At 65.2% G+C, this 57,178-nt stretch carries 48 protein-coding genes and 7 pseudogenes; 20 read left to right on the forward strand and 35 right to left on the reverse strand.

Going from position 1 to position 57,178, the window contains the following annotated elements; genetic code table 11:
• The first annotated feature begins 65 nt into the window (after positions 1-65).
• Complete coding sequence (locus tag LRS09_RS15515) at positions 66-1,586, forward strand: ABC transporter substrate-binding protein (protein WP_257807698.1); 1,521 nt, start codon at positions 66-68, stop codon at positions 1,584-1,586.
• 86 nt (positions 1,587-1,672) lie between these two features.
• On the opposite strand, the gene LRS09_RS15520 is transcribed toward LRS09_RS15515, so the two are convergent.
• The 3 genes from LRS09_RS15520 to LRS09_RS15530 form a co-directional block, all read right to left on the reverse strand.
• A complete protein-coding gene (locus tag LRS09_RS15520; protein ID WP_257807699.1) occupies positions 1,673-1,816 on the reverse strand; it encodes a hypothetical protein in 144 nt (47 codons plus the stop codon).
• A gap of 109 nt (positions 1,817-1,925) precedes the next feature.
• Entirely contained in the window at positions 1,926-2,786 is an 861-nt protein-coding gene (locus LRS09_RS15525; protein ID WP_257807701.1) for a class II histone deacetylase, read from the reverse strand.
• 69 nt (positions 2,787-2,855) lie between these two features.
• Positions 2,856-3,383 (reverse strand): RraA family protein, encoded by a 528-nt coding sequence (locus tag LRS09_RS15530; RefSeq protein WP_374684848.1) that lies wholly within the window; start codon positions 3,381-3,383, stop codon positions 2,856-2,858.
• Here LRS09_RS15530 and LRS09_RS30335 point away from each other — a divergent pair.
• Entirely contained in the window at positions 3,361-3,585 is a 225-nt protein-coding gene (locus tag LRS09_RS30335) for a hypothetical protein (RefSeq protein WP_374684849.1), read from the forward strand. The genes LRS09_RS15530 and LRS09_RS30335 overlap by 23 nt on opposite strands.
• Positions 3,586-3,944: 359 nt before the next feature.
• Here LRS09_RS30335 and LRS09_RS15535 read toward each other — a convergent pair whose 3' ends face one another.
• From LRS09_RS15535 to LRS09_RS15595, 13 genes are all read right to left on the reverse strand, one after another.
• The gene (locus LRS09_RS15535) at positions 3,945-6,203 is read right to left on the reverse strand and encodes a molybdopterin-dependent oxidoreductase (protein ID WP_257807702.1); all 2,259 of its coding nucleotides are present in this window, start codon (positions 6,201-6,203) and stop codon (positions 3,945-3,947) included.
• 123 nt (positions 6,204-6,326) lie between these two features.
• Positions 6,327-6,692 (reverse strand): nuclear transport factor 2 family protein, encoded by a 366-nt coding sequence (locus tag LRS09_RS15540; RefSeq protein ID WP_257807703.1) that lies wholly within the window; start codon positions 6,690-6,692, stop codon positions 6,327-6,329.
• A gap of 32 nt (positions 6,693-6,724) precedes the next feature.
• Positions 6,725-8,029, reverse strand: coding sequence for an aspartate aminotransferase family protein (locus LRS09_RS15545; protein WP_257807705.1), 1,305 nt, complete (start codon positions 8,027-8,029; stop codon positions 6,725-6,727).
• Positions 8,026-9,348 (reverse strand): enoyl-CoA hydratase-related protein, encoded by a 1,323-nt coding sequence (locus LRS09_RS15550; RefSeq protein ID WP_257807707.1) that lies wholly within the window; start codon positions 9,346-9,348, stop codon positions 8,026-8,028. The genes LRS09_RS15545 and LRS09_RS15550 overlap by 4 nt, the downstream gene beginning before the upstream one ends.
• A gap of 108 nt (positions 9,349-9,456) precedes the next feature.
• Positions 9,457-10,212, reverse strand: coding sequence for an IclR family transcriptional regulator (locus LRS09_RS15555; protein WP_257807708.1), 756 nt, complete (start codon positions 10,210-10,212; stop codon positions 9,457-9,459).
• Positions 10,213-10,374: 162 nt separating this feature from the next.
• A complete protein-coding gene (locus tag LRS09_RS15560; protein WP_257810205.1) occupies positions 10,375-10,833 on the reverse strand; it encodes a MaoC family dehydratase in 459 nt (152 codons plus the stop codon).
• Positions 10,834-10,838: 5 nt separating this feature from the next.
• Positions 10,839-12,503 (reverse strand): long-chain-fatty-acid--CoA ligase, encoded by a 1,665-nt coding sequence (locus LRS09_RS15565; protein WP_257807710.1) that lies wholly within the window; start codon positions 12,501-12,503, stop codon positions 10,839-10,841.
• Entirely contained in the window at positions 12,500-13,759 is a 1,260-nt protein-coding gene (locus LRS09_RS15570; protein WP_257807712.1) for a Zn-dependent hydrolase, read from the reverse strand. The genes LRS09_RS15565 and LRS09_RS15570 overlap by 4 nt, the downstream gene beginning before the upstream one ends.
• The gene (hydA, locus tag LRS09_RS15575) at positions 13,759-15,168 is read right to left on the reverse strand and encodes a dihydropyrimidinase (protein ID WP_257807714.1); all 1,410 of its coding nucleotides are present in this window, start codon (positions 15,166-15,168) and stop codon (positions 13,759-13,761) included. Before hydA ends, LRS09_RS15570 begins: the two co-directional genes overlap by 1 nt.
• Positions 15,165-16,349: a PLP-dependent aspartate aminotransferase family protein gene (locus LRS09_RS15580; RefSeq protein WP_257807715.1), complete on the reverse strand. Its 1,185-nt coding sequence runs from the start codon at positions 16,347-16,349 to the stop codon at positions 15,165-15,167. Before LRS09_RS15580 ends, hydA begins: the two co-directional genes overlap by 4 nt.
• Complete coding sequence (locus LRS09_RS15585) at positions 16,346-17,488, reverse strand: acyl-CoA dehydrogenase family protein (protein ID WP_257807716.1); 1,143 nt, start codon at positions 17,486-17,488, stop codon at positions 16,346-16,348. The genes LRS09_RS15580 and LRS09_RS15585 overlap by 4 nt, the downstream gene beginning before the upstream one ends.
• A 4-nt stretch (positions 17,489-17,492) precedes the next feature.
• Positions 17,493-18,275 (reverse strand): enoyl-CoA hydratase-related protein, encoded by a 783-nt coding sequence (locus tag LRS09_RS15590; RefSeq protein ID WP_257807717.1) that lies wholly within the window; start codon positions 18,273-18,275, stop codon positions 17,493-17,495.
• The gene (locus tag LRS09_RS15595) at positions 18,272-19,429 is read right to left on the reverse strand and encodes an acyl-CoA dehydrogenase family protein (RefSeq protein ID WP_257807719.1); all 1,158 of its coding nucleotides are present in this window, start codon (positions 19,427-19,429) and stop codon (positions 18,272-18,274) included. Before LRS09_RS15595 ends, LRS09_RS15590 begins: the two co-directional genes overlap by 4 nt.
• 283 nt (positions 19,430-19,712) lie before the next feature.
• On the opposite strand from LRS09_RS15595, the gene LRS09_RS15600 reads away from it, so the two are divergent.
• The 3 genes and pseudogenes from LRS09_RS15600 (at position 19,713) to LRS09_RS15605 (ending at position 20,886) form a co-directional block, all read left to right on the forward strand.
• Entirely contained in the window at positions 19,713-20,000 is a 288-nt protein-coding gene (locus tag LRS09_RS15600) for a rhodanese-like domain-containing protein (protein WP_374684850.1), read from the forward strand.
• Between the two features lie 141 nt (positions 20,001-20,141).
• Positions 20,142-20,291 (forward strand): annotated as a pseudogene (locus tag LRS09_RS30340) (helix-turn-helix domain-containing protein); the annotation flags it as partial.
• A 217-nt stretch (positions 20,292-20,508) separates the two neighbouring features.
• Entirely contained in the window at positions 20,509-20,886 is a 378-nt protein-coding gene (locus tag LRS09_RS15605) for an IclR family transcriptional regulator (RefSeq protein ID WP_257807721.1), read from the forward strand.
• Between the two features lie 51 nt (positions 20,887-20,937).
• Here LRS09_RS15605 and LRS09_RS15610 read toward each other — a convergent pair whose 3' ends face one another.
• From LRS09_RS15610 to LRS09_RS15620, 3 genes are read right to left on the reverse strand one after another with little or no spacing between them, the layout of a single operon-like run.
• Entirely contained in the window at positions 20,938-21,867 is a 930-nt protein-coding gene (locus LRS09_RS15610; protein ID WP_257807723.1) for a 3-keto-5-aminohexanoate cleavage protein, read from the reverse strand.
• A 6-nt stretch (positions 21,868-21,873) separates the two neighbouring features.
• Positions 21,874-22,659, reverse strand: a complete 786-nt coding sequence (locus LRS09_RS15615) for an SDR family oxidoreductase (RefSeq protein WP_257807725.1) — start codon at positions 22,657-22,659, stop codon at positions 21,874-21,876.
• A gap of 38 nt (positions 22,660-22,697) precedes the next feature.
• Positions 22,698-23,528, reverse strand: coding sequence for a MaoC family dehydratase (locus tag LRS09_RS15620; protein WP_257807727.1), 831 nt, complete (start codon positions 23,526-23,528; stop codon positions 22,698-22,700).
• 446 nt (positions 23,529-23,974) lie between these two features.
• Between LRS09_RS15620 and LRS09_RS15625 the strand changes: the two genes are divergently transcribed.
• From LRS09_RS15625 to LRS09_RS15660, 8 genes are all read left to right on the forward strand, one after another.
• Positions 23,975-25,987, forward strand: a complete 2,013-nt coding sequence (locus LRS09_RS15625) for a hydantoinase/oxoprolinase family protein (protein WP_257807728.1) — start codon at positions 23,975-23,977, stop codon at positions 25,985-25,987.
• Positions 25,984-27,570 carry a hydantoinase B/oxoprolinase family protein gene (locus LRS09_RS15630; RefSeq protein WP_257807730.1) on the forward strand — a complete coding sequence of 529 codons (1,587 nt, stop codon included), beginning with the start codon at positions 25,984-25,986 and terminating at the stop codon, positions 27,568-27,570. The genes LRS09_RS15625 and LRS09_RS15630 overlap by 4 nt, the downstream gene beginning before the upstream one ends.
• 43 nt (positions 27,571-27,613) lie before the next feature.
• A complete protein-coding gene (locus LRS09_RS15635) occupies positions 27,614-29,026 on the forward strand; it encodes an ABC transporter substrate-binding protein (RefSeq protein WP_257807731.1) in 1,413 nt (470 codons plus the stop codon).
• Positions 29,023-29,232 (forward strand): hypothetical protein, encoded by a 210-nt coding sequence (locus tag LRS09_RS15640; protein ID WP_257807733.1) that lies wholly within the window; start codon positions 29,023-29,025, stop codon positions 29,230-29,232. Before LRS09_RS15635 ends, LRS09_RS15640 begins: the two co-directional genes overlap by 4 nt.
• Positions 29,233-29,332: 100 nt before the next feature.
• Positions 29,333-30,361, forward strand: coding sequence for an ABC transporter permease (locus tag LRS09_RS15645; RefSeq protein WP_257807734.1), 1,029 nt, complete (start codon positions 29,333-29,335; stop codon positions 30,359-30,361).
• A gap of 3 nt (positions 30,362-30,364) precedes the next feature.
• Positions 30,365-31,207 (forward strand): ABC transporter permease, encoded by an 843-nt coding sequence (locus tag LRS09_RS15650; protein ID WP_257807736.1) that lies wholly within the window; start codon positions 30,365-30,367, stop codon positions 31,205-31,207.
• Complete coding sequence (locus LRS09_RS15655; protein WP_257807738.1) at positions 31,207-32,067, forward strand: ABC transporter ATP-binding protein; 861 nt, start codon at positions 31,207-31,209, stop codon at positions 32,065-32,067. Before LRS09_RS15650 ends, LRS09_RS15655 begins: the two co-directional genes overlap by 1 nt.
• Positions 32,064-32,897, forward strand: coding sequence for an ABC transporter ATP-binding protein (locus LRS09_RS15660; protein WP_257807739.1), 834 nt, complete (start codon positions 32,064-32,066; stop codon positions 32,895-32,897). The genes LRS09_RS15655 and LRS09_RS15660 overlap by 4 nt, the downstream gene beginning before the upstream one ends.
• A gap of 144 nt (positions 32,898-33,041) precedes the next feature.
• Here the strand turns inward: LRS09_RS15660 and LRS09_RS15665 are convergent, their stop codons facing one another.
• From LRS09_RS15665 to LRS09_RS15700, 8 genes and pseudogenes are all read right to left on the reverse strand, one after another.
• Positions 33,042-34,310, reverse strand: coding sequence for an MSMEG_0569 family flavin-dependent oxidoreductase (locus LRS09_RS15665; protein ID WP_257810207.1), 1,269 nt, complete (start codon positions 34,308-34,310; stop codon positions 33,042-33,044).
• A complete protein-coding gene (locus LRS09_RS15670) occupies positions 34,291-34,599 on the reverse strand; it encodes an MSMEG_0570 family nitrogen starvation response protein (protein WP_257807740.1) in 309 nt (102 codons plus the stop codon). The genes LRS09_RS15665 and LRS09_RS15670 overlap by 20 nt, the downstream gene beginning before the upstream one ends.
• On the reverse strand, positions 34,592-35,752 hold the full coding sequence (locus LRS09_RS15675; protein ID WP_257807741.1) for an MSMEG_0565 family glycosyltransferase: 1,161 nt from the start codon (positions 35,750-35,752) through the stop codon (positions 34,592-34,594). The genes LRS09_RS15670 and LRS09_RS15675 overlap by 8 nt, the downstream gene beginning before the upstream one ends.
• The gene (locus LRS09_RS15680) at positions 35,749-36,753 is read right to left on the reverse strand and encodes a sll0787 family AIR synthase-like protein (protein WP_257807742.1); all 1,005 of its coding nucleotides are present in this window, start codon (positions 36,751-36,753) and stop codon (positions 35,749-35,751) included. Before LRS09_RS15680 ends, LRS09_RS15675 begins: the two co-directional genes overlap by 4 nt.
• 1 nt (position 36,754) lies before the next feature.
• Positions 36,755-37,297, reverse strand: coding sequence for an MSMEG_0567/Sll0786 family nitrogen starvation N-acetyltransferase (locus LRS09_RS15685; protein WP_257807744.1), 543 nt, complete (start codon positions 37,295-37,297; stop codon positions 36,755-36,757).
• A pseudogene (locus tag LRS09_RS15690) lies at positions 37,294-38,413 on the reverse strand (MSMEG_0568 family radical SAM protein). The gene LRS09_RS15685 and the pseudogene LRS09_RS15690 overlap by 4 nt, the downstream one beginning before the upstream one ends.
• Entirely contained in the window at positions 38,340-39,392 is a 1,053-nt protein-coding gene (locus tag LRS09_RS15695; protein WP_257810208.1) for a Nit6803 family nitrilase, read from the reverse strand. Before LRS09_RS15695 ends, LRS09_RS15690 begins: the two are co-directional and overlap by 74 nt.
• Before the next feature lie 40 nt (positions 39,393-39,432).
• Entirely contained in the window at positions 39,433-39,915 is a 483-nt protein-coding gene (locus LRS09_RS15700; protein ID WP_257807745.1) for an MSMEG_0572/Sll0783 family nitrogen starvation response protein, read from the reverse strand.
• A gap of 304 nt (positions 39,916-40,219) precedes the next feature.
• Between LRS09_RS15700 and LRS09_RS15705 the strand changes: the two are divergent.
• A pseudogene (locus LRS09_RS15705) lies at positions 40,220-41,600 on the forward strand (PLP-dependent aminotransferase family protein).
• Positions 41,601-42,023: 423 nt separating this feature from the next.
• Here LRS09_RS15705 and LRS09_RS15715 read toward each other — a convergent pair.
• Together LRS09_RS15715 and LRS09_RS15725 are read right to left on the reverse strand one after the other, a co-directional pair.
• Positions 42,024-43,559 (reverse strand): annotated as a pseudogene (locus LRS09_RS15715) (class I adenylate-forming enzyme family protein).
• 80 nt (positions 43,560-43,639) lie between these two features.
• The gene (locus LRS09_RS15725) at positions 43,640-44,371 is read right to left on the reverse strand and encodes a GntR family transcriptional regulator (protein ID WP_257807750.1); all 732 of its coding nucleotides are present in this window, start codon (positions 44,369-44,371) and stop codon (positions 43,640-43,642) included.
• Positions 44,372-44,486: 115 nt separating this feature from the next.
• Between LRS09_RS15725 and LRS09_RS15730 the strand changes: the two genes are divergently transcribed.
• The 5 genes from LRS09_RS15730 to LRS09_RS15750 all read left to right on the forward strand — a co-directional run bounded on the left by LRS09_RS15730 (position 44,487) and on the right by LRS09_RS15750 (position 51,396).
• Entirely contained in the window at positions 44,487-45,482 is a 996-nt protein-coding gene (locus LRS09_RS15730; protein WP_257807751.1) for an ABC transporter permease, read from the forward strand.
• Between the two features lie 56 nt (positions 45,483-45,538).
• Positions 45,539-46,558 carry a sugar ABC transporter substrate-binding protein gene (locus LRS09_RS15735; protein ID WP_257807752.1) on the forward strand — a complete coding sequence of 340 codons (1,020 nt, stop codon included), beginning with the start codon at positions 45,539-45,541 and terminating at the stop codon, positions 46,556-46,558.
• A 68-nt stretch (positions 46,559-46,626) separates the two neighbouring features.
• A complete protein-coding gene (locus LRS09_RS15740; RefSeq protein WP_257807753.1) occupies positions 46,627-48,777 on the forward strand; it encodes an SMP-30/gluconolactonase/LRE family protein in 2,151 nt (716 codons plus the stop codon).
• Positions 48,761-49,870: an SMP-30/gluconolactonase/LRE family protein gene (locus LRS09_RS15745; RefSeq protein WP_257807755.1), complete on the forward strand. Its 1,110-nt coding sequence runs from the start codon at positions 48,761-48,763 to the stop codon at positions 49,868-49,870. The genes LRS09_RS15740 and LRS09_RS15745 overlap by 17 nt, the downstream gene beginning before the upstream one ends.
• Positions 49,867-51,396 (forward strand): sugar ABC transporter ATP-binding protein, encoded by a 1,530-nt coding sequence (locus LRS09_RS15750; RefSeq protein WP_257807756.1) that lies wholly within the window; start codon positions 49,867-49,869, stop codon positions 51,394-51,396. The genes LRS09_RS15745 and LRS09_RS15750 overlap by 4 nt, the downstream gene beginning before the upstream one ends.
• A gap of 13 nt (positions 51,397-51,409) precedes the next feature.
• Here LRS09_RS15750 and LRS09_RS15755 read toward each other — a convergent pair whose 3' ends face one another.
• From LRS09_RS15755 to LRS09_RS15775, 6 genes and pseudogenes are all read right to left on the reverse strand, one after another.
• On the reverse strand, positions 51,410-52,189 hold the full coding sequence (locus LRS09_RS15755; RefSeq protein WP_257810209.1) for an SDR family oxidoreductase: 780 nt from the start codon (positions 52,187-52,189) through the stop codon (positions 51,410-51,412).
• Positions 52,190-52,204: 15 nt separating this feature from the next.
• Positions 52,205-52,972: pseudogene (locus LRS09_RS15760) on the reverse strand (SDR family NAD(P)-dependent oxidoreductase); the annotation flags it as partial.
• A 63-nt stretch (positions 52,973-53,035) separates the two neighbouring features.
• On the reverse strand, positions 53,036-53,764 hold the full coding sequence (locus LRS09_RS15765; RefSeq protein WP_257807757.1) for a GntR family transcriptional regulator: 729 nt from the start codon (positions 53,762-53,764) through the stop codon (positions 53,036-53,038).
• Positions 53,761-54,102, reverse strand: a complete 342-nt coding sequence (locus LRS09_RS30345; protein ID WP_374684919.1) for a 3-hydroxyacyl-CoA dehydrogenase family protein — start codon at positions 54,100-54,102, stop codon at positions 53,761-53,763. Before LRS09_RS30345 ends, LRS09_RS15765 begins: the two co-directional genes overlap by 4 nt.
• Before the next feature lie 9 nt (positions 54,103-54,111).
• A pseudogene (locus tag LRS09_RS30350) lies at positions 54,112-54,611 on the reverse strand (3-hydroxyacyl-CoA dehydrogenase family protein); the annotation flags it as partial.
• Positions 54,612-55,664 carry a phosphotransferase family protein gene (locus LRS09_RS15775; protein ID WP_257807760.1) on the reverse strand — a complete coding sequence of 351 codons (1,053 nt, stop codon included), beginning with the start codon at positions 55,662-55,664 and terminating at the stop codon, positions 54,612-54,614.
• Between the two features lie 190 nt (positions 55,665-55,854).
• On the opposite strand from LRS09_RS15775, the pseudogene LRS09_RS15780 reads away from it, so the two are divergent.
• Positions 55,855-57,139 (forward strand): annotated as a pseudogene (locus LRS09_RS15780) (acyl-CoA dehydrogenase family protein).
• The last annotated feature ends 39 nt before the right edge of the window (positions 57,140-57,178 follow it).

The raw sequence follows: 57,178 nt of genomic DNA on the forward strand, positions 1-57,178 counted from the left end.
CGGAACAACTGGAGATGACAATGATGAGAAGATCACTTTGGATTGCGCTCGGGGCGGCAGCCTTGATGACGACGTCCCTGGCGCAGGCTCAGGAAAAGGGAGGAACGCTCAACATCACGCTGACGGCCGACATCCGCAGCCTCGATGCGAGCAAGACGGACAACAACACGGACTCGGTCCTCTATCACCTCTTCGATCCGCTCGTGGCGTTCAAGAACGACCTGACTATCGGACCGGCCGCCGCTGACAGCTGGGAAATCTCGGAAGACGGCAAGACCTATACGTTCAAGCTCAAGGAAGGCGCCACCTACTCCAACGGCGACAAGGTGGTCGCCGCGGATTTCAAATGGCTCTGGGAGCGCCGCATGACCGGCGAGGGCTCCACCTGGCTCTGCATTCCGAGCTTCGACGGCGCGCGCGGCGTGAAGGTGGTGTCGGTCGAGGCTCCGTCGGACGAGTCGCTTGTCTTCAAACTTGAAGCGCCCAGCAACCAGTTTCTCGTCCGTCTGGCAGATCCGGTCTGTAATGCCTGGTTCGCCAGCCCGAAAAACGTCGACGCGAGCGGCAACTGGATCGAGAACTCAGCCATCGGCTCCGGTCCCTTCAAGCTGAAGGAATGGCGCAAGGAGCAGTATATCTCACTTGAGCGCTTCGATGGATACGTTCCGGCCAAGGGCCCACGCGACGGTCATTCGGGCGATCGCACCGCCTATGTCGACGAAGCCCGCTTCATGATCATTCCCGACAAGACGGCGGCGGAGACGGCACTTTACGCTGGGCAGGTCGACGTGGTGTCCACCGTGTCGCCGCGACGCATCGAGGAGATGAAGTCGAAGGGCGCGGACGTGCTTTCCTCCCCCGGCCTGTCGCTGACGGCGATGCTGATCCAGACCAACGATCCCCTGCTTTCCGATGTGCGCATGCGCAAGGCGATCGCCCATGCGATCGACTTCCGCCAGTTCGCTGAATCACAGACGGTGGGCATGGCCGAGTTCAACCCGTCGGGTGTTCCTCAGTCTAGTGCGTATTTCGACGAGGCGTTCATCTCGAGCTGGCCCGAATACGACCTCGAAAAGTCGAAGGCGCTGCTGGCCGAGGTCGGCTACAAAGGCGAGCCGATCAAGATGCAGACCAACCAGCGCTACCAGGGGATTGACGACAATTCCGTCGTGATCCAGGCGATGTTGTCGATGGCTGGGATCAATATCCAGCTCGACGTTGTCGACTGGGCCGCGCAGCTGGACAACTTCTTCTCGGGAAGCTTCCAGATGCAGTCCTTCGGCTATTCCGGGCGGCCTGATCCGATCGTGCTCTACGGCATGTTCACCGGCGACAAGAGCAAGTTCTCCAGCTACCAGTGGGGTGACGCCAAGGCTCTCGAGCTCTACTTCAAGGCAAGCGACACCGCCGATTTCGATGAGCGTAAGAAATATCTGATCGAGCTGCAGAACCTGATGGCCGAGCAGGTTCCGATCCTCGGAATGTATTATTTCCCGGTCATCGAAGCCGTTTCGAAGCGCATCGAGGGCTACCAGTCGTGGCCGCTCGATCGCCCGCGCGCCTGGGGCGTGTCGATCAAGAAATAGGACTTCTCTCCGTCGGGAGATGAAGAAAAGGCCCGAAGCAGAGCTTCGGGCCTTTGTCGTTCCACATCCGCCGCGCCGCCTTCGTTTCAACAGGGGATAAGCTCAACCAGCTCGGCAGCCTTCTCGATTTCCGAGATCTGCCAGGGCTGCAATTCCTGCCCGACATAGCCTTTCAGCGTGCCCAGGAACGGATCGTCTATGCCCGTTCGGAACCCGCTCAGCTCTTCCATCACGGCCAGCCCGCAATAGGGAACGCATGCGACGCGGAATAGCCGCCCTCATGCGACATGATGAGCTTTCCGCCGCACAGCCGCTCGGCCGCCTGCTTCAGCAGCTGCGTCATGGTCCGATATGTCTCGCTGTGCAGCAGCATACGGCCGCATGCGGATCTATCGCCGCGGCGTCGAAACCCGACGGCACTACAATCGCCTCCGGCTGGTAGCGCTCCAGAGCGGGCAGCACGATCTGCTCGAAAACGGCGACATAGGCGCCGTGGCCGCAGCCGGGCGACAGCGGAACGTTGAGGTTGAAGCCCAGTCCGGCATTGGCGCCACGATCTTCGCGGGCGCCCCTGTTGCCTGGGAACAGCCGGTCCTGATGGATCGAGATCGTGAGCACGCCGGGATCCTCATAAAACGCCTGCTCCGTACCGTTGCCATGGTGCACGTCCCAATCGACGGTCGCGATGCGCAGGAAACCGTGTTTGCGTCGCGCCTTCAGGATTGCGATCGGAACATTGCCGAACAGGCAGAAGCCCAGACCCCTGTCCCGTTCGGCATGGTGGCCAGGTGGCCGAACGAGCGCATAGGCGTTGTCGACGGTTCCCGACAGGACGGCATCCATGATTGCATATGTTCCACCTGCCGAGAGGCATGCGATCTCGTAGCCGCCTTTTCCGAATGGGGTGAGGTAGCTGGCGTCGCCGCCGCCGGCGTCACTTTGCGCCTTGATGCGGGCGATGTAGTCACGCGTATGGAAGAGGGCGAGATCGTCCGCATCCAACGGCGCCGCATCTATGCGCACGAGCCGGTCGGCAAGGCCCGACACCTCCATCAGATTCTTGAAGCGACGCTTGGTGGCGGGGTTCTCGGCGTGTTCGCCGGGTTCGATCGCGAGGCCGGGCGGATACCAGGTCGCCGCATTGCCGGTGTCATGCCACAGATAGAGTTCGTGAAAATTCCAGCCGGTTCTCGTTGCCATCCTGGTCTCCTGGGCATGACGAAGCCGCCGGATCAAGCCAGCGGCGGCGCAAGTCTCGGGCGAAGGGCTTCAAACGCCGGAAAGCATTCTCTCGACCATCTCGGTCGCTCCAGTGATGTCCGGCAGGTGTTCGCCGTTGCGCAGCCGATCGAGCAATAGCTGCTCGTCCTCCTGGTCAGCGATCGCCTCGAGGGCGATTGCGGCTGCGGCGGCCGGATCCAGCGCGACCACTCCGCTCTCATCCGCCAGGATGGCGTCGCCCGGCCGTATAACCTGTCCGCCGACCGTCACTGGGACGTTTATCGCGCCATCCAGTCCCATCAGCTTTGTAGTGATCGATGAGGGGCCGCGGCACCAGACGGGCAGTCCTATGCGGCGCAGTTCCCCCAGATCGGTCGCGGGGCCGTCGATCGCGGCTCCCTTGAGGCCAGCAATCTTCATGGCGTGGCCTACGGCGCCGCCGAAACAGGCGTGGCGCGTGTCGCCGCATCGCTCGACGACCAGGAAGTCGCCCGGGCGGATCAGTTTGGTGACGTAGTGGATGATCGTGGAATCCGCATGAGGCGTCCGGACCGTGACGGCCGTGCCCCGCGACACGCGCGTCAGGCAGAATTGCCGCGATGCCGCGATCGACAAAACCCGAGTGGAAGAAATGGCCGATTGTGCCGGTTTCCGCCCGCTCAAGGAGGGCGACGGTTTCAGGGTCGACCTGCCGCGGCATTTCATGGATCGTGAACATCGCTACCTCTCGACTGAATGTCTGTCCTGGTCAGCCGTGATGTGGAACGGCGGGACTTGAGGCGACGGTGCTGCGCGACGGCGGAACAATCAAACGAGAAAAACTCGGGCAATAGGACAAGAAACATTGAAGCCTCCTGTCGACGGTGAATGCGTTCTCGATGGAAGCCCCGACCACGCTCCGCTTCGGCGGCGCAGATGGTGGAAGCCGACGGCAAGACATCGCCGGGTCGACTGGTGTCCTGTCGCGTGAACGCCCGGCGCGCCGGTGCCACCGTTCGGCACTTCGCTCTGACCGGATGCCCACGCACACGTGCAATGGGCGTCGGATGCGATTCATTTTTGCTGGACCTTGCCGGCGAAGGTCTTTGGTATCGAGCAGCTAGCGGTAAGGTCGTCTGGTCCGTCGAAACGCACCATTCATTGCGGATCGTACCGTTCGACGCTGACGAGACAGGTGTGCGCGCTGCAGCCCTGGCCGAAGGCCGAGCTTGGGATGTCGATGGTCAGCACGTTGGGGTTGCCCGACAGGTCGAGCGGGCGCTCCGACTCGTCTTGCGGCAGATACCAGGCCCCCGTTGGCAGGACGATGACGGATTCGCGGACGTCCGCGCTGACCGTGGCGCCCGCCAGGCAGGCGCCGCGGTCGTTGAAGATGCGGATCACGTCGCCATCCTTGACCTCGAGCCGGGCGGCGTCTGCCTGGTTGAGGATCGCCGTCTCGTAGCCGGCCGTCTTTCCCTCGCGGCTGTTCAGGGCGTAGTCGAGCTGGCTGTGCAGGCGCGTGCGCGGCTGGTGCGAGATGAGATGGAAGCCGTGGCGCGCCGCCGTTTCGCCGCCCAGCCATTCCACAGGTTCGATCCAGGCGGGATGCGGCGGCGAATCGGCATGGGCGAAGCGCGCCAGCGCCTCGCTGCCGAGGACGATGCGGCCGCTCTCGGTGCCGAGCGGGTTGTTCTCCGGATCCGCGGTGAACGCCTCGAGATAGGTCATGTCCTCGTCGAAGGACGGAACGTCGACATAGCCGCGCCGCCAGAATTCCTCGAACGACGGCAGCTCCGCGGAGAAGCGCGCGGCGTCCTGTCGGGAGAGGTTGTAGAGATGCTCGATCCAGCCCATCTCGTCGCGGCCCTCGGTGAAGGCCTCCTCGACGCCGAGCAGGCGGCTGAGATGGCGGAAGATGTCGAAGTCGCCGCGCGACTGGCCAACAGGCTGGACGGTGCGGTGCATCGCCATCAGCCGGGAACTGCGCCGATGTCCGGCGATGTCGTTGCGCTCCAGCGAGGTGCTCGCCGGCAGTACGATGTCGGCGCGCTGCGCCGTCGCGGTCCACAGCGGGTCCTGGACGATGATGGTCTCCGGCCGTTCCCAAGCCTGGCGAAGGCGGTTGAGGTCCTGATGGTGGTGGTAGGGATTGCCGCCCGCCCAGTAGACGAGGCGAATGTCCGGGTAGGTGAGTGTCTCCCCCTCATAGGTGAAGGTCTCGCCGGGGCGGGTCAAAAGGTCGGTGATGCGCGCAACGGGGATGAAGCTGCGGATCGGCTTTCGCCCCTCGCTCATCGCCGGCGACTTCGAAGCGGTGTTGTGGATGCCCACAGCACCAAGGGAGCCGTAGCCGTAGCCGACGCCGCCGCCGGGCGTGCCGATCTGGCCGGCGACGGCCGCCAGACCAAGGGCAGCCCAGAAGGGTTGTTCGCCGTGATGCGCGCGCTGCAGCGCCCAGCTGACGGTGATCATCGTCCGGGTGTCCGATACGAGCCGTGCGAGCTCGCGGATGCGCTCCGCCGGCAGGCCGGTGATTGCCGATGCCCATTCCGCACTCTTCGGCACGCCGTCGCTCTCGCCGCGCAGATAGGCGAGATAGAGGTCGCTGCCGCTGCAGCAGCGCCGGAGGAACTCCGCGTCATACCGGCCGGCTGCGACGATCTCGCAGGCGAGCGCCAGCATCAGGGCGGTGTCGGTGTTGGGGCGTATCGCCCACCATTCGGCCCCGACATGATCGGGAACGTCCTCGCGCAGCGGCGAGACGTGAATCACCTTGATGCCCTCGGCCGTGATCTTGCGCAGCTTCTCGTCGAGCAGGTGCTTGGAGACTCCGCCGGATTCGTTCTGCGCGGTGCGCGGCGCGAGCGCCCCGAACACCAGCAGTGTCTCGCCGTGGCGGATGACGTTTTCCAGCGACGTCCCGTAGCCCATGAATGCATCCGGCGAGCCGAGAGCATGGCGCACGATCACGGCGCCGGCCCCGACGCTGTAGGTGTCGACATGGCCGGTATAGCCACCGACGAGGTTGAGGGTGCGCTTCAGGAGCGTGGCCGCGTGGTGGAAGCGGCCCGCACTCGTCCAGCCGTAGGAGCCGCCGAAGATGGAGGCGTTGCCGTGGTTCTTCGCCACCCTGGTGATCTCCGACGCCACCAGGCCGAGCGCGGTGTCCCAGTCGACGGGCACGAATTCTTCCGCGCCGCGGCCGGTGCGGGAGCGGTTTTCCAGCCATCCCTTGCGGACCATCGGCTGCGAAATGCGGTGTGTCGGGTCGACCCATTCGGCGACCGAACGCAGGATGCCGGATGGTGCCGGATCGTCGTCCGCCGGCTCGACCTGCACGATCCGCCCGTCCTGCGTCAGCACCGAGAAGCGGCCCCAGTGGGCGGCGTGATGGAAGCTTTGAATCTCAGACATGGTGGTGCTCACGGTAAAGCAGAAGGAGCAGAATTGAAGCCGTTATCGCGGTCGCAGGCAAAAGCACCAGGTTTACGGCGTCCCAGCCGGACAACTGCTTTAACCCGCTCGAGGTCGACCGGATCAAGTGAAGGCGTGGTAGAGCTTCGAGACGATTTTCCAGGAGCCTTCCGATTTCGCCAGGCTGAGTTCGTTGACGAAGGTGCGCGGCGGGAACGCGTCGCGGACGCGTGCGTGGGCGGTGTCGGAGGTTGAGACGGTCAGATCGATGATCTCTGCCACCTGCGGTTCGCCGCTTTCGACCGGTGCCTTGCGTCCGGCGCAGCGCTCCATATAGGGCGCGTAGTCGATGGTCTGCACTGCGCCGTCAGCCACCGTGAACAGGCGGCAGGCCGGATGGAAGGCGCTTGAGAAACGCGTCATGTCGCCGAAATAGAGGCCGTCGAAATAGTCCTTGAGGACGGCACGGATCTGGTCTTCTTCGCTCATCGAAGCTCTCCCTTGAAGATTGTAATTTCGGTTCAGGCCGAACGGCCGGCGAGTGCCTCGTCGGCGACCGACAGGGCGTCGTCGAGCACGTCGAGGATCTGGTTCATCTCGGCATCCGAGACGATCAGCGGCGGCGCCAGGAACAGTGACGTCTCCTCGCCGCTCGTGCCGATGACCACGCCATTGTCGAAGGCCCGGCCGGAGACGCGCGAGGCGACCGGAACGGCCGACGTGTCGGCGCGCCAGTCCTTCCAGTGGGGGCCGTGGAGTTCGATCGTCCAGTGCATGCCGCGACCGTCGACCCTGGCGACGCTCGGATGCTTCTCGGCGATCGCGACGAGGCGCGGCGCGATCATCGCCGCGAGTTCCGCGGCGCGCTCGATCAGCCGGTCGCGCTTGATGACGCGGAGATAGGCGCGCACGCCGGCCATCGCGATCGGATGGCCACGGAAAGTGCTATAGGCCTGCCAGGCTGCGCCGTCGAGTTTTTCGACCATCTCCTTCGACAGGATCACGGCGCCGATCGGGGCGATGCCGCCGGCGAGCGACTTGCCCATCGTGACGATGTCAGGGCGGGTCTCGCCGCCCTGGAATGCGAACCAGCGCCCGCTGCGGCCGCCCCCGGTGATGACCTCGTCGGCGATCCACAGGGTCTGCGTGTTGCGTGCCGCACCCGCGACCATGTCCTGCCAGCCGGCGTCGTGATAGATGCCGCCCTGGCTGTAGTCGATGATGATGGCCGCGGCGCCTGCCAGCTTCGCCTCGACCTCGGCCTGGCCTTCGGGCTCGAGGTCACGAACGCGCTCGCCCCATAGGGAACCGGTCGGAGCTGCGATGATGCGCGTATCGGCAGCGCGGGCCGGCAGGCTGACGCCGCCCGACATCTTCGACAACCCGCCATGCCATTGCGGCTGCACGGTCACCTCGCGCGCGAGCCCCGTCAGGCCGTGATAGGCGCGCTCGCGGGTCGCAATCGCCGAGCGGCCGGTGACCGCCTGCGCAAGCGAAAGGGCGAGATCGTTGATCTCGCTGCCGGACAGTCCGAAACGGACCGCGCCGATCCAATCCTTTTCCTCGGCGAAGGCGATGTCGATCAGGTCCTCGGCGGACCTCTCGCGCTCGCGGAAGAACCAGCCTTCGCTCACCGCCGGGTATTCGGCGGCGCGCCGGATCGTCTCGACCATGTCGGGATGCGCGTGGCCGAGCACGCCGGCGGAGTTCGAGCCGTCGAGCACCTTGCGCCCGTCGGCCAGTTCGAACCAGGCACCCTTGCCGCCGACAACCTCGACAACCGTGTCGGAGCCCGCGTTGAGGCCGGTGCTGAGAAGTCGTTTCATCCTGTTTCCCCTTGATGATTTCGGCTCTCGGCGTCCGAGAGCAGGCGCGCGGCATCGTCCGCGGCGATGTCGATGTGGAACGGAGCGCCGAAGTGGCGCGCGAGCGTGTCGGCGCGCGCCAGGAAGGCCTGCATGCCCATCCCGGCGATGAAGCGCAGCACACCGCCGGTCCGGCTCGGAAAACCCGCCTGCTCGACGGAGGCGACGTTGACGATCGCCGCCGGCAAGGCGATCTCCTCGCGGAGGATGCGCAACGCCTCGGCGGCCTGAGCGAAGGCCAGGCATTCCGCCTCATCCGGGTTGGGTGTCCTCGGTAGCGTCAGCCGCTCTTTCACGCAGCCCAGGCGCCGGCCGACCCGTGCCAGGGCGGCACGTTCGTCGTCCGTCGCCTGGCGAAGCCGGTTGCGGTCGTAAAAGCCGAGGCCGACGAGCGCGCGGGCCTCGTCCGACGTGGCGCATTCGGCGAAGCAGCGGCTCTCGATGCGTCCGGCCTCCTCGAAGGGGACATGGGCGATAGCCGCCAGCGCCGCCAGTGCGCGGGGTGCAGCCTGCGCACCGGGCGCACCCGCGACAGGGCCGGGATAAGATGGGAAGGGGGTAATGTCATAGCCGGGCCGATCCCATGGGCGGCGCGGATCAGGCCGCTGTCCGAGCCAGTCTAGTGCGGCGCGGAGCAGGGCTGCGCCATCGGCGGCCACTCCGGTCAGGAGACCGCAGGCGAATGCCTCTTCGGGCGAGAGCATGGCCGCGCCCGCGATCAGCCGGCCTGCGCTTTCCAGCCCGACCAGATGCGGCAGCCTGAGCATGCCGCCGGCGCCGGGAACGAGGCCGAACTCGACTTCCGGCAGTCCGAGTCTGATGGAGCCGCCTGCGATGCAGAACCGCGCGTTGCAGGCAAGCGCCAGTTCCCAGCCGCCGCCGGCGGCTGTGCCCTCCAGCAGCGCAACCGAGGGACAGGGAAGTTTCTCCAGGCGCCGAAAGAGCGACTTGATCGCTTCGGAATCGGCCATGCTGGCCTCGATGCCGCGCTCCGCGTAGCCGAGAACCTGGCCGATGTCGCCACCGACCCCGAAGGACGGCTTGGCCGACTGGAACAGCAGGCCGGCGGGCGCCAAGCCGGTCTCGAGCGCATGCAGCAGCGCGTCGAACTCGGTCTTGAACAGGTCGGAGGTCTTGTTGGCGCGTCCCGAAGGGTCGTCGAGCGTCACAAGAAGACAGTCATCCAGCCAGTGCGCCAAGAGATAGCGGCCCCACAGGGGAGAAACGACCGGCTCCGGGTCGTCCAACCTGTCAATTCGGGGCCATTCGGCACCAGCCACGCCGCATCTCCAGCATCGGAAAAGCCGTCAGGGGACGACAATTGCAGAGAACAGAATATTCTGTTTTTTGCAAGTTTTTTCCGTAATCCAGAATACGCGAAACAACGGTCAATGCGCCTGCAGGCCGCGGCGCAATCGTTCCGCAGCATTGATGAGCTGCGTCTCCACGGTGGCGGAACTGACGGTTCCGAAGCGCTCGGCCAGGCCGAAGATGGCCATCGCATAGGGCTCGTTGGTGCGCGGATCGAGAACGGCGCAGGCGTAGGAGAGGATGCCGGGGTCGAATTCGTTGTCGCAGACGGCGATGTGGCGTGCCCGCGCCCGCGCGATGTCGGCGCGAATATCCTCTTCCGACGTCTTCGTGTTCGGCGTGTAGGCGTGGCGCTTCAGTTTCAGATACTGGCTGATAAAAGCTTCGTCCTGCAGCGCCAGTAGGATCTTGCCGGACGCAGCCGCATAAAGCGGCATATCGCGGCCGGGCTGCGCATAGGCCTGCCCTTTGGAGTCAGGCAACGCCGTGGCGAGCAACTGCACATGTGTCCCGTCCAGGCGGGCGAGAAACGCCGTCTCGCCGAACTTGTCGGCGAGTTCGCGCAGCACCGGTTCGGCAAGCGTGGCGACATCCGCGCCGCCGGACAGCCGGGCCGCGACGCGGACCATCCGCTCGCCGACGACGAAGGTCTTGGCGCGGGTCTTGCGCACGACGCCGAGGCCGGTGAGGGTGGCGAGCTGGCGATGCGCCGTGGTCATGACAAGGTCGGTCGCCGCGGCGATCTCGCTGAGCGTCATGCCTTCGGGTGCCCCGGCCAGAAGCTCGATGATCCGCAGGGCGCGGCCGAGCGGTGAATCTTCCTGATCCGACATGAACAGCCGACTCCTTTTCAGGACAGCGAGGTCGCCGAACGTCCGGCGCAGGTTCCGAATTTCGAACGGAAATAAACTTCCGGAAATCGGAAATTTCGCTGTCTGATTAGGAGTGGCGGAAAGAGAAGTCAATGTCTGCCGACTTTCGCGTAAATGGAACGATCATTCCGGCCGGGACAGAAGAATGATGACATGGTCGCCGCTCACGACCTCGGTTCCGTCCTCCTTGACGAGCACGCCGCGCTCCTCGGCGATGCCTTTTCCGAGCTTTGAGCTTGCCCGTTTCGAGACGAGGGTGAGCCGCAGATGCACTTTGTCGCCGGGGTAGAGAGGCGCGGAGAACTTGACGTTGTTCCAGCCGAGCGAGGCGATGACGCTGCGCTCGAACACGCCGATTTCGGCCTTCAGCCCCTCGACCAGAGCAAGGCTGAAAAGTCCGTGCGCGACGCGCCCGCGAAAACCGGCCGCCTGCGCAAAGGCGTCGTCCATGTGAACGGGATGCCGTTCGCCGGTGAGCGCCGCCCAGGTGTCGATGTCTTCGATCGTCACGAGCCGGGGAGGCGAGGTGAGCACGGTTCCGGGGACGAAGTCCTCGAGCCAGATCTGCTTACCGCTGTCCATGTCGCTCACGCTTTTGCCTGCTCCTGTTCCTGAAGCCGGCGCCAGTCGATCTTGTTGCTGCCGGAACGCGGAAGCTGGTCGACGAAGGCGACGGCGCGCGGCACCTTGTAGGCGGCCATGACGCCGCGGGCGAAGCTCATGATGTCGTCCTCGCTGACCCGACCGCGCGCCTGCGGCCGCAGGGTGACGAAGGCCTTTACCGACTCGCCGCGATAGGGATCGGAAACGGCAATGACGCAGCATTCCTGCACGTCCGGATGACGGTAGAGCAGCGCCTCGCATTCCGCCGGCCAGACCTTGTAGCCGGACACGTTGATCATGCGCTTCAGCCGGTCGACGATGAAATAGTAGCCCTCGTCGTCGCGGTAGGCCATGTCGCCGGTGCGCAGGTAACGGCGCCCGCCGATCGTGACGAAGGCCTCGCGGTCGGCCTCCGGATGGTTCCAGTAGCCGCGCATCAGTTGCGGACCGGCGATCAGCAGCTCGCCGACCTCGCCATTCGGCAGTTCCTCGGTCGTCTCCGGCTTCACGATCAGCGAATAGGTATCGAAGATCGGAATGCCGAGGCATTGCGGCTTGGGGCGCGCGGTCGGATTGATATGCGTGGCCGACATCGTCTCCGACAGGCCGTAGCCTTCGCAGAAGCGCAGCCCGTAGCGCTTCTCCAGTTGCTCTGCGAGCGCGGTCGGCATCGAGGAGCCGCCGCCGGTCAGCACCGTGAGCTTCTCGAAGGCACGCTCGTCGAACTGGTCGCCGGCCATCACGTCGACGATCATGGTCGGCGCGGCCGACCAGAACGTGACGCCGTGTTCGATGAACAGCGGCGCGACGAGGTCGCGGTTCCACCGGGTGAGCAACAGCAGCGTCGCGCCGGCATAGAGGCCGCCACCCATCGACGCCTGCATGCCGGCGACGTGGAAGAGCGGCATGAAGGCGGTGAGGACGCTGTTATGGTCGAAACCGTACCATATCGCCTGCGCAACGGCGGTGAACTTCAGCGAGCGGTGCGGCTGCATGCAGCCCTTGGGACGTCCCGTCGTGCCCGACGTGTAGGGCATCACTGCGAGGTCGTCGTCGCCGGCCGTCATCGCAGAGGGCTGCTCTCCGCCAGCGATCGCATCGTCGAATCGGGTGAAGCGGTCCGCCGGTAGCTCCTCCGGTGCTCGCAGCATCACCTCGGGCAGCTGGTACTTGCACTCGGCGGGTGCGGCATCCGCATAGCGCGCGACGATCACGTTCTCAGGCAGGTTGGCCAGCGAGGCGAAGCGCTCGACGAGCTCGTCGCCGATGATCGCGACGGACGCGCCGCTGTCGGCGATATAATGCTCGAGTTCAGCCGCCATGTTCATCGGATTGACCGGCACGACGACTGCGTCGGCGCGCAGCACGGCCTGGAAGGCGGTGACGAACTGGGGGCAGTTCTGCATGTCGATCAGGACGCGGTCGCCCTTGCGCACGCCGCAGCGGTTCTGGAGATAGCCGGCAAGCGCTTCAGCGTCGGCGAGCAGTTTACCGTAGCTGGTGACCGCGCCGTAGTAGAGCAGGGCAGGGTGCGATGGATCGCGCCGGGCGGCATTCAGCAGGTTGGCAAACGCGTTGCCCGGTGCGACCGGCAGATGAAAGTCCAGGCCGGCCGGCCAGAATGGGGATTGGGATTTTCCGTCGGTCATGCGGGAAAGCTCATCGTCTGTTCGGCCGAAATCAGCCGTCGGACGCACCCTTCGAGCACGGCGGTCGCCGCTTCGATGTGGTGCCAATCGGTGTGCTCTTCGGGGGTGTGGCTGACGCCGCCGCGCGAAGGGACGAAGAGCATGGCGGCCGGAATGTGTGCGCCGAGGATGCCGGCGTCGTGGTTCGCACCCGAAAGCAGGCGGCGGCACGGTATCGCGAGCGCGCGGGCCTCTCCCTCCAGCAGGTCCATCAGCTGGGGAGCCATCGGCACCGGGGCCGCCTCGTAGATGACGCGGTGGCCGACCTCGACGCCGTGCCGTAGTCCCGCCTCGGCCGCGAGTGCGGCGGTGCGCTCGGCTAGGTGTGCCAGAAGCGCGGCCGACGCATCGCGGATTTCGAGGCCGATCCGCACTTCGCCCGGAATCACATTGCCCTGATTGGGGCTCGTCTTGACGATGCCGATCGTGCCGCGCGCGGTGCCCTGGCCTTCGTCTACGATCATGCTGCGGAAGCCGACCGCGAATTCCGCCGCCGCAGCGAACGCATCGTGGCGAAGGTCCATCGGCGTCGTGCCGGCGTGGCCGGCCGTGCCGGTGAAGCGGATCGCCAGGCGCTTCTGTCCGGCGATCGCGGTGACGATGCCGACGCTCTCGCCGCCCGTCTCCAGAACCGGTCCCTGCTCGATGTGCAGTTCGAGATAGGCTGCGATCTCCTCCAGGTTCCGTTTGGCGGCCGAGGCGGATTCGACCGGAAGGCCCGCATCCCGCATCGCGCTCCGCAGGCTGATGCCGTCGGCATCGCGCATCGACGAGAGGGCGTCGTGCGGCAGGTCGCCGGCCATCGCCCGGCTGCCGGTGAGGGCGCCGAAACGGCCCTCCTCGTCGCGGAAGGCGATGATTTCGAGGGCGAGGTCTTCCGGTCCGGGCACGACCCGGCGGGCGATCTCCAGGCCGGCGAGCACGCCCAGCGCTCCGTCGAAAAGACCGCCGCGCGTGACCGTGTCGAGATGCGAACCGATGGCGACGGCCGGCGCGCCGGTGCGACCCTCGCGACGGGCAATCGAGTTGCCGAAGGCGTCCTGCCGCACCGCAAGGCCCGCAGCCTCAGCGGTCGTCGCGAACCAGCGATGCGCCTCGCATTCGCGATCGCCATAGGCCGGCCTCGTCCAGCCGCCTGCCGGATCCCGGCCGATCGCCGCGACGGCGTCGAAGTCAGCACGCAGGCTCTCGCTAATTTCGGGCGGCAGCTCGCTCATCAGGCCGCTGCTCCGCCATCCGGCGCGATCTGCGGCCGGCGTGGCGCGCCGCGTTTCAGGAAGCGTCCCTGGCCCCGCGTGCCGAGGAACTTTCCATCCTCGACCACGACCTTGCCGCGATAGACGGTCTGCCGCGCCCAGCCGGTGAGTTCCATGCCCTCGTAGGGATTGTAGCCGATGTCGCCGTAGTCGCTCTGCTTGCCCATCGTGCGGCGCGCTTCCGGGTCGATGACGACGAGGTCCGCATCGTAGCCTGGCGCGATGCGGCCCTTCCGGTCGCCGAAGCCGAAGATGTCGGCGGGCCAGGTGGAAAAGAGCTCGGCGAAGCGCTGCAGCGAAAGCCGCCCCTGCGCGACGCCCAGCGTGTAGAGCACCGGCAGCCGCGCCTCGATGCCCGTGCAGCCGTTGGCGATCGTTGCGAAGGACCCGGCCCCCATCGCCTTGGCCGCGGCTGAATAGGACACCTCGTCCGACGTCACCGCGGACAGCACGCCCGACTTGAGCGCCTCCCAGAGTGCCGCCTGGTTGTCGAGCGAGCGCAGCGGCGGGCTCATGACGTATTCGTGTGGATTGTCGCGCTCCAGCGCACTCTCATCGAGCGCCAGGTAATGCGTGCATGTCTCGGCCGTCACAGGCAGGCCGCGCCGCCGCGCCGCCTCGACCAGCGGCAGGCCGCCCTGCGCCACCAGGTGCAGGATATGAACGCCGCAGCCGGTATCCTCGGAGAAAAGGATGGCGCGCTGGATCGCCTCCACCTCGGTGATCGGCGGGCGCGTGAGCGCATGCCAGCGCGGATGCGTGTGGCCGGCGGCGACCGCTTCGGCGCGCAGGCGCTCTATGATGCCCGCGTTCTCGGCGTGGAGGACGAGCATCAGGTCGTCCTTCGCCGCCTGCTGCATCAGCGCATGGAGCTGGCCGTCCTCCAGCTTCAGCCCGTCGTCCTCGTAGATCATGTAGACTTTGAGCGACGCGACGCCTTCTGCGCGCAACTGCGCCAGTTCGGCAAGGCTATCCTTGTTCACGTCGGTGATGATCTGGTGCAGTCCGTAGTCGAGCGTCACGAATTCGTCGGCCTGCTTGCGGCGATAGTGGAAGCCTTTCAGGATCGAGCCGCCGCGCCGCTGCAAAGCGAAGTCCACGATCGCCGTGGTGCCGCCGCGCAGCGCGGCGATGCCGCCCGATTCGAAGTCGTAGACGCTGCGCTGGCCCATGAAGCCGACGAGCAGGTGGACGTGGGGATCGACGCCGGCCGGCAGCACGATCCTGCCGCCCGCATCGATGACGCGCTCTCCGCGACCGGTGCCGGGCTCCGTGATGCCCGCGATCGTCTCGCCGGCGATGACCACATCGGCTTTCCGTGGTCCTTCGGGCAGGACCACCAGCCCGTTCGCAATGACAAGGTCGCTCATGGTGAAGTCTCCAGCGCCTGGGCGAGATCTGCGATCAGGTCTCGTGCGTCCTCTATCCCGACGGAGATACGAACGAGGCCGGGCGTGATGCCCATTTCAAGCCGCCGCTCCGGCGTTACCGAATGGTGCGAGGTGTTTCCCGGCTGGCTGATCAGGCTTTCGATGCCGCCGATGCTGGGTCCGATGCCGAACAGGCGGGTGCGGTCGACGACCTGCCGCGCCATCCGCCCGTCTTCGACCTCGAAGGAGATCAGCCCGCCGAAGCCGGACATCTGCCGCCGCGCCAGCTGGTGGTCGGGGTGCGAGGCGAGGCCGGGGAAATGGACCTTGCGGACCGCCTCGTGTCCTTCCAGGAACTCGGCGATATCCATCCCGCTGGCGTTATGCCGCTGCATCCGCAGCTCGTAGGTCGCCATGCCGCGCATCAGAAGCCAGGCGGCGTGAGGATCCATGATCGCACCGCTCGCCTGCTGGGCGGAGCGGACCTTGCGCGTCAGCTCCCGCGACCCAACCACCGCGCCGGCGAGCACGTCGCCATGGCCGTTCAGATATTTGGAGCCGGAATGGACGAGGAGATTCACGCCCAGGTCCAGCGGCTTCTGGTTCAGCGGCCCGCCCAGCGTGCCGTCGACAACGAGCATCGACGACGAGCGCGCGGCCAGTGCCGCCAGCGCCGGGAGATCGACGATGCGAACCAGCGGGTTCGTCGGCGTCTCGGCATAGATGATCTTCGTCTTCGGACTAACGCAGGCGGCGACATCGGCAGCATCGATCGACCTCGCCCAGCGCACGTCGACGCCGCGCTGCGGCAGGATCTCAGTGAAATAGCGCAGCGTCCCGCCATAGATGTCGGGCAGGGAGACCAGTTCGTCGCCGGACCTGAGGAACGGATCGAGCGCACCGGCGACCGCAGCCATGCCTGAGGCGAACAGCACGGCCGACTGCGCGCCTTCCAGCGCCGCCAGCCGCTGCTCGGCGGCGAGGACCGTCGGGTTCCTGATCCGGCTATAGACATAGCCGCGCCGACGACCCTCGTTGATCTCCTCCAGCGCATCGCTGTCGGCGGCGACAAAGGTCACGCTCTGGTAGAGCGGCGGCACCGCCGCTCCCATATGCTCCTCCGGCGCATGGCCGGCATGCACCGCGAGCGTGCCGATATGATCGCCCGCCGCCGGCGTCACTTCGTGATCTCTCGCGAGATGATGATGCGCAGGATCTCCGACGTGCCGCCGCCGATTTCGGCGAGCTTGGAATCGCGGAAGTGGCGCTGCATGTCATATTCCATCAGATAGCCCCAGCCGCCCATCATGCGCATGCCGTTAAGCGCGGCTCGGACGTAGGTCTCGGAAGAATAGAGATTGGCCATCGCGCTCTCCTTGTTGTTCGGGATGCCCCGATCGACGAGGTTGGCGCTGCGGTAGAGCAGCAGGCGGGCGGCCTCGATCTCCATGTCCATGTCGGCGAGCTTGGCGCGGGTGAGCTGGAAGCTTGAGATTTTCTGCCCGAACTGCTCGCGCTCGTTGGTGTAGGCGACCGACTTGTCGAGCACGGTCTGCGCGGCGCCGACATTGACGGCCGACAGGCAGCAGCGCTCGTAGTCGAGCGTCTTGAGCGCGTTCGTCCAGCCATTGTTCGCCGTGCCGATGATGGCGTCCTTCGGAAGGCGCACGTCCGACAGGAAAATCTCGTTCAGGTCCATCGGCTTGAGGCCGAGCTTCTTGAGCTTGCGGATCTCGACCCCCGGCGTCTTCGGGTCGAGCAGGAACATGGTGATGCCCTTGTGCTTGGGCGCTTCCGCGTCGGAGCGCGCCATCAGCAGGATGTAGTCCGCCTCCTGGGCGCAGGAGCAGAACATCTTCTGTCCGTTGATCACCCACTCGTCACCCTCGAGCACGGCGCGCGTGCGAAGGCTGGCTGCGTCCGAACCCGAGTTCGGTTCCGACAGTGAGAAGGCGAAGCGGATCTCGCCCTTGGCGAGCTTCGGCAGCAGCTCGCGCTTTTGCGCCTCGGTGCCGAAATGGGTGATGGCGTCGGTTGCGATGACGATCGTCGTGTAGAAGATGTTGGCTCCGGCCTCGAAGTGGCGGGCGAACTCTTCGAGGAAGACCGCGAGGTCGGTGCAGCTTCCGCCCATGCCGCCATAGGCTTCCGGAATCGGCAGGCCGAGCCAACCTTCGGCGGCGAGCTTGTCGTAGAGCTCGAACGGAAACCGTTCCTCCTCGTCGCATGCCCTGACATATTCGATCGGGCATTCGCGCGTCAGGAACGACCGCAGGCTGTCCCGCATAAGCCTCTGCTGTTCGGAGAGTTCGAAATCCATCTGCTCAACGTCCTTTCCACTGCGGGGCGCGTTTCTCGGCAAAGGCCCGCGGCCCTTCGCCGAAGTCGTCGGAGGCCCGCATGCGATCGCGGGCAGGCAGGCCCGAATAGAGTTTTTCGAAAGCCTCGGCGTCGGAGAGCGTCTCGACCTCGCGCAGCACTTCGAGATAGGCGGCGATGGCGAGCGGCGCCGACGCAACGATGCCGGCCGCCATCTCGCGGGCGGTGTCCATCAGGCTCTCGCGCGGCACGATCCGGTTGACGAAGCCGAGGCGAAGGCCCTCTTCGGCGGTGAGCCGGCGCCCGGTCAGCAGTAGTTCGGAGGCCACGTTGTGCGGCAGGCGTCGGTGCGCCCGCCAGAGGCCGCCGGCCTCCGGAATGAAGCCGCGCTGCAGCTCGGGTAGGCCGAATTCGACGTGCGGCGCGCAGACGACGAGGGTCGCGAAGAGCGAGAACTCGAAGCCGCCGCCGACGGCGAGGCCGTTCACCGCGGCGATCACCGGCTTCGACATTTTCGTGCGCTGCAGGCCCATGAACCCGTAAGGCCCGAAATCCTCGCCCGTCTCGCCGGCCGCGACAGCCTTCAGGTCCCACCCGGCCGAGAACATCCGGTCGCCGGTGGCCGAGACGATCGCCACCCTCAGATCCGGATCGTCCTCGAGCAGCTGGATGGCGGCCGTCAGGTCTTGGCTGAATTTCTGGTTCACCGCATGGGCGGGCGGATGGTCGAACAGGATCTCGAGGATCGCTCCGTTGCGCGTGACCTTGATGCGTTGGTCGGCACTCATGCCGCGAACTCCCGCAGCACGTCCTTGGAAATGATGTCGCGATGGATCTCCGAGGTGCCTTCCCAGATGCGCTCCACGCGTGCGTCGCGCCAGAAGCGCTCCAGCGGCATGTCCTTGGTGATGCCCATGCCGCCCATGATCTGGAGCGCATTGTCGGTGACGCGGCCGGCCATCTCGGAGCCGAACAGGTTGACTTGGGAGGCCTCGCGCTGAGTGATCGTGCCGGCGTCCATCTTGGCCGCGCCATCGAGCACCATCAGCCGCGTGGCGTGGATCTCCATCGCCATGTCGGCGAGCTTGAAGGCGGTGCCCTGGAATCGGCCGATGGGCTGTCCGAACGCCGTCCGCGTATTTGCCCATTCCGCCGCGATCTTCATGGCGCGCTCGGCAAGCCCGATGCAGTTTGCCGCCAGCATCACGCGGCCGGAGAAGATCCAGCTCTTGGCGATGCCGAAGCCGTTGCCTTCGCCGCCGAGGATGTTGCGCGCCGGCACCCGCACGTCGGTGAAGGAGATGATGCAGGACTTCATGCCGCGATTCGACACGACGTCGAGCGGGGTCACCTCGATGCCGGGCGTGTCCTTGTCGACGAGGAAGGCGGTGATGCGCTTGCTCTCGCCTTTCGGGGTGCTGTCGATACCGGTCACGGCGAACAGGATGATGAAATCCGCCCGCATCGCCATGGTGATGAACTGCTTGGTGCCGTTGATGACGAAGTCGTCTCCGTCGCGCACGGCACGCGTGGTGATGGCGCGCGCATCCGACCCGGCGCCCGGCTCGGTGAGCGCGAAGCACTCCCAGCGCTCGCCGGTGATCACCGGCTTCAGATAGGTCTCGATCTGGTCGCCGACGCAAGATTTCAGGATCGGCGCCGGGCGGTTGCAGATGACCGCGAGCGCCCGGCTGGTGCGGCCGAACTCGATTTCCGCCACGCAGCGCTGGCTGGCGTTGAGACCGCCGCCGCCATGCTCCTCCGGCATGTTGAGCGCGTAGTAGCCGGCGGCGATCGCCTTCTTTTGAATCTCGCGAAACAGGTCGTCCGGCACCGAATCGAGCTTCTCCACCAGTGCTTCATGCGGCTGGAGTTCAGCCTGGACGAACGCGCGGACGCCCTCCGCGATCATCGTCTGCTCGTCGCTCAGGAGTGGGGGCATGGCACTGAAATCCTTGTCGAATGCGGAGGCGTCGAGAGAGAGGCCGATCCGGAAGTTGTTTTATTATATGAACTATGATTTTGTATTTTGATGCGACTGTCAAGCGGCCACGGGTCTGTTACCGTGGCTCACGAGCGCGAAAAACGACGAGGAACGGGAAAGGAAGAGAAGATGCCGTCCACGATCACGACCGGGGTACAAGGCGTTACTGGAGCGTGCGAACGCAGAGGTCGAGGCGATCGACGCGGCCACCGCGATCACGCTTCTGGGCAACGAGGACTACGTGCTGGTGGACCTGCGCGATCCGCGGGAACTCAAGCGCGACGGCAAGATCCCCGGCGCGTTCCATTGCCCGCGCGGCATGCTCGAATTCTGGATCGATCCGGACAGCCCCTACGCCAAGGAGATCTTCCAGCAGGACAAGACCTTCGTCTTCTACTGCGCCTCCGGCTGGCGCTCGGCGCTGTCGGCGAAGACGGCGCAGGACATGGGCCTTTCGCCGGTCCGCCACATCGCCGGCGGCATCAGCGCCTGGAAGGCGGCCGGCGGCCGCGTGGACATGCCGGAATGAAGTTCCGGCGGGCGACCGCGGCCCGCCCCTCGCATTGCAATCGGTTCGCGGATCGGGAAAAGAATGGTTCGGGGCGATTGATCGCGGCGGTCGTTCATCGACGCCGGGCGCGGCGCATCGCCATCGGGAGGAGGACGGGGATTGTCGACTACAGTTGAGAAGGCGCTGAAGGTACTGGAGCTCCTGTCGACCTATGGAGAGCCGGTGAAGCTGGTCGACCTGTCGCGTGCCCTGAACATGAACAAGAGCACGACCTATCGTCTGCTCGAGAAGATGTCGCAGCTGGGTTATGTGCGCCAGGAAAGCGACAGCAGCCGCTACATGCTGACGACGCGCATGTGGGCGATCGGCGTTCGCGCGTTTCGCAATTTCGATCTGCGCGCCTGGACCCGGCGCCATCTCGAGGAACTGGAGCGCGAGGTCGAGGAGACGGCGGTGCTGGCCGTCCTGGAGGGCGTGGACGTCGTCATCATCGACAAGCGCAGAATCGGCCCAGGCGGTGCAGACCATGTCCGTGCTGGGAAGCCGCACGCCGATCCATTGCTCGTCCCTCGGCAAGGCGCTCCTGATGGGCGACATGGAAAACCTGCTTCCCAAGCTGCCGCGCCTGCGCAAGTTCACCGACAAGACGGTCACGACCCTGCCTGCCTTGCGCAAGGAGATCGAAGCCGCGAGGGAGGCGGGCGTCGCGGAAGCCTATGACGAATACGCGATCGGCGTCAGCGGCGTGTCCGCGCCGATCCACGGCGTCGATGGCGCATTGCTTGGCGTCATCGGCATCTCGCTGCCGACCAGCCGGGCCAAGCCGCCGCATCTCGACAAGATCCGGAAAGCGGTCCGCGATCACGCCGACCGGCTGAGCAAGGCACTCGGCGGCATCGACTGACGCCGCGTCCGGCAGCGCGCATCGGGCGCTGCCGGCGGTCCCGCATCGATTTCAGAACGCGACCTGGTCCGCGCCCTTGAGGCCCAGCATCTGCCGCGCCTCGGCAGGCGAGGCAATCTCCATCGACAGGTTCTCCATGACGGTGCGGATCATCCGCACTTGCTCGGCGTTCGACGTCGCGAGCTTGCCCTTGCCGGCATAGAGGCTGTCTTCCAGGCCGACGCGGACGTTGCCGCCCATCGTGGCGGCCATGGTCGCCATGTTCATCTGGTGCCTGCCGCCGGCCAGTACCGACCAGCGGTAGTCCTTGCCGAACAGCCGATCGGCCGTCTCCTTCATGAAATTGAGGTTTTCCGGCCCCGGTCCGATGCCGCCGAGCGTGCCCACGATGATCTGCACGAACATCGGCAGCTTGACGAAGCCGCGGTCGAGCATATGGGCGAGGTTGTAGAGGTGGCCGACATCGTAGCACTCGAATTCGAAGCGGGTTCCCTTCTCGCCGAGACTGGACATGATGTATTCGATGTCGGCGAAGGTGTTGCGGAAGATCGCGCCGCGGCTGGCTTCGAGGTAGTCCTCTTCCCAGTCGTTCTTCCACTTGCCCTTGAACTTCTCCTTCATCATGTAGGTGCCGAAGTTCATCGACCCCATGTTGCAGGAGCACAGTTCAGGGGCTGCGGCCAATGGAGCGCGCAGGCGGTCTTCGATCGACATGAAGGTCGAGCCGCCGGTGGTCATGTTCAGAACAGCGTCGGTCTGCGAACTGATCGACTTCAGGATGTGCATCCAGATGTCGAGCTCGGCAGTCGGACGCTGCGTCTGCGGGTCGCGGGCATGCAGATGGAGGATGGCCGCGCCGGCCTGTGCGGCGCCGACGGCCTGCTCGATGATCGCGTCAGGCGTCACCGGCAGATAGGGCGACATTGTGGGCGTGTGGGTCGCGCCGGTGATGGCGCAGCTGATGATCTTCTTGTCGGCCATGATCGATTACTCCGTATATTCCAGTCCGCCGCAGATGCTCATGCACTGGCCGGTGATCGGCCGTCCCGCCGGTCCGCAGAGATAGAGAACAAGGGCGGCGATCTCGTCGGACTCGACCATGGTCTTCATCGACACCGCCCGCAGCGCCAGCGCTTCCATTTCCTCGTAGGTGATGCCTTTCGTGGCGGCGCGATCGGTGAAGACACGGCGGATGCGGTCGCCGGCGACGACGCCGGGCGCGATCGAATTGACCCTGATCTGGTCGGGGCCGAGCTCGACCGAAAGGCAGCGGGCCATCGAGATCACCGCCGCCTTCGAGCTTGCATAGGGCGAGCGCAGCGGAAAGGCGTATTTTCCGGCGACGGAGGCCATGCAGACCATGCTGCCGCCCCGGCCGGTCGCCTTGAGATGCGGGATCGTCGCGTGCGCGACATGGAACTGGCCGTGCACGTTGACGTCGAACGTCTTCTTCCACGCTTCGAAGTCGAGTTCGTGCAGCGGTGCGGCGGGGCCGGCGATACCGGCATTGTTGATGACGATGTCGATGCCGCCCATGTCGGCCGCCGCTTCGGCGACGAAAGCATTCACCGACGCTGCATCGGAAACGTCGCAGAGGCGCGCCTTGATTCCCCGGTCGGTGATCTCGGGCCGCGCGAGCTGCTCCTCGGCGATGTCGCAGACCCAGACATTGGTTCCCGCATCGCGCAGCGCCGTCGCGATCGCCAGTCCGATGCCCGAGGCGCCCGCCGTGACGACGGCGCGCCGCGAACTCCAATAGTCAGATGAGCTCATCCTGCGAATGTCCTGTTGATGTTGGGAAGTTGGAGCGATCAGCCGATCGTCGTGCGACCGCCGTCGAGCACCGGTGCATTGCGTTCCTTGGCCGACGCGCGAAAGCGGATCTCGTTGGCCGTCTGCCAGAACGAGAAAACAAGCGTCTCGCCGGGGAAGACGGGGCCCGAAAAGCGGGCGGCGAAGCGTTTCATCCGGCTCGGCTCTCCGTCGCAGAAGGTCTTGAGAACGGTCAGGCAGGCAACGCCGAAGGTCGCGGCGCCGTGAAGGATCGGCGTCTCGAAGCCGGCCGCCTTAGCGAATGCCGGGTCGATATGGAGCGGATTCCTATCGCCGAGCAGGCGGAACAGGGCAGCCTGATTGGCGGCTGTGCTGACCTCGACGACGGCATGCGGCGGGCCCTCGGGCATGACGACGGCATCAGGCTGGCGGCCGCGGTCGCCACCGAAGCCGCCGGCACCGCGCACGAAGAGGCTGGAGAGGCTGTTGGCCACCGGACGGCCGCGCTGCGAGATCTCCATCAGCTGATGGACGATGCCGCCGCGGCCCTCGCCCTTGTCGCTGAGGCCCGCGATCCGGGTCCGTATCTCGGCCACGCCCGTCGCGTCGAAACAGTCGAAGAACTCGATATCGAGACTGCCGTGGACGACGTGCTGCAGGTCGACGCCGCCGGCACCGAGCCAGGAATCGTCGTAGCCCGCGACTTGTACGAAGCTCGGTATGACCTTGAGATCGCGCTCATAGACGAACCCAAGGTCGGTGGCGCTCGCACCGACCGCCAGCGCATAGAGCATCGGCTCGCGATCCTCGTAGGAATAGCGGCGAACCGGCAGATCCAGGTTGAGCAGTCGGTGGGGGTCGAGGGGCATTGTCACTGTTTCCAAGCGATGCAACTACCGCCGCAGCATGCCTCGGTAATGCACATTTTGCAATCGCACTTCATTATTTGAAACGAAAATTCACAAAATGAACTCTTGAAGCGCTCGGCCGCCTTGACTCTCGAGGAGGTCGGGTGAAATCTGAAGTCAAATAATGAAACGAGGTCTGCCGGCGTTCCCGCGTCGGGGCGTGGCAGGTCGGGGAACAGGATATTGCGGCAAGCACATTGCCTGGGCACCGTTCGAACGCCGTCTCCGCGCCGCGGAGTCGGGGCGATGAATCTTGCCCGGTTTCCCCGTCCCGACGTCTTCCGCCGGTCCACTGCAAACAGCGCCTTCCGGAGTTCAAATCATCCGGTTGACACGCTCACCGGAAAACTGGATATTCGAAAAAAGGAAAAAAGTTTCGAAAAATGGAAGTTGGTTCGAGGATGCGTATGAACGGTTGGAGACTTGGGATCGACATCGGCGGTACCTTCACCGATGTCATCGCGGTTTCTCCCGACGGCGCGGCTCCGCGCTCGGCCAAGGTTCCGAGCCGGCCGCAGGAACCCGTTCGCGCCATCGTCGACGCGATTTCCGCTGTCGAACTGAAGTGGGACGAGATCGCCGAGATCGTGCACGGCACGACGATCGTCACGAACGACATCGTCGAGCACCGTTTCCGTCCCTGCGCCCTGGTCGCGACCGCCGGCTTCTCAGACACGATCGAAATCGCCCGCGGCGCGAGGCGCCATCTCTATCGCATGGACGCGCTGCCGCGGCCGAAGCCGCTTGTGCCGGCGGGGCTCCGGTTCGAGGTCGTGGAGCGGCTGACGGCGCAAGGCGAAGTCGCGACGCCGCTGACCGATGCCGAGATCGACCGTGTCGTGGGCGAGGTCGCGGCCTCCGGCGTCGATACGGTGGCGGTCTGCCTCCTGCACTCGTTCCGCAATCCCGTCCACGAGACGCGTCTTGGTGCGGCACTTCGGGCCGCCCTGCCGCATGTCAGCCTGTCACATGAGGTGAGTCCGGAATTCCGCGAGTTCGAGCGGATGAACACGACCATCCTGAACGCGATGATGATCTCCAAGATCAAGCATCATCTCTCGCTGATCGACGAGCGCAAACCCCGGCACAGCCGGCTGCACCTTATGCATTCGGCAAGCGGCATGGCGTCGCCCGCGCTCATCGCGGAGCGCCCGCTCATGCTTGCCATGTCCGGTCCGGCCGCCGGCGTGGCCGCGAGCTCGCAGGCGGCCCAGAGGCTGGGCATCGACCATGCGATCACCTTCGACATGGGCGGAACCACCACCGACGTCTGCCTGATCGTCAATGGCCGCGCAGAGATCGCCGCGAACCGGGAGCTGGGCGAGCAGCGCATCCGCATGCCGATGGTGGCGGTGGATTCCATCGGCGCGGGCGGCGGCTCAATTGCCAGGCTCGTCAGCGGAGCGCTCGTCGTCGGGCCCGAGAGCGCGGGAGCGGAGCCGGGACCGGCCTGCTACGGCAAGGGCGGCGACCTGCCCACGGTGTCCGACGCGGATCTCATCCTCGGCTATCTCAACCCGTCGCGCACACTCGGCGGATCGGTCGTGCTCGACCGGGTCGCGGCGGAAGGCGCGGTCAGGCAACTGGCCGAGGCGATGGGCGTGTCCGTGCTCCAGGCTGCAACCGGCATCGCCAAGGTTGTGCATTCCAACATGGCGCGGGCGCTGCGCCGCGCCACCGTGGAGCGCGGCCGCGACATCCGCGAATTCGGTCTCGTCGCCTTCGGCGGTGCCGGTCCCATGCACGTGGCCGAGGTCGCACGCCTGTGCGGCATCTCGCATGTCACGATTCCGGCCTTTTCGTCCGGCTTTTCCGCGCTTGGGTGCGTCGAGGCGACGATGAGCTATTCGCGGCAGACTACGATCGGAATGAAGTCGACGGCATGGGACGCCTGTGCGCTGCACAAGGCGGTCGCCGCCGAAACCAACGCATTGTCGGTGGCGGTGATCGAAGCCGGACACCAGAAAGAGGGGCTCGACGTCTCCATCACGGCCGGCATCCGCTACAGCGGCCAGAGCTACGAGACGCCGATCCGCGATCCGGCCCTCGACGACCATGACCGGTTGAACCGGCAGTTCGAGCAGGCACACGAAGCGCTGTACGGTTATTCCACCGGCGAGCCGTGGGAACTTGCCTCGCTGCGCATCGAAGTCTCGGCGCCCCGGAACGACGCGCGCGAAGCGCCTGTCATCGAGAATGACGAGGCCGAAGTGACACCGGAATTCGGCTCCCGCCAGGTGACGTTCGAGAGCGGGACAACCTTCGACGTTCCCGTACGCCATCGCCGGCGTCTTCCGATCGGCGTCGCAATCAAGGGGCCGCTCGTCATCGAGGACGAGTGGTCGACCGTCGTCGTGCCGCCGGGCGACCAGGTGACCGCCGACAGGGCAGGCAACCTCGCCATGGAGGTGGTCCTGTGAGCATCGAACCCGTTTCCCTCGAAGTCATCCGCAACGCGCTCACGGCGATTGCCGAGGAGATGTCGATGGTGGTCATGCGCGCGGCGCGGTCGCCATTGCTGCGCGAAGCCGGCGATCATTCCTCCGCCCTGACGGACGCGGAAGGCTTTCTCGTTGCCCAGGGCGCGGACGTGCCGGTCCATCTCGGCGTGCTCTCCTTCACCGTGCGCGAATTCCTCAAGCGCGTGCCAGCGGACCGGCTGGAGCCGGGAGACGTCTGGATCGTCAACCTGCCCGAGATCGGCGGCAACCACCTGCCGGACGTGAAGCTGATCCGCCCGATCTTCAGGGACGGCGAGATCTATGCCTTCGCCGTGTCGCTCGCCCATTGGGCGGATGTCGGCGGCGCGATGCCGGGCAGCTACTTCGCGGCGGCGCGCGACGCCTGGCAGGAAGGGTTGCGGCTGCCGCCGACCCGGCTGGTCGTCGCGGACCGGTTCGATGCCGAAAAGCTCGACCTGATCCTGGCCAATGTGCGCGGTCCGGAAGAGCGCAAGGGTGACATCCTCGCCCAGGTCGCTGCCACGACCGTTGCCGGGCGGCGACTGGACGAACTCGCGGCAAAACACGGCGTCGCCTGGATGAAGGAGGCGATGCAGGCCATTCACGCGCGCGCCGAGCGCCAGATGGCGGAAGCGATCAGGGCCATTCCGAACGGCGTCTATCGTGGCGAGGACTGGATGGACGACGATGGCCATGGCGGCGCGCCGGTCCCGATCCGGGTCACGGTGACGATCGAGGATGAAACGGCCACGTTCGACTTCAGCGAGTCCGCCGACTCCGTGCCGGGCCCGATCAACACGACCAAATTCATCGCGGGCGCGGCCGTCTTCTACGTGATGAAGGCTCTCTACGGTCCGGACATCCAGCCATCGGGCGGGTGCTACCGCCCGCTCACCGTGGTGACGCGTCCAGGCTCGATCGTCGACGCGGCCTATGACCGACCGGTCGTCGGAGGCAATCACGAGACTTGCCAGCGGCTGGCCGATGCGATCTTCCGCGCCTTTGAGCCGATCGCTGCCCGGGAGCTGAGTGGCGGCGGGCCAACGACGGCCGGCCTGCTGATCTTCGGCACGCGGACCGACACTGGCTGGTCGACCTTCTATGAAGTGCACCCAGGCGGCGAGGGCGCCCGCTTCGACCGAGACGGCATGGCCTCGACCCGTGTCCACCTGGCCAATGTGATGAACACGCCGGCCGAGGTGATCGAAAGCGAATATCCGATCACCGTCGAGTTCCAGCGCCTGCGCGCCGGCTCGGGCGGCGCCGGTCGCCACAAGGGCGGCGAGGGCATCGCGCGCGGCTATCGCATGCGCGGCGACGAAACGGCATTGACCACCATGTTCGAACGCGCAGTCGTGCCGCCATACGGCATCGACGGAGGCGAACCTGGCGCGACGTTCCGCGCAACACTGCACCGCGAAGACGGGGAGCAGATCCAGCTGCGCGGCAAGCAGAACATTCAGATCGCGAGGGGCGATCTGGTTGTCGTCGAATCCTCGGGAGGAGGTGGGCATGGCCACCCTTCCGGACAGGGTCGATGAGGGACATCACAACAAACGTAACCGCAATGGGAAGGCGAATATCATGCATAGGCGCGATTTTCTGAGAAGTGGACTTGCATTCGGCGGCGCCGCGGCCGTCGGGCTTACATTCCATCCGCGCCTGCTCAGCGCACAGGGGCAGGCCGGCGTCATCCGCGTGATCGCCGAAGGGTCGCCGAACACGCTCGATCCGGCAGGCACCGGCTACAACATTCCGTCCGTCAACATCACTTGGAACGTCTACGACCGCCTCGTCACCTTCGGTCAGGCGCCGCTTACCGGGCCGGGCCAGGAAGGCGCCTTCATCTACGACTACGAGAATATCGTGCCGCAGGCGGCCGAGAGCTACGAGATCGTCGAAGACGGCAAGGTAATCCGCTTCAAGCTGCGTGCGGGAGCGACGTTCCACGACGGCAGCCCGGTGACGGCCGATGACGTAAAGTGGTCGCTCGACCGCGCCGTCAACGTGACCACGGCCAAGAACCAGATGGGCACGGGCTCGATGACCGACCCCAAGCAGTTCGTCGTCGTCGACGACAGCACGATCGAGGTGCACGTCGAGCGCGCCGACCGCTTCACGCTGCCCAATCTGGCGCTGCTGTTCCCGGCGATCTTCAATGCGAAGGTTGCCAAGGAACACGCGACGGCAGAGGACCCGTGGGCGACGGAGTGGCTGAAGACGAATGTCGCCGGCGGCGGCCCCTACAAGCTCGGCAACTACCAGCCCGGCCAGCAGTTCGTGCTCGAGCCGTTCGCGGACTGGAAGAACGGCGACGGACCCCGCACCGCGCGCATCCTCTATCAGATCGTTCCGCAAGCCGCGAGCCGGCGCATCGCTGCAGAGCGCGGCGAGGCCGATCTCGTGCGCGACCTTCCGGGCCGCGACATCGCCGACCTGCTCGGCGCGGGCAAGGTCAAGGTTCTGGGCATCTCAAACCCTGCGACCGTCACCTACATCGCGATGAACAACAAGATCGCGCCTTTCGACAATGTGAAGGTGCGCCAGGCGATCGCGTGGAGCGTGCCCTATCAGGACATGCTGGAAGCGGTCCTGTACGAGCGGGGCACACCGATGTTCGGCGGTGCCGCTGAGGTGACTTCGACGCAGTGGCCTTCGCCGCTACCCTTCACGCAGGACCTCGACAAGGCAAAGAGCCTGCTCGCCGAGGCCGGTTTCCCGGACGGGTTCGAGACCACTTTCTCCATCGACGCGGACGACACAACCGTGGCCGAGCCGGTGGCGACCCTCATGCAGGAAGCTCTCGGCAAGATCGGCATCAAGGTGCGCATCGACAAGATTCCGGCCGGCCAGATGGGCACGCTGCTCACGGAAAAAAGCTGCCGTTGTTCATCGCCAATGCCGGCGCCTGGCTGCGCAGCCCCGACTACTTCTTCCGCATCTTCTATCAGGGCGAGACCCGGTGGAACTTCGGCAGCTACGCAAATCCGGAGATGATCGACATTGTCGCCAAGGCACGGTGGGAGACCGATCCGAAGAAATACGACGAGCTCGTGATGCGGATGATCGAACTGGCGCGGACGGAAGTTCCGGTGATACCGCTGTGGTCGGCCTTCCAGGATACGGTGATGAGCGAGGCGATCGGGGGATATACTTACATGTTCCATCGTTCGCTCGAGCTTCGCCATCTGACGAAAGCCTGATAGTCACCTTGTGCCGTTCCGCCATTTCCCGCCCGCAAGCTTGCTGCTTGCGGGCGGGTCGCGGGACGGCGTCTGAAAGCACGAGAAGGCCGCATCGACCATGAACGGCTCCCTGGCCCAGGCCATCCTGGCGCGGATTTGGACGGCGCTGCCGGTGTTGTTCGGCGTGCTGATCGTCACGTTCGTCCTGATCCGCGCGCTGCCCGGCGATCCCGCTATCCACTATGCGACGAGCCCGACAGCGGGACCCGCCGAGATCGAGGCGATCCGCCGCGAGATGGGCCTCGACCGCTCGGTTTTCGAACAGTTCGCCATCTATCTGCGCGAGATCGCGACCGGCAATTTCGGCAATTCGATGCAGACCGGGCGCTCCGTGATCTCCGATTTCGCGGTGCGGCTGCCTGCGACGCTGGAGCTTGCCGTGGTGGCGTTCGTCATCTCCATCGTGGTTTCCCTGCCGCTGGGCATCGCCGCCGCACTGTGGCGGAACACCTGGTTCGACCAGCTTTGCCGCGTCATGTCGTCCTTCGCCGCCGCGATGCCGGTCTTCTTCTTCGGCCTCCTGCTCATCTATTTCTTCTATTTCCGCTGGGGTCTCGCCGCGGAGCCGATCGGACGGTGGCCCAGTTCGATCATTCCGCCCGATCCCATCACCGGCTTCGCTACGATCGACGCCCTGCTCCTCGGGGACTGGGAATTGTTCCGCATGGCCTTCGGCAAGCTGCTGATGCCGGCCGCGTCGATGGCGATCTTCGCCGTGGCGCCGCTGCTGCGAATGATGCGCGGCTCGATGATCGATTCGCTGGAAAGCGATTATGTGCTCGCCGCCAGGGCATTCGGCATCTCGCGGACGCGTGTCGTTCTCAGCTACGCGCTGCCGAACGCCATGCTGCCTGTGCTCGCCACCACAGGCATGGTGTTGTCGACGATGCTCGGCGCCAATGTGATGATCGAGAAGCTGTTCGCCTGGCCCGGCATCGGCGCCTATGCCGTCAACTCGCTGATCGCGCTCGACTATGCCCCCGTGCAGGCCTTCGTCCTGATCGTGGCCTCGCTCTTCGTCGTGATGACGCTGGTGATCGACATCGTCTCGGCGATCATCGATCCGCGCTACAAGCTGCGGGGCTGACAGATGCTCTCCATCGCCGACATCCGTTTCATCCTGCGGCGCAATCTTGCCGGCGCGTTGGCGGCCGTCCTCATCGTCGTCTTGATGATCGTCGCGATCATCGGTCCGTATATCGCTCCCCACGATCCGCTTTCGACCAATCTCCGCGAGGTGCTGCAGCCGCCTTCCGCAACGTTCTGGTTCGGCACCGACCACCTTGGCCGCGATATCTTCAGCCGGGTCATCGTGGCCGCGAGGCTCGATTTCGCCATCGCGATCGTCGCGGTCAGCCTCTCGGCGGTTGTCGGCTCCGCGATCGGCGCGCTGTCGGGCTATGTGGGAGGCTGGCTCGACCGCATCCTCGGACGGGTCGTCGACGTGATGATGGCGTTTCCGCTCTTCGTTGCCGCCATGGCGCTGGTCGCCGTGCTCGGCAATTCGGTGGAGAGCATCGTGCTTGCGACGGCAATCATCAACCTGCCGTTCTATTTCCGCCTGATGCGCGCCGAGATCAGCGCCAGGCGGGAAACCGGCTACGTGGAAGCCGCGATCATCAATGGCAACAGCACGGCCCAGGTGATCTTCGGCTTCCTGGTGCCGAACTCACTGCCCCCCGTGATCGTGCAGATCTCGCTCAACCTCGGCTGGGCGATCCTGAATACAGCGGGACTGGCCTTCATCGGCCTCGGCGTCGCGCCGCCGACGCCGGAATGGGGCATCATGATCCAGGAGGGCGCCTCGATGATGGTGTCCGGCCAATGGTGGGTGGTCGTCTTCCCCGGGCTCGCGCTTGCGATGTCGGTGTTCTGCTTCTCCCTGCTGGGAGACGCCATCCGCGACGTCATGGACCCGAGGCGGCGAAGCTGATGGCAAAACTGCTCGAAATCGAAAACCTTGCCCTAGGCTTCGAAGGAAGCGGCGGGCTCGTGCCGGCCCTGCGCGGCATCTCGTTCGGCCTCGAACGCGGAGAGTGCCTGGCGCTGGTGGGCGAATCCGGCTCCGGCAAATCGGTGACGGGCATGACGATCATGCGCCTGCTCGGACCCAATGCGCGGATCTCCTCCGGCAGCATCAGGCTCGATGGCGTGAACCTTCTGGACCTTTCCGAAGCGGAGATGCGCACCATACGCGGCCGGCGGATGGCGATGGTGTTCCAGAACGCCAAGGCTAGCCTCAACCCGATCCGCCGCGTCGGCGACACGCTGGTCGACATCGTGCGCGCGCACGACCGCACCGGCATCAGCCGGCAGGATGCGCTGCGCAAGGTCATCGGCATCATGGGCCAGATCGGCATCCCGATGCCGGAGCATCGCGTGCGCAACTACCCGTCCGAACTGTCGGGCGGCATGTGCCAGCGCATCGGCATCGCGGCGGCGCTGGCCTGCGAGCCGGAGCTCATCATCGCGGACGAGCCGACATCCGCGCTCGACGTGACGACGCAGCAGCTCGTCATGGACATGCTGATCAGCGCCTGCCGGGAGCGCGGCGTGGCGGTGATCTTCATCACGCACGATCTGGCGCTCGCCAGCGAATATTGCGACCGCGGCATCGTCATGAACGGCGGCCGCATCCTGGAGGAGGGCAACGCGGTCCAGATCTTCACCGCGCCGACGCACCCCTATACGAGGGCGCTCCTCGACGCCCTGCCCTACGGCAAGACGAGCGCCGACGAGCTCAGGCCGATGACGGGCAACCATTCGGACCAGCCGGAAGGCATGAAGACATGACGAGCGGAGCTTCCGAACAGCCGGGCAACCCGATCCTGCGCGTTCTGGCCGCGACGAAATTCTACATGGTCGGCGGCAACCGGATGTACGCGGTCGACGACGTCTCCTTCGACGTGCGCCCGTCGGAGATTCTCGGCCTCGTCGGCGAATCCGGCAGCGGCAAGACGACACTGTCGCGCATCGTCGCCAGGCTGATAGACCAGGACGATGGGCGGGTCATTTTCGACGGAGCCGACATCACCGGAATGAGCGGTGCCAGGTTCGGGACGTCACCGAAAAGACGGTTGCTCCAGATGGTCTTCCAGGACCCGCTGGCGAGCCTCAATCCGCGGTTCCGCGCCTTCGACGCGATCGCCAATCCGGTCCAGCGGCTCGGCACGCCGGAGGAAAGACGCGACGTTCATGATCTGGTCGTCGAAGCTGCGTCGCATGCCGGCCTGCCCGAGCGCCTGCTGCACAGCTATCCGCATCAGCTCTCGGGCGGCCAGCGCGCGCGCGTGGACATCGCGCGGGCGATCGTGCTGAAGCCGAAGCTCGTGCTCCTCGACGAACCCACATCCGCGCTCGACGCGTCGCTTCAGGCGCACGTCATCCAGACGATTCTGCGGCTCCGCTCGGAACTCGGCGTGGCATTTATCTTCGTCAGCCACGACCTCAATCTCGTCCGACTGATCAGCGACCGGCTGCTGGTCATGCACCGCGGCAAGGTGGTCGAGCAGGGCCAGGCTCAGGAAGTGTTCGAGAATCCGAGCGCGGATTATACAAGGCAGCTGATCTCGGCCATTCCCGTGCTCGGAAGGCAGCGGGCTGCAGCAAGGGTGACCGATTGACCACTGAGATACAGACTTTGCGTTCGCACAGCAGCTAGCACTCGGGAGCACGTCAAAGCCCGAGGGTAAGTGCCCGCAATGCGCGATCGCAAGGCCCTAGCTTGGGCTGTGCTGCCGAGCAGGTTCATATATCCGAGGTGAGCATCAGGCTGCTACGCCGGCAGCTGTCTCCCGCAACGCTGAGGCAAGCTCCGACACGACATATTCCGCGTCCTTTCCGACGCTGAGAAAGCGCCCGGATCCCCATGTCCATAACCATGGCAGACCGAGCACGTAGACGCCCGGCACGCTGGTCACGCCACGGCGATGCACCGGATAGCCCGTGCCATCGAAGATCGGCAGGCCGACATAGGACCAGTCCGGACGGAAGCCTGTTGCCCAAATCACGGACGACACGCCAGCGGCATCGAGGTCAAGCGACTCCGGTTCCGTGTCCGGACGCCAGACCGGCTCGTAGATGCTTGGCGGCGGGGCTGCGATGCCTTTTTCGGCGATGTGCCGGTCGATGAGTGCATTGATGCCATTGTAGACCCGGTCGGCATTGTCGAGATTGGTTCTCAGATCCCGGTCGAACAGCAGCTTGGAGCCCGATACGTTCGATAGCCGGCCGTAGAGCGCCATGCCCTGGAGTGCGAATGCACGCAGGTCGATGTCGCGCCCGCCGTCACGTCCGGTCAGATAGTGATTGGTGTCGTGCTTCTTCTTGCCCATGCCGTCATCGGCAACGGTGATTCCGTACTGTCCGACGTCCCACAACCAGTCGACGACGTCCCGGCCGCGATAGAAGCGGGCGCAGCGCGGCGCGTTGCCGGTGACCATATGCACCTTGCGTCCGGCGAGATGCAGATCTTCCGCGATCTGTGCCCCCGATTGCCCGGAGCCGACCACCACGACTGCGCCCTCGGGCAATTGAGCGGGATTGCGGTATTCGGCGGTGTGGATCTGGGCGATATGGCTGGGCAGCCGCTCGCCAATGCGCGGAATACTGGGTGCGCCATAGAGGCTGGTGGCCAGGATAACCGCGTCGGCGGTGGTCGTCCCGACCGTGCTTTCGATCCGGAAACCGGTTCCCAGCCGCTGGACGCCAGTCACCGCCGTGTTCTCCAGCACAGGGGCTTTCACCTTGCGCACGAAAGCGTCGACATACTCGATGATCTGCTCCTTGACCATGAAGCCGTGGGGGTCCGGCCCGTCATAGGAATGGTCCGGCAATTGGCACTGCCAGTTCGGCGTGACCAGGCAGAAAGCGTCCCATCGCTGGTCTTTCCATTTGTGCACGACGGTCTCTTTCTCGAAGACGATATGGTCAATGCCGCGCTGGGAGAGATAGTAGCTGGCGGATAATCCGGCTTGTCCGCCCCCGATGACGACGGCATTTACTGCGGTTTGAGAGTCATGATGCGGCTCCGGGATTGTCCAGGATGAAGACTTCGCAGGTGACGGTGGCTCTTGGGTCGTCGTGGAAGCGGGCCGCTGTGGTTTCGATCCGCTGGAGCTGGCCAAGCGCCAACGTGCAGGGCCGTCCGTATTTGGCACGCACTCGCTCGGACGCGATGTTGAGCGCGTCGCGGCTACGCCGCAGAAACTCGTCGAGCGGGTAGGTCTGCCCCTCTGAAAAGTAATCCTTGATGACAAGGGAGGGCGAATAGCATTCCTCCCTCCTGTCATCCGGCCACACGATAACGAAGCGCATCTCAGGCATGGGCGAGCTCCCGCAACTCCGAATAGGCGGGAAGATGGGCCTTTGCGACGCGCTCCCAGCCATGCGCGGCAGCGATCGCGAGCCCACGCTCGGCGAGCCGTCGACGCAGCGTTTCATTGAACGACAGCGCCATGGCGTCGGCGATAGACGCCGGTTTCAGCGGATCGCACCAGATGGCATCCTGGTCCGCCAGATACTCGGTGAAGGGTGCAATAGACGACACGACGACCGGTGTTCCGCTCGCCATCGCTTCCAGAACGCATAAGCCGAAGCCTTCCCGCACGGACGGGAATACCAGCGCGTGCGCGAGACGATAGAGCGGCGCCATGTCGGCATCGGCAAGAGGACCGACGACGTGCACGCCGGCAGCTGCGGAACCGGCCGATGCAAGTCGCGTGGAAAACTCCCGCTGGAAGGCGCCATGATCGAGCAGTGAGGCGCCGCCGGCGATGACCAGCTGCGCGTCCGGAAACAGAAGGCGTAGCTGGAGGAACGCTTCGAGGATGCGTACCGTGTTCTTGCGCACCTCGACGCCCCCGACCGACAGCAGCACCGGCCCGGCACCCAGACCCAGGCTGTCGCGGAGCGGCTGCTCGGTTCCGTCTAGATGAGGGCCGAACCGGTCCGTGGCCACGCCATTGCCGGTAAGATCGGCGGCAATGCCCCATTCCGCAGTCAGTCGCGATTGCCAAGTCCGGCTGACGACAAAGCAGCGGTCGGCGGCCCGGATTGCGCGAGCCTGCAGTTCTGCCAGACGGGGATCAGCGAAGTCGTCGACGTGATGGACCGTTCGCACGAAGCCGGCAATGAGTCCGCGTTCCTTCAGTGTGGCGAGCGCGTTGCCGGAGATGCCGTCATGAGCGTGAAAAAGATCGAAGCGCCGAGCAGCCGCTGACTCGAAATGGCGGACATAGTCGGCGATCCGCTGCTCGACCATGGCCGTCATACCCGAAGGAGCGGTCACTACGGGGAAGGTTCGGGCGTCGCAGCGCGGCCGGCGGAAGAAGCCGTTTCCAGAACTATCCGGCGCGTGCAGTGTGACCGTGTGGCCGAGATCCTCCAAGGCTTCCGACAATTGCATGGCGTGCACCACCCCGCCTCGCGGGTTCGTGGAATGCGCCAACATGGCGATGCGCAGCGGACGGTCTATCATGCCGCTTGCTCCCGGGATGTCGGGCCTGTCGCTGTAGAGAGCGGCGCAAGGCCCATCAGAGCGGAAGCGGCGTGGTCGCGGATCGGCGCTCGCAGGCCTTCGGAGACGATGGCGACCTCGCTCCCCTTGGTGATGGAACCGACGATCGCGGCGCTGACGCCCCGTCCGGTGAAGAGCCCAACGATCGCTTCGGCGTTTTCGGGTGCGGATGCGAGCAGAAAACCAAAACTCGGGAACGTGGATAGCCAGCGTTCGAGCGTCACACCTTCCGGCACGGGCAACTGGTCCAGATCAATGTCTATACCGACTCCGGAACACTCGGCCAGCATGATCGCAGTGCCCGGTATGCCGCCCTGGCTGATGTCCTTGGCGGCACGGGCGAGGCCGCGATCCGCGATCAACGCCATGAGATCGAGATCGCCCACGAGCCGTTGCGGAGGAGCTTGGATGGCCGCCTGCCAGTTGTTGAAGGGCTCGCGATAAGCGCCACGATGGTCGACGGCGGCAATGAGGACGTCGCCCGGCCGGGCATCGAAACTGGTGAGGAGGTTTTTGCCGGCACGGCCGAGCACGGCGACGGCAAGTTGCACCTGGGGTGTTCGGATATTGGTGTGGCCGCCGACGATCGGCACGCCATAGGCCGCCGCCGCTGCCCGCATGCCTTCCAGAACTGGGGTCGCCTTTGCGTCGCCGTCTGCCCAGATTGCGTCGACCACGGCCAACGGGCGACCGCCCATCGCGGCGATGTCGGACAGATTGACCATGATACCGCACCAGCCGGCGAACCATGGATCGGCCGCCACGAACTCGTTCATGAAACCTTCGATGGCAAAGAGCAGATGGTTCTCGCCGTCCGGGATCGCCGCGCAATCGTCGCCCACGGCGACCATCGCACCGGCCAGCCCGAGCCGCGCCGCGACCGCGCCGATGTCGGCTTTTGCCGCGATGCCGCGGCTTTCCCGCAAAGAAGCAGCCAAAGCTTCGAGTGCCGCGCCGTCCATCTCAGGCCGCCCGGCGCCGCAGCGCGACAAAGCCATGCTCCGGCGAGAAGCAGGGCGGATAGTGGGTCAGGTCGGCCTGCATCTTTACATGCGGACGACCGTGGAAGGAGATCCGGTCGACCACGGTCCAGTTCAGGCGGCGGAACAGCAGCTCGTTCTGCTCCTGCACATGGGCCAGGAAGACGCTACATCCCATCGCGTGGGCGGAACTGACGGCGAGCCGGATCAGCGTCGCCCCGACGTCGCCGACGCGGCGGAATTCCGTGTCGACTGCCAGCCTCGAACCCCACCACAGGCCCGGCTCCTCCTCGTGGATGCGCACCGTGCCCACCACCCGGTCGGCGGCGACGCCCAACATGGAAAGCGCCACGATCGGGATGGCGTAGTCGTCGACCGCGTCGCGGTCGTCGCCGTGGAAAATGCCCTGCTCCTCGCAGAAAACGATGCGGCGTAGCGCATGCGCCTGCTCGCGCTCCCAGCGTGAGGCTGCGAACTTCACCTGGAATTCGCTTGGCATGAAGGATTGGAAGGGCTCGAAGATCATGACGCCAGCACCCTTTCATATGAGGAAAGGGCCGAGCAGGCGCCGCATTTGCCGCAACCCGCCTTGATGTCGGTGGCCTTCAGACCGCCGGCGACCAGCATCTTCGACAGCGGCCCAAGGATCGAGTGCATAAAGGCGGGCGAGGGCGTCGGGTGGCTCTCGAGCGGAGTGCCGGATATCGGCACGAAGGGCACCACGAAAGGATAGACCCCGATCGCGACCAGCGTCTCGCAAACGCTCAGGATCGCTTCCGCCGTGTCGCCGAGACCGGCAAGAATGTAGGTCGAGACCTGCCCGCGACCGAAGACCGGAACGGCGGCTCGGAAGGCGGAAAGATAGCTTTCCACCGGCACCTGCGCCTTGCCCGGCATGATGCGCTGGCGGAGTTCCGGCGTGACAACCTCCAGGTGCATGCCGAGCGCGTCGACGCCAGCGCCCCGCATGCGGTGGTACCAGACGTCGTCGTCTGGCGGCTCGCATTGCGCCTGGATCGGCAAGTCCACCGCCGCCTTGACTGCCCTGGCGCTATCGGCGAGCACCGCAGCGCCGCGGTCGCCGCCGCGCGGCGTCCCGGTGGTCATCACCATATGCTTGACACCGTCCAGATCGACTGCCGCCTTCGCCACCTCGGCGAGTTGCGCCGGGGTCTTGTGCGCGATCGTCCGGCCGGCTGCGAGAGATTGGCCGATCGCGCAGAACTGGCAGGTCTTGGTGCGACTCTGGTAGCGAATGCAGGTCTGCAGCACAGTTGTCGCCAGCACGTCGCGGCCATGCAGTACGGCGATCTGCGAATAGGGGATGCCGTCCGCCGTCGTCAGGTCGTAGAAGTTGGGCCGCAGCGGAAACGAGACGTCACCGACATGTCTCCCTTCACGACTGATCCTGCTCCTGCCGAAAGCGTCCGGCTTCTCTACCAGATACGGGCTTTCGAACGCCGGCGCGGTGTGCACGGGGCACCATGACGGTCATGCCGTCTATCGTCATGGCTTTATGGTCGGACGGGCCGGCGCCGCCGCGGCGGCTTTCGGAACCGGCTTTCGGATCAACCAGCCGCGCTCCGAACGACTGTAATTCGTTGATCAACTGCTCGGTCGGCAATGTCGCCTGGCTCTCCATCCTGGGATCTCCTGAGTTCGGATTGGGCCGTGAAAGGCTGAGTGAGGTGAAGCGGCGCGGCGGGCCGCGGATCGAGCGAGAGGCTGAGAAGTTCCGGCCGGGCATAGTGGCCTACCGAATCCATCATGCGCTTGCGCTTGACGATGAGGGTCATGTCGAGGTCGGCGACGAGGATGCCTTCTCCCGATGTCAGCGGCGGCACGACATGCTTGCCTTCCGGCGAGATGATCGCGGTCATGCAGCCGCCGACCAGCGCCTTCTGCAGGACGGGATCCGGCGTTACCGAGGCAATCTGTTCCTCGGAGAGCCAGCCGGTGGCGTTGACGACGAAGCAGCCGCTTTCCAGCGCGTGATGGCGGATCGTCACCTCGATCTGCTCGCCGAAGATCGGCCCGACCAGCGAGCCGGGAAACTGTGCGACATGGATCTCCTCGTGCTGCGCCATCAGCGCGTAGCGGGCGAGCGGATTGTAGTGCTCCCAGCAGGCGAGCGCGCCGACGCGGCCGACGGCGGTGTCGACCACCGTCAGACCGGCACCGTCGCCCTGGCCCCAGATCATGCGCTCATGAAAGGTCGGCGTGATCTTGCGGCGCTTAAGCAGAATCGAGCCGTCAGCATCGAAGACGAGCTGTGTGTTGTAGAGCGATCCATGATCGCGCTCGTTGATGCCGAGGACGACGACAACGCCATGCTTCCTCGCCGCGGAAGACACGGCGTCCGTCTCCGCGCCGGGCACAGGGACCGCGTTCTCATAGAGCCGAACATGCTCCTTGCCGGACAGCACCGGCGGCAGCACGAAGGAGAAGTAGGGATACCAGGGCACGAAGGTCTCAGGGAAGACCACGAGCCTAGCACCCTTGCCGGCGGCCTCGTCGATTGCGGCGAGAACCTTCTCCATGGTACCGGCGCGCGAGCCGAGATCAGGCGCAATCTGCACGGCGGCGACGCGCGTACGGTCGGACTGGTCGGCATGGCTTATCCTTTCTAGGGGAACGGCGGGCCAGAGCCGCCGGACATCGTCACAGCGTCCAGGTGTCGAGGATGAAGGCGTTGGCCTTGCGATGGAGCAACACGAGGTCGAGCACGTCGAGAGGGCTGATCGGCGTGATGCCTTCGATCAGCGACGGCTCGCCATGGCCATACAGCGCCTGCAGAGCGAAGCGGCAGGCATAGACCTTGCCGCCCTCGGAAATGAATTTCGTGATCTGGTTGTTGAAGTTGAGATGGCCCGGGAACGCCTCGTCACCGATCTTGGGGAAGCCGCGCTGTACGCCCAGCGTCACACCCGGCCCGTAGAGCAGCACCGAGGTCTCAAAGCCCTTGCGGAGGAGGCGCGTCGCCTGCAGCAGGTTGACGAACCCGATGGAGCCTTCGAAGGCGACGGTGTGAAAGGTGACGAGCGCCTTTTCGCCGGGCTCGGCCTTCACGTCTTCGAACAGTTTCTGCTCATAGTCGACAAAGAAATCGCCCTTCTTGTGCGGCGGCTGCGTGACGGTTGGCATTGCGTAGACTCCTTTCGCGAGAGCTTGCCCGGAGGGGCACGTAAAAGGACGACGCAATCATTGTGCCAAGTTTGGTGCAGTCAATTTCTCATGCCATCGACGGCGTCGTGGATGAAAAATGCAGTCAATATGGATAAGACTAGGGTCAATCCTCCGCCAAGGCCGCTCGAATCCCGACCGGACGTTGCTCAAATGGGCATCACGACGATATGCAACAATATGAAGTCAATCTGGCATTGCAAGGACCTCCGGCGATTGATATGCAACAATATGCATTCATTTCACGATGAATGAGGGGGATTGAATGAAGAGTTGGACTCCGTCGATCGTCGACAGCGAAGGACCGCGTTATCTAGCGATCGCGGAAGCGATCAGCCGCGATGTCGCGGAAGGAAGGCTGGCGCCGGGAGACCGGCTGCCGCCGCAACGGCAGCTCGCGGACAGGCTCGGCGTCGACTTCACCACGGTCGCCCGTGGCTATGTCGAGGCCGGCAAGCGCGGCTTGGTGGAATCAACCATCGGCCGGGGTACGTTCGTTCGGCGCATCGTCCCACGGAACGAAGTGGATCCGCGCCGCCTGCATGCCGCCGATTTTTCCATGAACATGCCGCCGGAGCCGGACGACCCCGCGCTATTGGAGCGCATGCGGGAAGGGTTTGCCAGCGTCGCGCGCGACCTCTTGCCTTTGCTGCGTTACCAGGGTTTTGGCGGCTCGAGACTCGACAAAGATGCCGCGTCGGCCTGGCTTGGGCGGCGGGCGCTGGTGCCGGCGCAAGAGCGCATCTTCATCACGCCCGGAGCACATCCGGCGCTGGTCGGCATTTTCGGTATGCTCGCCAAGGCCGGCGACACGATCCTCTCGGAGGCGATCACCTATCCGGGGGTGCGTTCGATCACCGCCCAGCTCGGCCTCAATCTTGTCGGCGTCGAGATGGACCGCGATGGCGTGATCCCGGCGGCGCTGGAGGAGGCGATCAGGCGGCATGCGCCGAAGGCGATCTACCTCAATCCGACGCTGCAGAATCCGACCACGATCACCATTCCCGAGCGCCGGCGCGGCGAGATCTGCGCCATTGCGCGTCGGCTCAAGGTGCCGATCGTCGAGGATGACGCCTACGGCTTCATTCCGACATGCGGACCGGCACCGCTCGCGGCCATCGCTCCCGACATATGCTGGCACATTGCCGGACTTGCCAAGTGCATCGGTGCGGGGCTGCGGCTCGCTTATGTGGTGGCGCCGGACGCCCGCGCAGCATGGTCCTTCGGCAGCGCCATGCGAGCGATCGCGGTGATGACCTCGCCGTTGACGGCGGCGGTCGCGACGCGCTGGATCGAGGACGGGACGGCCGACACGATCCTGCGCTTCATTCGGGCCGAGACAACGGCGCGGGAACGCATCGCCATGCGCTTCTTCGAACCGGGTAGCTTATCTGTCCGACTCGCTCAGCTTCAACATCTGGCTGCCTTTGCGCAACGGGTGGACGCGTTCGGCCTTCGCCAGCCATGCCCGCGCGACGGGCATAGGCATTGTGGTGAGCGACGCCTTCATAGTCTCGGGACCGCCGCCGGAGGCCGTCCGCATCGGCCTCGGCGGACCGATCTCGCGCGATCAGCTGGAGCGCGGGCTTGAGTTCATGGCCCACGCTCTCGACGCGCCGCCCGAGATGGTGGCCAGCTCGTTCTAGGTCTTCGCCTGTGGGGGCGGATTCGGGCCGCTGGATAGCCCGGCGCAGGAACCAACTGCTGGATGGCGACGGGAAGTCTGCGCTTGCCAAGCTCCGTGAGAACTCGACGAGCCCCTGATTTGATCCGGCGGACCTGCTTGAGGCCGCCTGGCATCGCGTCTGGCACGCAACAGATGGCGGACTGACGTTCACCGCGCGGCTGGGGAAAACTGTCCTGCGCGCGCGGACGCCGATTGGCGTCCCGGTGGGGGGGAGGCTATGACCGTCTCCGTCCTGCCGAAGCATCTCCATTTCTTCAGCGCGGACGGCGGCAGGGTCGACTTCCCCATACGACATCCAGGACACAATAGAACTCATCGATGACAGACCTGCTCCCTACTGCCCATGCAGTTCACGCGAAGGCCAAGCCTCATTCGTTCAGCGTCAGATCAGCTGTCTCAGCACGCTCTTTTGGATTTTGCCGTTGCTATTGCGCGGAAGAGGCTGGTGCAGGACTGTGACGCTCTCAGGAACCTTGTAGTCCGAAAGCCGATCAGCACAGAAGCGTCGCACCGATTCCGCTTCTACTGCGCTGCCTTCGCGAGCCACGACGAAGGCGTACCCGCTCCCCAAGCACCGCATCCGGTCTGCCGATGATGGCGCATTCGAGCACGTCGTCATGATGGCTCAACACGTTCTCGACTTCCGCACTGAAGATCTTCAGGCCGCCTCGGTTGATCATGTCCTTGCGGCGATCGAAGATGCGCACGAAGCCTTTCGCGTCGATGGAGCCGAGGTCGCCAGAGCGCCAGTAGCCGTCGACGAAGTCGCTCGCATTGGCCTCGGGGCGCGCATGATAGGCGGGAATCACCATCGGCCCGGCAATGAGCAGCTCGCCGACCTCGCCGGGCGCCACGTCCGCGTTGTCCGCATCGACGATCCTGACCGCTCCGCAGGGCACGATCTGCCCGACACTGTCCCTGTTGTCACGCCACGCGCTGAGCGGCATCACAGTGGTCGGCGAGGTTGTCTCCGTGGCGCCGTAGGCATTGATCAGGGCCAGGTTCGGCAGCTTCTCGGCAAGCTTTTCGATGGTGGCGACCGGCATCGGGGCGCCGCCGAAGCAGCCGATCCGCCATGACGACAGATCGACCTCGTCGATCGCCGGGTTCATCACCGCCAGGGTGTAGATGGTCGGGACGAGGATGGAAAAGGTGATCCGTTCGCGGCTGGCGAGTGCAAGGAATGGTTCCGTCTTGAAAGCCTGCCGCATCATCACGACCGCGCCGCCGACACATATCGCCGCGAGCGATACGCCGACGAGACCGGTGACATGCGCCATAGGAACGGCGACCAGGGCCCGATCCTCATGCGTCAGCCGCAGGCAGCGCGCGAACGTCAGGGCCGAGTGGATGATGCCCAGATGGGTGAGCATGGCTCCCTTGGCACGTCCGGTCGTGCCCGACGTATAGAGAATGACGGCGGTGTCCTCCTCGTCGACCTGCTCGGGCGCCGGGGCGGGATCGGCAACGGCCAGCAAGTCGGCGAAGGGCCGGGCGCCCGGGACCGCACCGTCCATGCAGTAGATGTGTGTCATCGCCGGCACGGCTGTCCTGTCCGGCACGATCGCCGCGAGCGCGTCGTCGAGGATCAAACCTTTGGCGCCGCAGTCGCCGAGCAGGAACTCCAGCTCCGGCCGCTGCTGACGTGTTCCAACCGGCATGCGGCGATCACTCCGATCCGGGCGCAGGCCAGCACGATCGCGAGATATTCCCAGCGGTTGGTCAGGAGCAGCGCGAGCCGGTCGCCTTTGCGAAAGCCGGCTGCGGCGAGGCCGCCGGCGGTCCGCGCCACCGCGGCGTCGAGCTCACGATAGGTGAGGCGTCGGCCCTCGACGAGGGCCGGCCGGTCGGGAAATCTGCCTGCGATATCGGAGAACATCTGCCACAGCGTCGCGGGCCGCTCCGAGTAGCACAGCATTGGCCGGCCGTCGAAGTGGACCTCCTCCCGCAGGTCGCCGCCAAGCCTGTCGGCGCTCCAATACCGGTCCTGCAGTCTACTCACGTCAGCTCCATGGGAGGTTGGGCAATGGCGGAGAGCTTCTCGACGACAACCTGGCCGCCGATCAGGATATCCTGCGCGATCGCCTCGCGCGCCTCCAAGGGATCACGGCGGCGCAGCGCCTCGATGACAAGGATGTGCCCGTGGGTCCGTCCGTGGAACGGCCGTCTGCCGCCGTCATACAGATAGGACAGGACCGGGCCGAACTGGATCCAGAGATTCTCCACGATGCCGAACAGGACGCGGGAGCCTGCCATGCGGCAGAGCGTGAAGTGGAAATCCTCGTTTTCCTGCAGGGCGGCCTCGTAGTTCCTCTCCAATTCGGTGGCCATGTAGCGTTGGTGGATCTGCTCCAGCACGGCGATTTCCGCATCTGTGGCTCGGGCGGCTGCTCGGGCGGCTCCTTCACCTTCCGCAAGCATCCTGAGATCCCTGATCTCTACGCAACGCGCGAGGGTGACGTCGGGAACGATCACCGTGCCCCGGTCGTCGAGCGCGAGCGCATGCTCCGAAACGAGGCGAAGCAGCGATTCGCGCACGGGGGTGACGCTGATCCCCAGTTCGTCTGCAACCTGTCGGGCTATCAGTTTCTGTCCAGGCCGAAGCCGGCTCCGCATCAGCGATTGCCGAATCGCCACATAGGCCTGCTGGCTCAGGCTTTCGCGCGAAATCTGACCGCCGAAAGCCCCCGAACCGGGCCCTCCACTCTCCAGTGTCGATGGACTCGACATCTATCTTCCTCCCGTATGGGTCTTGTTATAACAAATAAACTGCAATATACAACGCTCAACGTCGGGGTTTCGTCGTGGAGGCGGTGAAGCCGGGAGAGAGTGGCGGGGGGAGATCATGGAGTCCGGCCGGCCGCAGACCGGGAAGCGCGACAGCAAGCCCAACCAGGGCGTTCTTGTGCTTGCCCTGACTGCCGTGATTTTTGTGCTGTTGAGCATCTCGCTGGCGGGGTTCTTCACCGTCGGCAACCTCTTCACCCTGGCAAGAAACGTCTCGATTCTCGGTATCCTCGGGCTCGGCATGGCCATCGTCGTCATTGGCCGGGGCATCGACCTGTCGCAGATCGCGACGCTAGCCGTATCTTCGGCGATCGCGGTCACGCTCATCAATGGCGGCATGTCGGTCCCACTGGCACTCGCGGTCGGCCTCATCATCGCGGTACTGATCGGTGTGCTCAACGGGTGGCTGGTCTCCGTGATCGAGATACCCCCGCTGTTCACGACGCTCGCGACCAGCCTGCTGACGCTCGGAGTCACCCGCGCACTCGTGGTCCCGCATTACCAGGTCTTCCTGCAGCCTGGGCACGAGACGTTCCAGGCGATAGGCGGCACAATCGCCGGTGGCATACCCGTTCCCGTGCTGGTGTTCGCCGCCTGCGCGGTGATTGTGCATCTGTTCCTGTCGTACACGGTCATCGGACGCTTCATCTATGCCCATGGCGACAATGCACTGGCGGCGCGGCTGAGCGGAATCGCGACTCGGCCGCTGACGATGATCGAATACGGGCTTTGTGCGGCGATCGGCTATGTCGGCGGCGTGGTCATGGTCGCCTCCACCTCGCTCATGCACCTGCAGATCGCCGAATCGACGATGATCTTCGACGTCATTCTTGTGGTCGTGCTCGGAGGCATAAGCCTCGTGGGCGGTCGCGGTAACGTGCTCAGCGTCATCGCCGGCACGCTGCTGATCGGCGTGCTGCTCAACGCGATGACGATCATGAATCTCGACGTGCAGACGCAGAACATCATCAAGGGCGCCGTGCTTCTCGTCGCCATCGTCTTCGACAGCTACGTCCATCCGCGAGACGAGGAGACCGCGAAACAGGGCGACTGACGAGTTCTGGCCGCGTGGCGCGGCCACCACACCGTTCGGCGTTAAGGGAGGAAACCATGTCGACTTTCATGACAGCAGCACGCGCCGTGAGGCTCGGGCTATCCGCCGCAATCCTGGCCGCCGCGAGCATCGCGGCCGTGGCTCCGTCCAAGGCGGCGGACCCACGCCAGCAGCTCTTTGAGGATTTCACCAAGGCGACGCAGGGCAAGAAGATCGCCTGGGTCCCGGTGTGGCTCGGCGTGCTTGAGTCCGAGTGGACCCGCGTGATGAAGGAGAACTTCGAGAACCACGGTATCGAGTTCACCGTCCGCGACCCGAACTTCAAGTCCGACGTCCAGCTTCAGGCGGTCAGCACGCTGATCAACGAGAAGCCGGACATCCTGATAGTGCAGAATCCGACCACGACACTGCTCGCCCGTGAACTTAAGCGCGCGATGGAATCCGGTATCAAGGTCATCCAGGTCAACATGTCGTCGAACACGACGACGGACGCCTATGTCGGCGTCGACGTGCCGAAGATGGGCCGCCTGCTCGCAGAGGAGGCGCTCGCCGCCTGTGGGTCCGGCAAGGGCAACGGCAAGGTGGCGATCCTGCAGGGCGAGGCAACCGCGGCCTATTCGCTGGACATGACCAAGGCGGCGACCGAGACGCTTCAGAAGGATTCGACCATCAACATCGTTTCCTCGCAGCCGGTGAACTGGGACGCCAACAAGGCGTCCGAAGTGATGACCAACGTGCTGCAGCAGCACCCGGACCTGTGCAGCATCATCAGCGTCTGGGGCCCGCAGACGGCAGGCGCGGCGCAAGCGGTGAAGAATGCCGGACTGCAGGGCAAGGTGAAGATCTTCGTCGGCAGCGACGGGCAGCCCGCCGACTGCGATATGGTCGAGCAGGGCCTCTACACCAAGAACCTCTCCTACACGGCGAACCTGCAGGGCGAACACATCGTGGCCGCCGCTCTGGCCCTCCTGCAAGACGATCGTCCGGCCGGTTCGACGCACTACGCCTTCTACACGACGAACTACTGGGTCTCCGGCCCGCAGGACCGCCGCTACTGCTTCTCCGTGGTGAAGTAAGGCACACCGCAAGCCGCCGGCACCCGATCGGGTGCCGGCTCCTCTCCATGACAACCGAAGAGTGAAACGTGCGGCGGCTTTGGTATCGTCTCTCGCCCCAACTGCTGATCAGCGAACTGCTCGAGAAGCGCTGGATGGAACCGATCGTTCCATTCACGCTGATGCTGGTGGTGTTCGGCGCCTTCATCATCGCCATTCCCGACTATGCGTCGGTGATCCAGCTCCAGCAGTTGATGCGCAGCTTCCCCGAGCAGGCCTTCGTCGCCATGGCGATGGCGATCTCGATCCTGTCGGGCGGCATCGACCTGTCGGTGGGCGCGGTGTTCGCGATGGCGAACTTCCTCGCGCTCTACTTCCTGCTCGTCCAGGAGTGGCCGCTGCCGATGGTACTGGCCGGCACGCTCGCCTGGGGCGTGTTCATCGGCGCGCTGAACGGCGGCCTGATCGCCTACGCCAAGACCCGGCCGTTCCTGACGACGATGGTCATGCTCATCATCGTCCGAGCTGCCTACAATAAGGCCACGGCCGCCTACACGACCGAACTCGCCAGCGGCTACGCGGACAGTCCCGCTTGGGATTTCGTCGGCATCGGCACGGTCTGGGGCATTCCGTTCAACATGGCCTGCCTGATTGTGATCGGCCTGATCGCGCATCTCTACCTGACGCGCATCCGCTCCGGCGTCCACATCATGGCCGTCGGCTCCAGCCGCAAGGCAGCGCGCCATGCCGGCATCAACGTCAAACGGTCGCTGTTCCTCGCCTACGTCCTATCCGGTGTCCTGGCCTCGTTCGCCGGCTTCCTCTACGCCGCGCGTCAAAGCAGCGCCGGCACCGACACGGGCGTCGGCTGGGAGGTGAACGCGCTTGCGGCGGCCGTCGTCGGCGGGATCAGCCTCGCGGGAGGCCGCGGCACGATCGGTCGTGCGCTGATCGGCGCCACGATCATCTTCCTGCTGATCAATGGCCTGGTGCAATTGGGCACGCATGGCAGCCTGACCACCGCCGCGATCGGCTTCATCCTGCTTCTGGCGGTCGGCTTCAACGTCAAATTCGTCAAGAACAAGAGCAAGATCCTGCAGAAGATCTATGTCTCGCCGACGCTGGTCGACTTCAGGGAGCCGCCGTCGATCGAGCGCGGCAGCGGCAGCGTCTATGCCGAGAACGACCGTCTCACCTCGGTCGAGGCGATCGCGCTCGACAAGATCGAGGGGCCGGAGGACATCATCCTCGACCGGCACGACAATCTCTACACTGTGAACCGGAACGGCTCGATCATCCGCTTCCTCGCACCCGACTACGAGGTCCGCGAGGAGTTCGCCCGCATTGGCGGCAGGCCGCTCGGTCTCGCGATGGACAAGGACGAGAACATCCTTGCCTGCGTCGCCGGCATGGGCGTCTATGGCGTCAGGCCCGACCGCACCGTCTTCAAGATCACCGACGAGACCGACCGCACATGGTACCGGCTGAAGGACGATTCCCGCCTGCTGCTCGCCGACGACCTGGACATCGCGCCGGACGGGCGGATCTTTTTCAGCGACGCCTCGACGCGATACGATCTGGCTGACTGGGCCCTCGACGGCTTCGAGGGGCGAGGCAACGGCCGCCTTCTCTGCTACGATCCGAAGACGAAGAAGACGTCTGTCGTCCTGCGCAACCTGACCTTCCCGAACGGTGTCTGCGTCTCGCATGACGGGCGCTGCGTCTACTGGGTCAGCACCTGGCTCTGCCGAATCTATCGCTACTGGATCGAGGGCGAGCGCAAGGGCGAGCTCGAGATCCTCGTCGATAACCTGCCGGGCTATCCTGACAACATCAACCGGGCCTCGGACGGACCCTACTGGCTGGCTTTCGTGGGCATCCGCTCGCCGGTGTTCGATCTCGCGATGCAGGATCCTGCCTTCCGGGTCAGGATGGTCAAGCAGATCCCGCCAGACGAATGGCTGTGCCCGGGCATCAACTACGGCTGCGTCATCAAGTTCGACGACGACGGAAACGTGCTGGAGTCGTTGTGGGACCCTGGCGCGACCAACCATCCGACGATCACATCCATGCGTGAGCACAAGGGTTATCTCTACATCGGCGGGCTGGAGAACAACCGCATCGGCCGCCTGAAATTGCCGGATGCCGACCAGAGCTGGACGAGCTGGGACTCCTATTACGGCAAGGACGCAGGCAGACCCGCGAACGCGAAGGGGGACGCTCATGTCGCTGGCGCGTGACATCCTCGACCGCGTCTTCTTCCCGAATCGCGACTTCCACGCGATTCCGGTGCTAGACGGCGGCTTCTCGCCAAACCGCCGCCTCGACGACGCCGCGACCCTCGACGAGCTCGCCGGCGTCGACGGCATCTGCGTCGACGCGACAGGCACGGTCTACGCCTCTGCCGGCACCGGCATCGTGCGATATGCTTCGGATGGCTTTTCGAAACGCACGCCGTTCGCCGAGCTCGATGGCGCGGTCGGTAGCCTCGCCGCGCATCCCGACGGACGCATTCTGGCAGCCGTCGCGGGACGAGGCATCGTCGCGGTCGGCCGCGACGGCAAGGTCGCCGGACGGCTGGAGAGGGCGGGCGATGCGCCGCTGTCCTGCGTAACGGCGATCGCGGTCCTCCCCAATGGATCGATCGCACTGGCCGAGGGCTCCCGGCACAACGGACCGGACCGCTGGCTGCAGGACATGATGGAGAAGCGGCCGGGCTCCGGCCGGGTCGTCGTCTGTGCGGCGAATTTTTCCGGAGCGCGCATCATCGCCGACCGTCTGTCGTGGCCGTCCGGCGTCGCCGCCAACGGCGCGGGCAGCCTGCTCGTCGCCGAAGCCTGGACTCACCGGCTCCTGTCGATCGCCTTCGACACCGGCCACGTCGACGTGATCGCCAAGAACTTCGCCGGCTATCCCTGCCGGATGGCGCCTGCCTCGGCGGGCGGCTTCTGGATCGCTTTCTTCGCGATGCGCACGCAACTGACGGAGTTCGTGCTGCGTGAGGACGACTTCCGCAGGCGGATGATGGCGACCGTGCCCCCGGCGCTGTGGATCGGGCCGACGCTCGGCGGTCACGTCGACTACCGTGAGCCGACGCAGATCGGGCGCATCAAGAAGCTCGGCATCCAGAAGCCCTGGGCACCACCGCGCTCCTACGGGCTGGTGGCGCGTATCGATGGCCAGGGCAACACCTTCGAGAGCCTGCACAGCCGCGTGTCCGGCGCCGTTCACGGCATCACCGACGTCGCCGAGGCTGGCGGACTGCTGATCGCCGTCTCCAAGGGACACGGCAGGCTTGCCGGAACTGCTGTCGCAACGGGCGGACGGTCATGAGCGAAATGACGAAGGAGCCGGTGCTCAGGATCGCCAGCGGAAGCAAGGTCTACAGCGGTGTCCACGCCATCAACGGTGTCGACTTCGATCTCAGGCCCGGAGAGATCCACGCGCTGCTCGGCGAGAATGGCGCCGGCAAGTCGACGCTGTGCAAGGCGATCGCCGGCGCGGTGCAGCTTTCGTCGGGCGACTATTTCCTCGGCGGCGAGAAGGTTTCCTTCGCCTCGCCGGGCGAGGCGCTCCGGCACGGGGTCGCCATGGTCTACCAGGAGACGAGCCTGGTGCCGTCGATGACCGTGGCGCAGAACCTCGAGCTCGGCATGGAGAAGCTGGTCACCGTCTATCGCAAGATCAACATCGCGGCCCAGCAGTCGCAGCAGGCGCTCAACTTCAACGTCGATCCACTGGCGCTCGTCGAGACGCTCGGCACCGCCAAGCGGCAGATGGTCGAGATCGCCCGCGCAGTGCGCCACAATGCGCGGGTCATCATCTTCGATGAGCCGACCGCGAGCCTGACGCCCGAGGAGATCCAGCATCTTTTCCATCTGCTGCGGCGGCTGCGCTCCGAAGGCGTCGGCATCATCTTCATCAGCCACGCGCTGGAGGAAGCGCTGAAGATCGCCGACCGGATCACCGTGCTTCGCGACGGAAAACTCGTCGCGACGCAGCCCGCAAGCGAACTGGACCGGGCGAAGATCGTCAGGATGATGGTGGGACGCGATGTCTCGGCCACGAGCGCCGCCGAGGTGGGGGGGCAAGTGCAGGGCCGTGCCGTGCCCATCGTAGCGGAGCGGCGCAAGGTGCTGTCGGTCGAGAACATCACCATGGGCAACGTGGTCAAGAACATGTCGTTCTCGGCCTATGCCGGCGAGGTGGTCGGCATGGCCGGCCTCGTCGGCGCGGGACGCACCGAAGCGGCGCAGATCATCTGCGGCGCCAGGAAACGCAACTTCCTGCGTGGCGGGCTGATCGCGCTCAACGGCAAGCCGATCCGCTACCGCGTTCCGCGCCAGGCCGTCGAGGACGGCATCGTCTACATCACCGAGGATCGAAAGCTCGACGGCTTCTTCGAAACCATGACGGCCGACGACAACATCTATCTCGGCCATCTCGCCTCGCCAAAGGGCAAGCGCTGGCTCTATTCGCTCAGGGAACGCAAGGCGGTGGCCGACCGCTGGGTGAAGGCGCTGTCGATCTCGGCGCTGAAGCGCAGCCTCAAGATCATCGAATACTCCGGCGGCAACCAGCAGAAGGTCGTCGTCGCCAAGTCGCTCGCGCAGGAGCCGCAAGTCATCATCTTCGACGAGCCGACGCGCGGCGTCGACGTCGGCGCGATCCCGCAGATCCATGCCGCGATCCGCGATCTCGCCGCGCAGGGCAAAGCGGTGATCGTCATCTCGTCCTATCTGCCGGAGATTCTGGCGGTGTCCGATCGCATCCTCGTCGCGCGCGGCGGCCGCATCGTCGAGGAGATGCCGCGCGCCGAGGCGACCGAGGAGAAGATCATGTATGCCGCGATCCACTGACTCGGCGTAGGCTTTACTTCATCGAACGCTGCAGGCGCGCCATTCCGTCCAGCCAGCGGTCGTAGTCCGCGACCTTGCGCTGCATGTATTTGGCGACGTCTGGATGCGGCAGGATCAGGAAGCGGCCTTCTTCGATCGCGGCGAGCGTCACAGCCGCCACCGCTTGCGCGGACATCACGCCGTCGTTCGACTGTGGACCTTCCGGCAGGCCCCTCAGCATCGGCGTGTCGACGCCTTGAGGGCAGAGGGCGAACACCTCGATGCCGTCGTCGCGATGGGTTATCGCAAGGTTCTCGGCGAAGCCGATCGCGGCATGCTTGGTGGTTCCGTAGACGGCGCTGCCGACCTGGTTGAGCAGGCCCGCCGCCGAGATCGTCTGCAGGAACGCCCCGCCGCCGCGCGCCTTCATCAGCGGCACCAGGATGCGGGCCGCATGCACATGCGCCATGACGTTGACCGCCCAGGCCTTCTCCCAAGCCGCGTCGGGTGCAGCGGCGGCATTGACGAAGCTCTGATCGAAGCCGGCCGCGATCCCGGCGTTCGAGCAGAACAGGTCGATCGGCCCGGCCTCGCGCTCCACCTGTTCCACCAGGCTCTCAATCTCGCGGCGGCTGGAGACGTCGCAGCGAACCGCCAGTCCGCCGATGCTCTCTGCGACCCTCTTGGCGCCGGTCTCGTCTATGTCCGACACCACCACGGTCCGCGCGCCGGCGCGCGCGAAGGCCTCGCACAGTGCTGCGCCGATGCCGCTGGCCGCTCCGGTGACGACGATGGTGCTGCCGGCGATCTTCATGCGCCTGGGTACTCCTGCGATGGTCATGCCGCCGTCGACGACGATCGTCTGTCCGGTCACGAAGGAACCGGCCTGCGACGAGAGAAAGATGACCGCCCCGGCGATCTCGTCTGCCTCGCCCATGCGGCCGAGCGGCGTCTTTGCCTCATATCCGCTCTTCACGTCGGGATTGCTCCACAGGGCGCGGGAGAAGTCGGTCTTGATCAGCCCCGGCGCGATGCAGTTGACGCGGACATTGTCGCCGCCGAACTCGATCGCGAGGTTGCGCGCCAGCTGCATGTCGGCCGCCTTCGAGATGTTGTAGGCGCCGATCGTCGCGGACCCCGTCAGTCCGCCGATGGAGGAGATGATGGTGATCGCGCCGTCGCGGCGCTCGCGCATCTGCGGCGCGACCATCGAGATGAGCCAGTGGTTGGCCAGCACGTTGCTGTCGAACACCTTGCGGAACTGCTCGTCGGTGATTCCCGACATAGGGCCGAAATGGGTGTTGGTGGCGGCGTTGCAGACGAGGATATCGACCCCACCCCAGCGCGAGCCGGCGGCGTCCACCAGCCGTTCGAGGCTTTCGCGGTCGGAGATGTTGGCGGGAACGGAGATCGCCCGCTCGTCGCCATGGCGCCTGTTGATTGCGTCGGCGACCTCGTCGCAAGCGTCCGCCTTGCGCGATGAGATCACCACGCGGGCTCCCGCATCCGCCATCCGTTCCGCCACGGCGCGGCCGATTCCGCGCGACGATCCGGTAATGATTGCCCGCTTGCCGGCGAGGTCGAAGAGACTGCTCACGGAATGGTCCTCGCAAAGGGGTGGCCTTGCCCGACGATCAGTCGAACGGCGCGAGTGGCGGCGTCATCCACGATCGAATTCCTCGTCGTCCAGGATCCCGGGTTGCGCAGGCCCCGCCGGGGCGAAGACGGAATCTGGCGCGTCGTCCAGCGCGTCGAGCGAGCGGCGGATATGGCGGCGGCCAGCCGCCTCAGCCGCCTCGGCGTCGCCATTCAGGATGGCTTCCGCCATCTCGCGATAATCCGCGAAACGCTCCTCGACCGGCGGACGCAGATAGGTTCGGATCAGATGGACGCGGAAGCCGCGCACGGCGCGTGCGACCTCCGCATTGCCGCCGGCCCGCGTCATCGCGCGATAGAAGCGGTTACGCGCCTGGACGAAGTCGAACGAATCCCCGCGTCCGGCAAAGGAGGACAGGTTTTCGCAGGCGGCGATAAAGGCCTCGCGCGTCCGCGGCGAGGCGATGTTCTGGGCGGCGAGGCGGGCCGCGAGGCCAATCGTCACCTCGAGCAGTTGCAGGAGATCGCGCGCCTCAGCGCGGGACAGGTGCCTGATCTGCGCGCCGCGAAAGGCGGTGATGCTGACGACGCCCTCGGCCGCGAGCCGTTTCAGCGCCTCCCGGACCGTGCCGCGGCTGACGCCGTAGAGGCGCATCAGGTCTGGCTCGACGAGGCGCTGGCCGGCGACGAAGCGGCCTTCGTAGAGTCCGCGCACGACGTCGCGCACGATCTGGTCGGAAGAACTGAGGCGGGGCCGGTCGCCGCTCCGGATATCGGCAGCCTGGCCGGTCATTTGCGCCAACCCCTTCGGCCGCGGCCGCCGACATAACCGGCCTGCACGCGCTGCTTGAGGAGGGGACGTGGACGGAAACGCTCGCCATAGGCGTCGAACATGATCTGCTGTGCCTGGAGGCACAGGCTCGATGTGGTCGCATCCATGAGTTCGAACGGCCCCATCGGATGGCCGAGACCGAGCCGGCAGGCGAGGTCGATGTCCTCGGGCGAGGCCACGCCTTCCTCCACCAACCGCACCGCCTCGATCATCATCACGTGCAGCAGCCGGTTGACGGCGAAGCCGGTCACGTCCTTGACCCGGATCGGCTGCTTGCCGATCGAGGCGCACAGGTCCATCGCCTCGGCGAGCGTCGACTCCGTCGTCTCGACGCCGGGGATCACCTCCACCAGTTGCATGCGGGAGACCGGCGAGAAATAGTGCGTGCCGACGAACTTGCCGCGCCGCGTCTCGGACACATGCGAGGCAAGCACGGCAATGGGAATCGTCGAGGTATTGGTGGCGATCAGGCAGCCGTCACGGCAGACGCGATCCAGAGACGCCAGCACCTCGGCCTTGATCTCTTCCTTCTCGAAGACCGCTTCGATCACGACATCGCGGTCGGCGAAGGCGGAGAGGTCCGTGGTGGTGGCAATGCGGACCATGACCGCCGCCTTCGCCGCCGCGTCGTAATGGCCGCGCATGGCCCCCTTGTCGTACACGGACGACAAGCGCTCGATCGCGGCGTCGAGCGCCTCCTCGTGCGGTCGGCGAGCAGGACCGGATGGCCTGCGAGCGCGTGGACGAAGGCGATCTCGGCCCCCATGAGACCCGCCCCGACCACACCGATCCTGAGCATCTGTGCCATCTAAGTCCTCCCTGTGCCACGCGCCAATGCGACGGCGATCTCCGCGATCGGCCTCGCCTTCGCGCCGATCGCCGCCGCATCATGGTTGGAGGCGGTGCCGTCGAGGGAACGCCGCGCAATGCCTTGCATGATCGAGGCGATCCGAAACATCGAAAGGACCAGATAGAAGTCCCAGTCGTCGCACTGGGGCTGGCCCGTCCGCCGCAGATACTGGGCGAGATAGTCGGCCTCGCCGGGGATACCGGTGTCCCGGAGATCGACGCCCGCCAGGCCACGGAACAGATCGGGTGCCAGCCGCCAGCTCATGGCGTGATAGGCGAAGTCGGCGATCGGGCTTCCCAGCGTCGACAGTTCCCAATCGAGTACGGCGACGACGCGCGGCTCGGTCGGGTGGATGAGGACATTGTCGAGCCTGTAGTCGCCATGCACCAGTCGCGTCGCATCTTCCGGCGGCAGGTTGCGCGGCAGCCAGTCGATCAGCCAGTCCATTTCGGGGATCGGCACCGTCTCCGCGGCCCTATACTGCTTGGACCATCGCGCGACCTGACGTTCCGCATAGGCGCCGGGGCGGCCGTAGTCAGCCAATCCGACGGCGGCGATGTCGACCGAATGGATGCGGGCGATGGTGTCGTTCATCGAATCGAAGATCGCCGCGCGCTCCACAGGCGAGAGGTCGGGCAGCCGCGGATCCCAGAACACGCGTCCGGGCACGAAGTCCATCACGTAGAAGACGGTGCCGATCACGCTTTCGTCCCGGCATAGTGCCCTGACGTAAGGAACCGGCACACCAGTGGAGCGTAACGCTTCGAGGACCCGGAACTCCCGATCGACCGCATGCGCGCTCGGCAGCGTGTGGCCAGCCGGCTTGCTCCTCAAAACGAGTTCGATGCCGGTGGCGCTCAATCTGAACGTGGGGTTCGACTGACCGCCGGATATGCGCCGCAGGTCGATCGGTCCGCGAAAACCTGGAATGGTCCTGGCAAGCCAGCAAGACAGGCGCGCCTCGTCAGGTGTCCAGTCCTGCGCCGTGCTTGGCGGGGCAACAGCATCCATGCCCATCCTCCCGATGTGTCCGGCCCAAGCTGCGATACCTTCGTAGGATGGCTCGCCGCGAATAGTCAATCGAAATCGTCGGACGATCTCGTCAAACGTGAACGGATGGGCTAAGGTCGCGTCCACGGCGTTCGCGGCGGCTGGATTGGCCCAGCCGGCGCGTTGCGATCGAACCAATCGGAGGAAACCAATGTTCTCTAAGACGCCTCGGGTGCTGGAGTTGGAAGAGAAGCTCACCGCCTTCATGGAAGAGCACATCTATCCGAACGAGGCGCGCTTCTATCGCGAGGCCGAGGATCTTGGGCCGTGGGCCATCTATCCCGTTGTCGAGGAGCTGAAGCCGAAGGCGAAGGGGCAGGGGCTGTGGAACCTGTTCCTTCCGGAATCAGAGCACGGCGCCGGCCTGACGAACCTGGAATACGCCTCGCTGTGCGAGATCATGGGCCGTTCGCATCTGGCGCCGGAAATCTTCAACTGCTCGGCGCCAGACACCGGCAACATGGAGGTGCTGACGCGCTACGGCACGCCCGAGCATCAGGCCAAATGGCTGGAGCCGCTGCTGGCGGGCGAGATCCGCTCCGCCTTCGCCATGACCGAACCCGCGGTCGCGTCAAGCGACGCCACCAACATCGAAAGCGAAATCCGCGCCGATGGCGACGACTACGTCATCAACGGCCGCAAATGGTATACGACCAACGCCACCGATCCGCGCTGCAAGATCATCATCTTCATGGGCAAGACCGATCCCGACAATCCGGATCGCTACCGCCAGCAGTCGATGGTCCTCGTGCCGCGCGACACGCCCGGGGTCGAAGTCCTGCGCTCGCTGCCGGTCATGGGCTTCTACGGGGGTACCCGACCGCGCAGCCGAGGTCGTTTTCCGGAACGTCCGCGTGCCGAAGTCCAACATCCTGCTGGGCGAGGGGCGAGGATTCGAGATCGCGCAGGGCCGCCTGGGACCAGGGCGGATTCATCATTGCATGCGGCTGATCGGGCTCGCCGAGCGGACGCTGGAGAAGATGTGCCTGCGTATGGAAGAGCGCACGCCGTTCGGCAAGCCGCTGTCAGAACAGTCGGTGAGCCGCGAGCGGATCGCCGAGTCGCGGATCATGATCGAGCAAAGCCGCCTGCTGACCCTCAAGGCTGCGTATATGATGGACACCGTCGGCAACAAGGTGGCCAGGAGCGAGATCGCGATGATCAAGATCGCAGTGCCGAACATGGCCTGCAAGGTCATCGACTGGGCCATCCAGGCTTTCGGCGGCGGTGGCACCAGCAACGACTTCGGCCTTGCCGCCGCCTATGCGACGGCCCGGCTGCTGCGCCTCGCCGACGGACCCGATGAGGTCCATCGCGACCAACTCGCACGGATGGAGTTCAAGAAGCACCAAGGCAGCAGGCAGCGCGGCGGCGCCTCCAACTGGGCACCGGCACTCAGCGACCGCGCGCTCGGCAGGACGGCAGCAGATCGATAACGCCGGAGTCATCTTTCCGACCGGTGCATGAGCAATTCG

The sequence above is a fragment of the Mesorhizobium sp. J428 genome, assembly GCF_024699925.1.
GTDB lineage: Bacteria > Pseudomonadota > Alphaproteobacteria > Rhizobiales > Rhizobiaceae > Mesorhizobium_A.

Excerpts from the sequence above, each read along its gene's own strand:
- LRS09_RS15515 (WP_257807698.1), top strand. The coding sequence starts at position 66 with ATGACGACGTCCCTGGCGCAGGCTCAGGAAAAGGGAGGAACGCTCAAC.
- LRS09_RS15520 (WP_257807699.1), bottom strand. The coding sequence starts at position 1,816 with ATGGAAGAGCTGAGCGGGTTCCGAACGGGCATAGACGATCCGTTCCTG.
- LRS09_RS15525 (WP_257807701.1), bottom strand. The coding sequence starts at position 2,786 with ATGGCAACGAGAACCGGCTGGAATTTTCACGAACTCTATCTGTGGCAT.
- LRS09_RS15535 (WP_257807702.1), bottom strand. The coding sequence starts at position 6,203 with ATGTCTGAGATTCAAAGCTTCCATCACGCCGCCCACTGGGGCCGCTTC.
- LRS09_RS15540 (WP_257807703.1), bottom strand. The coding sequence starts at position 6,692 with ATGAGCGAAGAAGACCAGATCCGTGCCGTCCTCAAGGACTATTTCGAC.
- LRS09_RS15545 (WP_257807705.1), bottom strand. The coding sequence starts at position 8,029 with ATGAAACGACTTCTCAGCACCGGCCTCAACGCGGGCTCCGACACGGTT.
- LRS09_RS15555 (WP_257807708.1), bottom strand. The coding sequence starts at position 10,212 with ATGTCGGATCAGGAAGATTCACCGCTCGGCCGCGCCCTGCGGATCATC.
- LRS09_RS15560 (WP_257810205.1), bottom strand. The coding sequence starts at position 10,833 with ATGGACAGCGGTAAGCAGATCTGGCTCGAGGACTTCGTCCCCGGAACC.
- LRS09_RS15565 (WP_257807710.1), bottom strand. The coding sequence starts at position 12,503 with ATGACCGACGGAAAATCCCAATCCCCATTCTGGCCGGCCGGCCTGGAC.
- LRS09_RS15570 (WP_257807712.1), bottom strand. The coding sequence starts at position 13,759 with ATGAGCGAGCTGCCGCCCGAAATTAGCGAGAGCCTGCGTGCTGACTTC.
- hydA (WP_257807714.1), bottom strand. The coding sequence starts at position 15,168 with ATGAGCGACCTTGTCATTGCGAACGGGCTGGTGGTCCTGCCCGAAGGA.
- LRS09_RS15585 (WP_257807716.1), bottom strand. The coding sequence starts at position 17,488 with ATGGATTTCGAACTCTCCGAACAGCAGAGGCTTATGCGGGACAGCCTG.
- LRS09_RS15590 (WP_257807717.1), bottom strand. The coding sequence starts at position 18,275 with ATGAGTGCCGACCAACGCATCAAGGTCACGCGCAACGGAGCGATCCTC.
- LRS09_RS15595 (WP_257807719.1), bottom strand. The coding sequence starts at position 19,429 with ATGCCCCCACTCCTGAGCGACGAGCAGACGATGATCGCGGAGGGCGTC.
- LRS09_RS15605 (WP_257807721.1), top strand. The coding sequence starts at position 20,509 with ATGTCCGTGCTGGGAAGCCGCACGCCGATCCATTGCTCGTCCCTCGGC.
- LRS09_RS15610 (WP_257807723.1), bottom strand. The coding sequence starts at position 21,867 with ATGGCCGACAAGAAGATCATCAGCTGCGCCATCACCGGCGCGACCCAC.
- LRS09_RS15615 (WP_257807725.1), bottom strand. The coding sequence starts at position 22,659 with ATGAGCTCATCTGACTATTGGAGTTCGCGGCGCGCCGTCGTCACGGCG.
- LRS09_RS15620 (WP_257807727.1), bottom strand. The coding sequence starts at position 23,528 with ATGCCCCTCGACCCCCACCGACTGCTCAACCTGGATCTGCCGGTTCGC.
- LRS09_RS15625 (WP_257807728.1), top strand. The coding sequence starts at position 23,975 with ATGAACGGTTGGAGACTTGGGATCGACATCGGCGGTACCTTCACCGAT.
- LRS09_RS15635 (WP_257807731.1), top strand. The coding sequence starts at position 27,614 with ATGCATAGGCGCGATTTTCTGAGAAGTGGACTTGCATTCGGCGGCGCC.
- LRS09_RS15640 (WP_257807733.1), top strand. The coding sequence starts at position 29,023 with ATGATCGACATTGTCGCCAAGGCACGGTGGGAGACCGATCCGAAGAAA.
- LRS09_RS15645 (WP_257807734.1), top strand. The coding sequence starts at position 29,333 with ATGAACGGCTCCCTGGCCCAGGCCATCCTGGCGCGGATTTGGACGGCG.
- LRS09_RS15650 (WP_257807736.1), top strand. The coding sequence starts at position 30,365 with ATGCTCTCCATCGCCGACATCCGTTTCATCCTGCGGCGCAATCTTGCC.
- LRS09_RS15655 (WP_257807738.1), top strand. The coding sequence starts at position 31,207 with ATGGCAAAACTGCTCGAAATCGAAAACCTTGCCCTAGGCTTCGAAGGA.
- LRS09_RS15660 (WP_257807739.1), top strand. The coding sequence starts at position 32,064 with ATGACGAGCGGAGCTTCCGAACAGCCGGGCAACCCGATCCTGCGCGTT.
- LRS09_RS15670 (WP_257807740.1), bottom strand. The coding sequence starts at position 34,599 with ATGCCTGAGATGCGCTTCGTTATCGTGTGGCCGGATGACAGGAGGGAG.
- LRS09_RS15675 (WP_257807741.1), bottom strand. The coding sequence starts at position 35,752 with ATGATAGACCGTCCGCTGCGCATCGCCATGTTGGCGCATTCCACGAAC.
- LRS09_RS15680 (WP_257807742.1), bottom strand. The coding sequence starts at position 36,753 with ATGGACGGCGCGGCACTCGAAGCTTTGGCTGCTTCTTTGCGGGAAAGC.
- LRS09_RS15685 (WP_257807744.1), bottom strand. The coding sequence starts at position 37,297 with ATGATCTTCGAGCCCTTCCAATCCTTCATGCCAAGCGAATTCCAGGTG.
- LRS09_RS15700 (WP_257807745.1), bottom strand. The coding sequence starts at position 39,915 with ATGCCAACCGTCACGCAGCCGCCGCACAAGAAGGGCGATTTCTTTGTC.
- LRS09_RS15725 (WP_257807750.1), bottom strand. The coding sequence starts at position 44,371 with ATGTCGAGTCCATCGACACTGGAGAGTGGAGGGCCCGGTTCGGGGGCT.
- LRS09_RS15730 (WP_257807751.1), top strand. The coding sequence starts at position 44,487 with ATGGAGTCCGGCCGGCCGCAGACCGGGAAGCGCGACAGCAAGCCCAAC.
- LRS09_RS15735 (WP_257807752.1), top strand. The coding sequence starts at position 45,539 with ATGTCGACTTTCATGACAGCAGCACGCGCCGTGAGGCTCGGGCTATCC.
- LRS09_RS15745 (WP_257807755.1), top strand. The coding sequence starts at position 48,761 with ATGTCGCTGGCGCGTGACATCCTCGACCGCGTCTTCTTCCCGAATCGC.
- LRS09_RS15750 (WP_257807756.1), top strand. The coding sequence starts at position 49,867 with ATGAGCGAAATGACGAAGGAGCCGGTGCTCAGGATCGCCAGCGGAAGC.
- LRS09_RS15755 (WP_257810209.1), bottom strand. The coding sequence starts at position 52,189 with ATGAAGATCGCCGGCAGCACCATCGTCGTCACCGGAGCGGCCAGCGGC.
- LRS09_RS15765 (WP_257807757.1), bottom strand. The coding sequence starts at position 53,764 with ATGACCGGCCAGGCTGCCGATATCCGGAGCGGCGACCGGCCCCGCCTC.
- LRS09_RS30345 (WP_374684919.1), bottom strand. The coding sequence starts at position 54,102 with ATGGACCTGTGCGCCTCGATCGGCAAGCAGCCGATCCGGGTCAAGGAC.
- LRS09_RS15775 (WP_257807760.1), bottom strand. The coding sequence starts at position 55,664 with ATGGATGCTGTTGCCCCGCCAAGCACGGCGCAGGACTGGACACCTGAC.